Origin of the sequence: Streptomyces sp. NPDC047000 (genome assembly GCF_040644295.1) — a bacterium.
Taxonomy (GTDB): Bacteria; Actinomycetota; Actinomycetes; order Streptomycetales; family Streptomycetaceae; genus Streptomyces.
In genome coordinates, this window is record NZ_JBEYWE010000004.1 from 287,686 (window position 1) to 345,356 (window position 57,671).

A 57,671-nucleotide genomic window follows, 5' to 3' on the forward strand; every position below is an offset into this window, starting at 1 on the left:
GTGCCCAAGGAGACCGTGCTCACCGAGCCGGTCCGCCTCGTGCTGCACGGCGAGGGCGGCGTGAGCTACGGGCACACCGTGTTCGAGGTGGGGGCCTTCGCGGAGGCCACCGTCGTCATCGACCACACCGGCGACACCGTCCGCTCGGCGAACGTGGAGTACATCGTCGGCGACGGCGCCAGGCTCACGGTGGTCACCGTGATCGACTGGGACGACACCGCTGTGCACGCCGCCCAGCAGAGCGCCCTGCTGGGGCGGGACGCCGGGTTCCGGCACTTCGTCGTCACCTTCGGCGGCGACCTGGTCCGCATCCACCCGCGCATCACCTACGGCGGACCCGGGGGAGAGGCCGAACTGCTCGGCCTGTACTTCACCGACGCCGGCCAGCACCACGAGCACCGGCTCCTCGTCACCCACAACGCCCCGCACTGCAAGTCGAACGTCGTCTACAAGGGCGCGTTGCAGGGCGACGAGGCGCACGCCGTGTGGATCGGCGACGTCCTCATCGAGGCCGCGGCCGAGGGCACCGACACCTATGAGATGAACCGCAACCTCGTCCTCACCGACGGCGCCCGGGTCGACTCCGTGCCCAACCTGGAGATCGAGACCGGTGAGATCGTCGGCGCCGGGCACGCCTCCGCGACCGGCCGCTTCGACGACGAGCAGCTCTTCTACCTGATGGCCCGCGGCATCCCGGAGCAGGAGGCCCGCCGCCTGGTGGTCCGCGGCTTCTTCGCGGAACTCGTCCAGCAGATCGGCGTCGAGGACATCGAACAGCGCCTCATCGCCAAGATCGAGGGGGAGCTGGAGGCATCGGTCGCATGACCGCCGTCGACCACGCCCCGTTCGTCCGGGCCTGCGCCCTGAGCGAACTCGAGGAGGGCACCCCCCGCCGGGTCGAACTCGACGGCACGCCCGTCTCGCTCGTCAGGACCGAAGGAGAGGTGTTCGCCATCCACGACATCTGCTCCCACGCCAACGTCTCGCTCTCCGAGGGCGAGGTGGACGACTGCCAGATCGAGTGCTGGCTGCACGGCTCCAGCTTCGACCTCCGTACCGGCAAACCGTCCGGCCTGCCCGCGACACGCCCCGTCCCCGTATACCCCGTCAAGATCGAAGGGGACGACGTGCTCGTCTCCCTCTCCCAGGAGTCCTGAGGCATCCATGGCCACGCTTGAAATCCGAGACCTGCACGTCACCGTCGAGGCGGACAACGCCACGAAGGAGATCCTCAAGGGCGTCGACCTCACCGTGAAGCAGGGCGAGACGCACGCCATCATGGGTCCCAACGGCTCCGGCAAGTCGACCCTCGCCTACTCCCTCGCCGGTCACCCCAAGTACACGGTCACCAGCGGCAGCGTCCTGCTCGACGGCGAGGACGTCCTGGCGATGTCCGTCGACGAGCGCGCCCGCGCCGGCCTGTTCCTCGCGATGCAGTACCCCGTCGAGATCCCCGGCGTCTCCGTGTCCAACTTCCTGCGCGCCTCCGCCACCGCGATCCGCGGCGAGGCCCCCAAGCTGCGCACCTGGGTGAAGGAGGTCAAGGGAGCCATGGAGCGGCTCAGCATGGACCCCGCCTTCGCCGAGCGCAACGTCAACGAGGGCTTCTCCGGCGGTGAGAAGAAGCGCCACGAGATCCTCCAGCTGGAGCTGCTCAGGCCGAAGGTCGCGATCCTCGACGAGACGGACTCCGGCCTCGACGTCGACGCCCTGCGCATCGTCTCCGAGGGCGTCAACCGCGTCCGGGAGACCGGCGAGGTCGGCACCCTGCTGATCACGCACTACACGCGCATCCTGCGCTACATCAAGCCCGACTACGTCCATGTCTTCTCCGGCGGCCGCATCGTCGAGTCCGGCGGCGCCGAACTCGCCGACAAGCTGGAGGACGAGGGCTACGAGGCGTACACGAAGGGCGGCCCCGTGAGCGGAGCGAACGCGAAGGAGACCGTGGCGTGACACAGCTGCCGGGCCTCCTCGACACCGAGGCGATCCGCAAGGACTTCCCCGTCCTGGACCGGCTGGTCCACGACGGCAGGAAGCTCGTGTACCTGGACAACGCGGCGACGTCGCAGAAGCCGCGCCAGGTGCTGGACGCCCTCAACGAGTACTACGAGCGCCACAACGCCAACGTCCATCGCGGTGTGCATGTGCTCGCCGAGGAGGCCACGGCGCTGTACGAGGGCGCGCGGGACAAGGTCGCCGCGTTCGTCAACGCGCCCAGCCGCGACGAGGTGATCTTCACCAAGAACGCCTCCGAGTCCCTCAACCTGGTGGCGAACATGCTCGGCTGGGCCGACGAGCCCTACCGGGTGGACGCCGACACCGAGATCGTCATCACGGAGATGGAGCACCACTCCAACATCGTGCCGTGGCAGCTGCTCGCGCAGCGCACCGGTGCGAAGCTGAAGTGGTTCGGCCTGACCGACGACGGCCGTCTCGACCTGTCGAACATCGACGAGGTCATCACGGAGAAGACGAAGATCGTGTCCTTCGTGCTGGTCTCCAACATCCTCGGCACGGTCAACCCGGTCGAGGCGATAGTGCGCCGCGCCCAGCAGGTCGGCGCCCTCGTCTGTGTCGACGCCTCCCAGGCGGCGCCGCACATGCCGGTGGACGTGCAGGCCCTCCAGGCCGACTTCGTGGCCTTCACCGGCCACAAGATGTGCGGCCCGACCGGCATCGGCGTCCTGTGGGGCCGCCAGGAGCTGCTCGAGGACCTGCCGCCGTTCCTCGGCGGCGGCGAGATGATCGAGACCGTCTCGATGCACTCGTCGACGTACGCCCCCGCCCCGCACAAGTTCGAGGCGGGCACCCCGCCGATCGCCCAGGCCGTCGGCCTCGGCGCGGCGATCGACTACCTGAACGCCATCGGCATGGACCGGGTCCTCGCCCATGAGCACGCCCTCACCGAGTACGCCGTGCGCCGCCTGTCCGAGGTCCCCGACCTGAGGATCATCGGACCGTCCACCGCGGAGGACCGCGGCGCGGCGATCTCGTTCACCCTCGGTGACATCCACCCCCACGACGTGGGCCAGGTCCTCGACGAGCAGGGCATCGCGGTCCGGGTCGGCCACCACTGTGCCCGCCCCGTCTGCCTGCGGTACGGAATTCCCGCGACCACCCGGGCGTCGTTCTATCTGTACTCCACGCCCGCCGAGATCGACGCACTGGTCGACGGGCTGGAGCACGTACGGAACTTCTTCGGCTGAAGGGCGTGCTGAACAGGTGAAGCTGGACTCGATGTACCAGGAAGTCATCCTGGACCACTACAAGAACCCGCACGGGCGTGGTCTGAGGGACGGCGATGCCGAGGTGCACCATGTGAACCCGACGTGCGGCGACGAGATCACCCTTCGTGTGAAGTACGACGGCACGACGATCCGGGACGTCTCGTACGAGGGCCAGGGCTGTTCCATCAGCCAGGCCTCCGCCTCCGTCCTGAACGAGCTGCTGGTCGGCAGGGAGCTGGCCGACGCGCAGAAGATCCAGGAGACCTTCCTGGAGCTGATGCAGTCCAAGGGCCGGATCGAGCCCGACGACGCCATGGAGGAGGTCCTGGAGGACGCGGTCGCGTTCGCCGGGGTCTCCAAGTACCCGGCACGGGTGAAGTGCGCCCTCCTGAGCTGGATGGCGTGGAAGGACGCGACGGCCCAGGCGCTGGGCGGCGCCGACGCCGAAAGGAAGACCGCATGAGTGACACCGAGACCAAGCGCGCCTCGGAGGAGGAGCTCTACGAGGCGCTGATGGACGTCGTCGACCCCGAACTGGGCATCGACGTCGTCAACCTGGGCCTGATCTACGGCGTCCACATCGACGACGCCAACATCGCGACCGTCGACATGACCCTGACGTCGGCGGCCTGCCCGCTGACGGACGTCATCGAGGACCAGGCCAAGTCCGCCACGGACGGTCTCGTCAGCGAACTGCGGATCAACTGGGTCTGGATGCCGCCGTGGGGTCCCGACAAGATCACGGACGACGGGCGCGAGCAGCTGCGGGCGCTGGGCTTCAACGTCTGAGAGCCCCTCTCCCGCCGGGGCGGCCGGCGTGGTGTGCGTGACCTCGCCGCCCGCCCCGGTGCTCCCGCCGTTGTCTTCAAGGCGGTGCGTCCGCCAGCCGGAACGCCGAATCGGCCCGGTACTGGCCGCTGCCCTGGTAGGGGTCCAGCACGAGCTGGAAGTCCCGGTGGCGGAGATAACGGCCGGGGTAGTTGACGGACTCGAGCATCACCGCGCCGGAGTACGCGGAGGTGCGCGGGCAGAAGGTGGCGTCCTTCTCGAACAGGGCCGAGCCGTCGTCGTGCTCGGAGCGCAGCACGAAGTCGCGGTGGCGCAGATAGCCGCCGTCAGCCGTGGCGAAGGAGTAGCACGCCTTGTCCGCGAGGCCGTTGACCAGCTTGAAGACGGTGGTGCGCGGGTCGTCCGCCCGGCCGGCCGGGTCGAGCCGTACCAGCCCCCGGTCGATGTGCCAGGAGCGGTCCGGGTAGTTCACCGAGCGGACCGACTTCCAGACCGAGACCGGCCGACCCCCGGAGCCGCCGCCACCGTGCCCCGTCGGGGAGGCGGCCGGCGTCGGCGAGGTGCCGCCGCCTACCGTCCCGCCGCCCCCCGACCCTGCCTTCTTCCCCGTCCCCTTCCCCGTACCGGATGCGCCGGTCGCCGGCGTGCCGGAGTCGGGCCTGGTCCCGTCGCGGTGCGTCCCGGCGCTCACGGACGAGGACGGGAAGGAGAGCAGCCCGGGGCCGTCCTCCTGCGCCGCGGAGGGCGGGGCCGCGGACGCCGGTGCGGCGTCCGGCCGCCCGTCGTCGACGGCGATCGCCGTGACGCAGGCGGCGACGGCGGTCAGGGCCAGCGCACCGGCCAGCCACAGCCGGCGTGTCCCGGGCGCCCGGGAGGTGTCGGGCGGCCAGCCGTTCTCCCAGTGCGGGGGCGGCGCGGGGGTGCGTGAGGGCATTCGGGACTCCTGCAGCGGCGTGCGGGGGACGGCCGGGAGCGGTGAGGCAGATGGTTGAGAGGTGAAACACTGGAACAGTAGTGGACTCTGTGTGTCCACGGGACCCCTTTCGGTGAGCCCCTTCCACGGAACCGGCGGGCACGTGCCCCCGGTGTCCCCGGTGGGCGGTCCGCGGCCGTGAGACACGGTTCGCGAGCCCGGCACCTCGCACGTTAGGTTTCACCCCATGACCGACACGACTGCTCCCCGCACCACCGGCGCCGCCGCCGCCGGCCTCGCCACGATCGCCGCCGACGGCACCGTTCTCGACACCTGGTTCCCCGCGCCCCGACTCGTCGCCGAGCCCGGCCCGTCCGGCACCGAGTCGCTGTCCGCCGAGCGTGCCGTGGAACTGCTGGGCGAGGGCGCGGCGAAGGCGATCGGCCCGGACACCCGGCGGAACGTCGAGGTCGTCGCGGTCCGTACGGTCATCTCCTCCCTGGACGAGAAGCCGGTCGACGCGCACGACGTGTACCTGCGCCTGCACCTGCTCTCCTACCGCCTGGTGAAGCCGCACGGCCAGAGCCTGGACGGCATGTTCGGCTTCCTCGCCAACGTGGCCTGGACCTCGCTGGGCCCGGTCGCCGTGGACGACATCGAGAAGGTCCGCCTGAACGCCCGCGCGGAGGGCCTGCACCTCCAGGTGACGTCGGTCGACAAGTTCCCCCGCATGACGGACTACGTGGCCCCCAAGGGCGTCCGCATCGCCGACGCCGACCGGGTCCGTCTCGGCGCCCACCTCTCCGACGGCACCACCGTGATGCACGAGGGCTTCGTCAACTTCAACGCCGGCACCCTCGGCACGTCCATGGTCGAGGGCCGTATCTCGGCGGGCGTCGTGGTCGGCGACGGCTCCGACATCGGCGGCGGCGCCTCCACGATGGGCACGCTGTCCGGCGGCGGCAACGTCGTCATCTCCATCGGCGAGCGCTGCCTGGTCGGTGCCGAGGCGGGCGTCGGCATCGCCCTGGGCGACGAGTGCGTGGTCGAGGCCGGTCTCTACGTCACCGCGGGCACCCGCGTCACGATGCCCGACGGCGAGATCGTCAAGGCCCGTGAACTCTCCGGCGCCTCGAACATCCTCTTCCGCCGCAACTCGGTCACCGGCACCGTGGAGGCCCGCCCGAACAACGCGGCCTGGGGCGGCCTGAACGAGATCCTGCACAGCCACAACTGACCGACGGCGGCTTCTCGTCGTCGCCTGCCTTCACCGCTGAGCGCCCTTTCTCGGCCCGAGGACGGCCCGGGGAAGGGCGCTCGTGCGTGCGCACCGTCCCGGCGCTTCGGCCGGTGACCACCGCACGCCGCCGCGGGAGGGTGCGGTGGCGCGGCGGAGCGTCGAGGGAACCGTCAGTCCTGAAGGACGGTGTCGGTGCCGGGCCCGCCGTCCAGGGTGTCCCTGCCGGGCCCCCCGTACAGCTTGTCGTCCCGCCTCTTCCCGAACTTCTCACCCCGGGTCAAGGCCTTGCTCTCGCCCCACATCGTGTCGTCGCCGCTGTTGCCGTACATGACATCGTCGCCCTCACTGCCGTAGATCACGTCGTCGCCGGGCCCCCCGTAGATCACGTCGTCGCCCAGGCCGCCGGTCAGGATCTGGCTGCCCGCCCCGCCGTGGATCTTGTCGTCACCGGGGCCGCCCACGGCGAGGACCTCGTTGCCGGCGTAGAGCGTGTCGTCGCCCGGGCCGCCGTCGATCGTCCCGCCCTCGCTCGACGTGATGGTGTCGTCTCCGGCGTCGCCCCAGATCAGAAGGCCCTCTTGTGCGGTGCCGGTCCAGGTGTCCTTACCGGAGCCCAGATGGATCTCGTTGTGACCGTTGACGATGCCGGCACCGGTGTGCACGGTGGCCGTGTCGTCGCCGTCGCCGAGCCACATCACCAGCGTGGCCGGCACGTCCATGGAGGCATCTTCGGGCGGGACGGTGCAGGAGACCTTGGTGCGGTCGGCGGCGTCGGGGTGGGTGCAACCGGACCTGGCGATGATCGGGACCACGTCGTCGATCACATAGGAAGGAGGGTCCGTCCGGTTGGTGGTACCCGTCTGGGTGATGGTCACGCTGTTGTCCTGGCCGGGGGCCGCCCTGTAGACGAGTTCCTGGAAGACCTCGGCCGTCGCCGGCGCCACCGGTCCGCCGCGCGTGGAGGCCAGGACCATCGGCAGGGCGAGGCCCGCGCCGAGCACCAGTGCCAGCACCGACACGGCGTGGAACAACCGGCGTCTGCCGAGTCGAGAGGGCACTGCATACCTCCGTTGGTCCGGTCGCGGAATCCGGCACCACAGGTGACTCACGACCCCCGTGCCCGGTTGCCCGGCGCGCCGGCGTCAGCACCGAAGTGGCTTTCGACCGCGACCACGCCGAGGCAGGCCGGCGCCCCCTGACCCGCGTCTCGTTCGGCGCAGCCACAACTGGCGGCGCCGGTGAGCCCGGACCGGGCCGGCCGTCGGGCCGGCCCGGTCGCTCGCCCTCGGGCTTACGGACGGAAGCGCAGGACCTGGGGGTCGTGGTCGCTTATCTGGTCGTTGAACTCCGAGTTGATGTGCACCGAGTCGTACGTGAAGTCGTCGTCGCGACGGATCGCCGGGCTGATCAGGATCTGGTCCAGGACCTGCTGGTTGCCCTGGTAGTCGTAGGTGTACCGCTCGCTCCTGGGCAGCGACCTGATCGCCGACCACAGCGCGCCGTCACCCTCGAGGATCTCCGTGGTGCCGGAGAACTCGAAGTCGTTCATGTCGCCGAGCGCGATGACGTCCGCGTTCTTCTGGACGTCGAGGACGCTCTTCACGAAGGAGTTCACCAGCGTCGCCTGGGCGTGGCGCTGGGTCTCCGAGCTGCGGACCGGGGGCTGGTACTGCGCGGTCAGGCCCTGGTCGCCGCCCTTGGAGTTCAGGTGGTTGGCGATCACGAAGACCGTGCGGCCGCGGAAGACGAACTCGCCCACCAGCGGCTTGCGGCTGGACTTCCACGCGTCGTCGGCCGGGGCGATACGGCCGGGGGAGACGGTCAGCGCCGCCCTGCCGTGCTCGCGGGTCACGCCCACGGCGGTCGTCGAGTCGCCGCCCGCACGGTCGGTGAACGACACCCGGTCGGGGTTGAAGAGGAACACCTGACGGATGTTGCCGCCCGGCTCGCCGCCGTCCTGGTCGTTCACCGGGTCGATCGAGCGCCACGCGTAGTGCGGGCCGCCCGCCGCCACGATCGCGTCGATCAGCTTCGTGACCGTCTCGCTCGCGTCGACCGTGCCGTCGTCGGTGGCGCCGTTGTCGTCCTGGATCTCCTCCAGGGACACGATGTCGGGCGAGCGCAGGTTGTTCACGATCGCGGAGGCGTGCGCCGCGAACGTGGTGTCGGACGGGTCGAGGTTCTCGACGTTGTACGTCGCCACCGCCAGCTCGCCGTGCTTCTGCTTGCGGGTCGTCTCCCGCTGAAGGCCCGCGCTGTGCAGCGTGCCGAGCTGGTTCGCGACCAGGGTGTAGCCGCCGTACTGGTTGTAGTCCAGCGGGCCGGTGGTGGTGCCCTCCAGAGTGTCGCCGACGTTCGCCTTCGGGAAGTCGGCGGTCGAGCCCAGGGACTGGATCTGGAGGCGGCCGGTGTTCTGGGAGTCGTAGGAGCCGTAGACGGTGCCGCCGCGGCGGTTACGGTGCTCCCACGGTTTCACCGTGACCCACAGCTCGGTGTACGGGTCGGTCGCGGTGACCACGCGGGTGTCGGCGACCTGGACGTTCATGCCCTCCAGCGACTCGTAGCGGTCCAGGGCGTACACGGACGGCGCCAGCGGCAGGGCGTTGACGGAGCCGTTCGCCGCGGTGTCGCCCGCCGGGGTGTACGCGTCCGGCACCGAGTCCGCGTCGACGACGACCGGCGCGGGTACCGGGTTGCCGCCCGACAGCACGGTGATCGTCGGCTTGGTCAGCTCGGTCAGCGACTGGTTGCCGGTCGAGGTGCCGCCCGGCACGTACTCCGAGACCGTGCCGGTGACCGTGACGGAGTCACCGACCGCGACCTTCGGGGTGGAGCTGGTGAAGACGAACACGCCTTCGCTGGTGGCCGGGTCGTCGTCCGGGGCCGGGTCCTGGATCCAGAAGCCCCTGGACGAGCCGTACGTGCGCACCCCCGTGACGATGCCGGGCACGTCCGCGACCTTCTGGCCGGCGTACGGCGACGTCCGCGTGGTGCCCTGGACGTCATGGATGCGCACGGAGTCCGCGTGCGCGGGGGAGGTGAGGACGACGGTGGAGGCCGCACTGCAGACGGCGGCGACGGTGAGCGCGGCGAGACGCGCGGAAGACTTGCTCGGCAACGGTGATCCCTCCGGGGACATACAGGGCGCCGGGGCGGCGGTGGAGCCGGAACACGTGGCACGGCGGTGCGGGTGACACGCGCAGACGCCGGAGGGCGTGGCGTCAGTGTCCATGATCCCGGATCTCCGGCGCTTCGGCATCCCGGCCCCGGAACTCCCGCGAACAGCTGTCCCCCCGACTTCTACGCGCGTCAATCTCCTGTGTCGTCACGCCCGTTGTCAAGGTTTCGGCCATGGACGACGACCGGCGGGAAGATGAACCGGACGGCATGGGCGGAAATCCGTCTAGGCTGAGTCGGCAGAGCCGTACGACGCCGTTTCGGCCCGCGCTCCCTGCCCCTCCGGGCCGATGGGCGGCGCGGCCCGTCCGGGCCGTCGTACGCGATACAGGTGGCTGTACGGTCTGTGCGGCCGTACGGCCGTTCAGGTGCCCGAGGAGAAACAGCCGATGTCAGACAGCTCCCCCATGCCGCCGGTGCGGCTGCACACCGAAGCGGAGCTGGCGCGCGACGCGCTGTCCACGCCGTTGCTCTCCCGGGCCGTCCGCCTGGCCCGCTGGGCCGGACCCGGGACCCGCGTCGACCTGGCCGGCGACCTCGTGGAGGAGCAGTACCCGGCCGCCGTGCGGGAACTCGGCCTGACCGGTGACGACGCGGAGGCCCTCACCGCCGAGGCGTGGGGGCTCGCCGTGGACTGCGGGCTGGTCGACATCGTCGACGAGGAGGCCGGGACCGTCACCGCCGGGGCGGACCTGGCGCTGCTCACCGGGGGCTCCCCGCACGACGTGCTCACGGTGTGGCTGGGCGTCCTGGAGACGGTGCTCGCCGACGCCACCGTGCCCGACCTGGACGGTCTGCTCGAGGCCGCGCCGGACGGCGGCGACACCGGACTCCCGGCGGCCGGCCAGGACCCGGAACTCCTGCCGGTCGACTGGGACCCGGAGGCGGAGGCCGAGTTCCTCGACGACGTCCTCGGCAACCTGTATCTCCTCACGGTCGACGAGGACGGCCCCGGCGGTCCCGTCCCGCTGCCCGCGCTGGCCGCGAGCGTGATCGTGCCGGACGACATGGAGGAGCCCAGCAACGACGTGCTGGAGCAGGTCTCCGACGCGATGATGCGGCTCGACGACCAGTTCCGGCTGCTGGAGCCGGCGGGGCTCGTGGAGTACCAGCCGCTGGACGAGGCGCTGCTGGTGGACGTCGACGGCGACGACGAGGCGGCCGGCGGCGTGGGCCGGGAGTCCGCCGGGGCCTTTGCCGACGACGACACCGACGACGACACCGACGTGTCCCGCTACGGCATGGTGGGCCTCACCCCGCTCGGCCTCTACGGGCTGCGGGCGCGGCTGCTGGAGGCCGGCTACGAGGCACCGGCCGTCGGCGACCTCGCGGACAAGGGCGCCGACGTGCTGCTCGACGGGACGTCCTGGTTCGGTCCGCGGGCCGCCCGGGCCGAGACCGAGCTGTGGCTGGGCCGCCACGAACCTCTCGTCGCCGCGAGGGAGTTGCTGGCGGCGGCCCGGGGCTCCGACGGCGGTGCGCCGCTGCGGAGGCTGCGCTGCCAGCAGGCGCTCTCGCTGGTCGGCACGGCTGCCGAGCCCGCGCTGCGGGAGGTGCTCGACGACCCCGAACTCGGCGGTCTCGCCCGGGTGTGGCTCAGTGAGCACGGTCTGCCCGACGTGCCCGCGCCGTCCGAGGCGATGGTGTTCTGGCTGACCATCGACACCCTGGCCGCGCAACTGGCCGCGGAGGGCAACTCGGACGAGCTCCAGGCCCTGGTGGAGGGCCTCGCGGCGCAGCACGGCGGCTTCTTCGCGGTGGCCTGGCGCGTCGACCACCCGGCCACGGCGGACGTACTGGAGGCGATGGGCCGCCTCCACCCCGACAAGAAGGTCGCGAAGGAGGCCCGCAAGGCGGCGTTCAAGGCGCGGTCGCAGCGGGGGAGCTGAGAGCAGGGCCCGCTGCCGCGGTGTGCCGTCCGCCGCCGCCGCCGCGGCGGCGGCCGGGTGGGGCAGGGCGGCCGGGTGGGGCATCCGTGGTTCCGGGCGGGCGGCCGGCCGGTCCGCGGGCCCGGTCCGCTTTCCGCCCTGCGCGGCGTCCGGGGCGTTCCGGTGCCGACCGGCGTCACGCCGGGTGCGGAGTACGGCGAGCGGGATGTCCGGGACCGCGGACCGCAGCCGGGCAGGGCGACGACCGCGGCCGGGGCACCGTTCTGCGCCCGGTGCCCGGTGCCCGGTGCCCGGTGCCCGGTGCCCGGTGCCGCCCGGCTCGGGGCTCCCGTGGGTCCGGCCCGGCCCGGCCAGGTCATGGAAGAAGGCCGTCCGAAGTCGCCCCGAATTCAGCCTCTGTTCAGCGGGGTGCGGCAGCCTGGCGCGCGCACCGTGGTGCGCCACCGTCCGTCCGTCACGGCACGTCGACCGTCACAGGAGACACACCATGCCGCTCACCCGCAGGGACTTCACCAGGCAGTCCGCGATCACGGGGGCCGGGATCGCGCTGGTGGGCAGTGTCGGTGCCCTCGCCACCGCGCCCCAGGCACTGGCGTCCACGGAGACCCACACCGCGGGGGAGGAGACGGCCGCCGGGCACGGCGGGGTCGGCTACGGGCCGCTCGTCCCCGACCCGCACGGCGTTCTCGCGCTGCCCGCCGGGTTCTCGTACCGGATCGTCACCCACAGCGGGAGGACCAGGCTGGAGTCCGGGGAGTTCACCCCCTCCCACCACGACGGCACCGCCGCCTTCGACGGCCCGCGCGGTGCGACCCTCCTCGTCAACAACCACGAGCTGAAGGGCCCGCGCGCCGACTGGGCGTACCCCGTCCCGCTCACCGGGGATCTTGTCTACGACCCGGCCGCGTCCGGCGGCTGCACGGTCGTCGAGGTGCGCCGGGACCAGGTGGCCGAATGGGTCGGCATCGCCGGTACCTCGACCAACTGCGCGGGCGGCCACACGCCCTGGGGCACCTGGCTCACCTGCGAGGAGACCGAGGACAGAGCCGGCCAGAACGGCATGACCAGGGACCACGGCTACGTCTTCGAGGTCGACCCCGAGGACCGCCGCGCGAACCGCGACCCCAAACCCCTCAAGGCGCTGGGGCGTTACGCGCACGAGGCGGTCGTCGTCGACCCCGGGCGCGGCCATCTCTACCTCACCGAGGACGCCTCCGGCCCCAACGGCCTGCTCTACCGCTGGACCCCGCCGGAGGGCTTCCGCCACGGCCGGGGCAAGCTGCGCACCCTCGCCGACGACGCCGGTGTGCTCCAGGCGTTCCGGTGCTTCGACTCCGGGGGCCGGTTCGTCGACGACCTCTCCCGCGCCACGAGGACCGGCACGGTGTACGGCGTCGACTGGGTGCCCGTCCCCGACCGGGACGCCCGTACCGTCTCGGTGCGCAAGCAGTTCACCGACGGCCAGATCACCCGCGCCCGGAAGCTCGAAGGCATGTGGTGGGGCGACGGCGGCGCCTACATCGTCTCGTCCTACGCCCGTGCCGAGAGCCCGGTGCGGCACGACGGGGCCGTCTGGTTCTACGACCCGAGGCGCCGCACCCTCACCCTGAAGGTGCTGCTGGGAGTGAACCCCGACCCGTCCGCCGACGGTGCCTTCGACGGCCCGGACAACATCACCGTCTCCCCGTACGGCGGCCTCGTCATCGCCGAGGACGGCGAGGGGATCCAGCATCTGTTCGGCGCCACCGACCGCGGCCGTACCTACCCGATCGCCCGTAACGACCTGAACATCGGCACCGCCGAGGCGCCGGAGTACAGCGAGTTCACCGGTGTCACCTTCTCGCCCGACGGCCGGACGCTGTACGCCAACATCCAGGAGCCGGGGATCATGGTGGCGATCACCGGGCCCTGGAAGCGCCACCGGCGGTAAGCACCTCCTCCCCGCCCGGCGGTCCCGGGGTGCCCTCCGTGCGGAGGGCACCCCGGGACCCGGAGCGGCAAGGGCGGCCGCTACAGCGCCTCCGCCGCCGGCTTCACCATCCCGCGCACCGTGCGCGCCTTGACGAAGTGGCCCATCGCGGTCATGTCCCACTCGCCGGAGAACTGCCGGACGAGCTTGGCCATCATTACTCCGGTCTGCGGCTCGGCGTTGGTGAGGTCGAAGCGGACCAGCTCCTGGTCGGTCGCGGCGTCGACCAGACGGCAGTACGCCTTGGCGACGTCGGTGAACTTCTGGCCGGAGAAGGAGTTCACGGTGAAGACCAGACCGGTGACCTCCTGAGGGAGTCTGCCGAGGTCGACCGTGATCATCTCGTCGTCGCCGCTGCCCGCGCCCGTGAGGTTGTCGCCGGAGTGGCGGACCGCGCCGCCCAGGATGGTCAGCTTGCCGAACCAGCAGCTGCCGATGTGGTTGCGCTGAGGGCCGTAGGCGATGACCGACGCGTCCAGGTCGACGCTTCTGCCCCGGAACGCGGGCTCCCAGCCGAGGCCCATCCGGACCTGGGAGAGCAGCGGACGGCCGCCCTTGACCAGGGACACGGTCTGGTTCTTCTGGAGGCTGACCCGGCCCTTGTCGAGGTTGATCTTCCCCGCGCCCGGGGCGGGGGCGGGGGCGGCGGGCGGCGCCGGAGGGGCGGGCGGCATCGGGGGAGCCCCGAACGGCTGGGCGGGAGCGCCCGCGGCGCCCGCCGGCGGAGCGGCGGGCTGCGGCGGGGCCGGTGCGGGGGTCACGGCCGCCTGCGCCGGTTCCTCCACCGTCACGCCGAAGTCCGTCGCGATCCCCGCGAGCCCGTTCGCGTACCCCTGGCCCACCGCGCGGGCCTTCCACCGGCCGCCGCGCAGATAGATCTCCACGACCACCAGGGCCGTCTCCGTGCCCAGCCGCGGCGGGGTGAACGTGGCCAGCACGGCGCCGCCGTCCCCGTCGCGGATCGTGGCCGTCGGTTCGATGCCCTGGAAGGTCTGCCCGGCGGCGTCCGGGCTGGCCGTGACGACCACCTTCTCGATGCCCGGCGGCAGGGCGGCCGTGTCCACGGTGATCGCGTCGGGCGACGTACCGCCGCCGGACCGGTAGGTCACGCCCGGGCCGGACGGCTGGTTGTAGAAGATGAAGTCGTCGTCGGAGCGCACCTTGCCGTCGGCGGTGAGCAGGAGGCCCGACACGTCGAGCCGCACCGGGGCCGCCACGTCCACCGTCACACGGGCAGCGGGGAGCGGAATGTTCGAGCCAGGGGTCATAGCGGTCATGACCGGACAACGACCGGACCCGCTTTACCGTTCCCTTAAACTTCCGCCTTCCGGAAGGAAGGGTCTCAGTACGGCCAGATCGGCGGATCGCTGACGAAGTGGCCGCCCAGGCAGGCGTGCGCGGCGTTCTCCGGGTCCAGCTCGCCCTGTTCCGCGATCAGCTTCGCGGCGTACGGCTCGGAGTCGTCCCGCGGCTCGTAGCCGAGCGCCCGCGCGCCCGACAGGTCCCACCACAGCCGGGTGTTGGCGGAGGAGCCGTAGACCACGGTGTGACCGACCCGCTCGGCGGTGAGGGCCGCGTGGAAGAGGCGGGCGCCGTCGGCCGGGCTCATCCAGACCGACAGCATGCGCACGCTGCTGGGCTCGGGGAAGCAGGATCCGATGCGCACGGAGACGGTCTCCAGGCCGTGCCGGTCCCAGTAGAGCTGGGCGAGGTCCTCGCCGAAGGACTTGGACAGGCCGTAGAAGGTGTCCGGGCGGCGTGGCGTGTCGACCGGGATCAGCGGATCGTCGCCCCGGGGGCGGGGCGTGTAGCCGACGGCGTGGTTGGAGGAGGCGAAGACGATCCGCGCCACGCCCTCCTCCCGCGCGGCCTCGTACAGGTTGTAGGTCCCCTCGATGTTGGCCCTGAGGATCTTCTCGAAGGGCGCCTCCAGGGAGATGCCGGCCAGATGGAGGACCGCGCCGGCCCCGCGTACGGCCTCCCGCAGGGCGCCCCGGTCGGCGAGGTCCGCGATGATCGCGTCCGGCTCGCCCTCGACGGGACGCATGTCGAACAGGCGCAGGGTGTGTCCGTGGGCGGGGAGCAGGTCCCGCATCAGGGTGCCGAGACCGCCGGCGGCTCCGGTGAGCAGGACGGTGCGGGAGGAGGACATCCTCGGGTCTCCGTATCCGTGGCCGGGATTCACATGCGCGGACACGCTAAAAGGGGTGGTGCGACACGTCAAGAGTGTCGCCGTACCTGCGGACACGCCGGGGGAGTGAGCGATGAGGACCGCCTCTGTACCGCAGTTCGCCTCCTTGACCGGCCCTTATGGCGGCACTTAGCGTGAACCCGTTCAGAAACATGGACATCGATCATAAACGTGCACGACAGGGAGAGCCCGTGACGTCAGCCCCGCTCGCCGCCCGACTCCGCGTCCCCAGCGGTCCGCTGTTCTTCCCCGTCACCGCCTACGGCCCCGGCGGCACCGTGGACCCCGACGTCTGCCGTGCCCATGTCCGCCGCGGGGTGGAGGCCGGTGCCGCCGCCGTGTTCGCCTGCTGCGGCACCGGCGAGTTCCACGCGCTCACCCCGGAGGAGTTCCAGGTCTGCGTCCGCGCGGCCGTGGAGGCCGCCGAGGGGCGCGTCCCCGTCCTCGCGGGCACCGGCTACGGCACCGCCCTCGCCGTCCGCCACGCCGTGCTCGCCGAGGAGGCCGGCGCGGACGGCCTGCTGGTGATGCCGCCGTATCTGGTGGTCCCGGGCCAGGAGGGGCTGCTGCGGCACTACCGCGAGGTGGCCGCCGCGACCGCCCTGCCCGTCATCGTCTACCAGCGCGACAACGCCGTGCTCACCCCAAGGACCGTCGTCGGACTCGCCCGCACCGACGGGATCATCGGCTTCAAGGACGGCCTCGGCGACCTCGACCTCATGCAGCGCATCGTCAGCGCGGTCCGCACCGAGGCCCCCGACGGCTTCCTCTACTTCAACGGCCTGCCCACCGCGGAACAGACCCAGCTCGCCTACCGCGGCATCGGCGTCACCCTCTACTCGTCCGCCGTGTTCTGCTTCGCCCCCGAGATCGCCCTCGCCTTCCACCGGGCCCTGCGCGACGACGACCTCGCCACCGCGCACCGTCTGCTCGACGGTTTCTACCGGCCGTTCGTGGAACTGCGCTCCCGGGGCCGCGGCTACGCCGTGTCGCTCGTCAAGGCGGGCGTGCGGCTGCGCGGCCTGGACGTCGGCGAGGTGCGGTCCCCGCTGACCGAACCGGCCGGGGAACACGTCAAACAGCTCGCCCTGCTGATCGAACGCGGCTACGCCCTGCTGGAGGAGACCGCGGAGGAGACCGCGTGAAGGCGTCGGCGTTCCTCTACCCCTGGGACGTCGTCGGTGACCCCGAGGCCCCCGCCCGCACGGCCGCGCTCGGCGTGTCACAGGTGACGCTCGCCGCCGCCTACCACTCCACCCGCGCCCTGACCCCCCGTCACCCGCACCGGCGTGTCGTCACCGCCGGGCACGCCGCCGTCCTCTACCCGCCCGGCGGCCGCTGGGCGGACCGCGCGTTACGGCCGTACCCGGCGGGACCCTGGGCACCCGGTGACGCCTACGGCGAGGCCGCCGCGGCCCTCGCGGACACCGGCCTCGACGTGCACACCTGGGTCGTCCTCGCCCACAACTCCCGCCTGGGCGCCGAGCACCCGGACACCTCCGTCGTCAACGCCTACGGCGACCGCTACCCGTGGGCGCCGTGCATCGCGCAGCCCGCCACCCGCGCGTACCTCGTCGACCTGGCCGCCGAGGCCGCCGTACGTCCCGGCGCGCGCGGCACCGAACTGGAGTCCCTCGGCTGGTACGGCCTGGCCCATCTGCACGCCCACGACAAGACCGCCGGGGTCGGCCTCGGCGACGCGGGGCAGTACCTGATGTCGCTCTGCTTCTGCCCCGCCTGCGGCGCCGGCTACACCGCGCAGGGCCTGGACCCCGACGCGCTGGCGGCCGCCGTACGGGCCGCACTGGAGCCCGTGTGGCACGGCGCGCCCTCCGGCGGCGGCTGGGCGGGCGTCGGCGGACTGCTCGGCGACACGCGGGCGGACGCCACGCGCGCGTGGCGCGACGGCACCGCCCGCACCCTCCAGGAGGCCGCCGTACGGGCCGTCCGCGCGGCCGCCCCCGACGGCTTCCGGATCCTCCTGCACGCCGACCCGGAGTCCTGGCACTGCGGCGCCGACGCGGGTGTCGACCCCGCGCACGTGCTGTCCGTCGCCGACGGCGTGGTCGTGCCGTGCACCGGAGGGACGGGCCTCCTGCCGCCGTTCGCCGGGCACGCGCGCGAGGACACCGTCGTGGCCGCCAACCTCACCGTCGTCACCGGCATGGGAGGCCGGCCCGCCGCCCTGGCGGCCGACGCGGCACGCGCCCGCGCGCAGGGCGCCACCGAACTGCGCCTCTACCACGCCGGGCTGGCGTCGGACGCCGACCTGGAGGCGGTACGGGAGGGTCTGCGGGGCGGCTGAGGGACGGCCGGGGAACGGACGGACCGCAACTTCCTCTGCCGCGGGCATTGACGGACCGGAGAGCTGCTCCTAACTTCGTCGCTCGTACGTCGTACCTCGTACGTCATATATGAGACGCCCTGTACGAGGCCGTACCCGCGCCACCGCACCGTGCACCACGTGAGACAGCGCCACCGCACCATGCGACACCGCACCACGTGAGATCCCCGCCGCGAGATCCGAGAGGCGCGCATGACCTCTGTGCCCACGCCGATCCCGTCCCGTACGCAGTTCGTGCTGGACGCGATCAAACACCGCATCCTCACCGGACGGCTGACGCCCGGACAGCCGCTGGTCGAGACCGAGCTCGCCGCGCAGTTCGGCGTGTCGAAGACCCCGGTGCGCGAGGCGCTCAAGACCCTGGCCGGGACCGGTCTCGTCGTGATGAGCCAGTACAAGGGCGTCACGGTGCGCAGGGTGGACGCGGACATGGCGCGCGAGGTCTACGACGTACGGCTGCTCCTGGAGCCCGAGGCGCTGCGCCGGACCGTGTGGCGCGGTGCCGCCCTGGACGCCGCCCAGGGCGCGCTCGGCCGCGCCGACCGGGCCGCCGACACGGCCGAACGCTCCCTGGCGAACCGGGAGTTCCACCGTGCGCTCTACCTGCCCTGCGGCAACCCGCTGCTCGGCCGGATGCTCGACGAGGTCCGCGACCAGGCGGCCCTCGTCTCGGCCGTCGCCTGGGCCGCCGACCCCTCCTGGGAGCGGGAGGCCGAGGAGCACCGGGACATCCTGCGGCTCGCCCTGGGCGGCGACGCGGAGGGCGCGGCGGGCGCACTGCACGCGCACATCGCGTCGTTCGTGCGGCGGGCCTTCCCGCAGGACGGGACGGACGGCGTGCCGCCGGGGGGCCGCACGCCGTCACTCGGCCGGGCGGCCGACGGGACGTGGGAAGGACGGGAATGAGCGGCATGGTGTTCGAGACCCTGCGGGCGGCCCTGGCCGGTGTGGTGGCGATCCCGGTGACGCCGTTCGCCGCGGACGGCACGGTCGACGGCCGGGCGTACCGGACGCTGCTGCGCCGGCTGGTGGACGGCGGGATCACCACCCTCACGCCGAACGGCAACACCGGCGAGTTCTACGCCCTGACCCCCGGGGAGCGGCGCCTGGTGACCGGGACGGCCGTCGACGAGGTGGGCGACCGGGCCGTGATCCTGGCCGGGGTGGGCCACGACGTGCCCACCGCCGTGGCCTCCGCCCGCCACGCCCGCGACCTCGGGGCGGGCATGGTGATGGTCCACCAGCCCGTCCACCCCTACGTCTCACGGCAGGGCTGGACCGACTACCACCGTGCCGTCGCCGAGGCCGTCCCGGAACTGGGCGTCGTCCCGTACGTCCGCGACGGCCGGCTGACCGGCGACCGGCTCGCCGGACTCGCCGACGTCTGTCCGAACGTGATCGGCGTCAAGTACGCGGTCCCGGACGCCGCCCGCTTCGCCGCCTTCGCACGGGACGCGGGGCTGGAACGGTTCGTCTGGGTGGCCGGGCTCGCCGAGCCGTACGCGCCCTCGTACTTTTCGGCGGGCGCCACCGGTTTCACCTCGGGCCTGGTGAACGTAGCCCCGGCCGTCTCGCTGAACATGCTCGAAGCGCTCCGGTCCGGCGACTACCCGGCCGCCATGAAGGTCTGGGAGCAGATCCGCCGTTTCGAGGAACTGCGCGCGGCGGACGGCTCCGCCGACAACGTCACCGTCGTCAAGGAGGCGCTCGCCTCCCTCGGCCTGTGCCGCCGGGACGTGCGCCCGCCGAGCAGCGAGCTGCCGGAACACGCGCGCGCGGAGGTCGCCGCGATCGCCGCGGGGTGGTCGCTGTGAAGCGGCCCGGGGAACTGCGCAGCCACCAGTGGTACGGCACGGACGGGCTGCGCTCGTTCAGCCATCGCGCGCGGACCCGCCAGCTCGGCTATCTGCCCGAGGAGCACCTGGGCAAGCCGGTCATCGCGATCCTGAACACCTGGTCCGACATCAATCCCTGCCACGCGCACCTGAGGGAACGGGCCCAGGCCGTCAAGCGGGGCGTGTGGCAGGCGGGGGGCTTCCCGCTGGAGTTTCCCGTCGCCACCCTCAGCGAGACCTTCCAGAAGCCCACCCCGATGCTCTACCGCAACCTGCTCGCCATGGAGACCGAGGAACTGCTGCGGTCCTACCCGGTCGACGGCGCCGTCCTGATGGGCGGCTGCGACAAGTCCACCCCCGCGCTGCTGATGGGCGCGGCCTCCGTCGACCTGCCCGCCGTGTTCGTGCCCGCCGGACCGATGCTGCCGGGCCACTGGCGCGGCGAGGTGCTCGGCTCGGGCACCGACATGTGGAAGTACTGGGACGACAAGCGCGCCGGTCTCATCGGCGACTGCGAGATGGCCGAGCTGGAGAGCGGCCTGGCGCGCTCGCCGGGGCACTGCATGACGATGGGCACGGCCTCCACGCTGACGGCGGCGGCCGAGGTGCTGGGAGTGACGGTGCCCGGCGCGTCGAGCATCCCGGCGGTCGACTCGGGACACGACAGGATGGCCGCCTCGTCCGGCATGAGGATCGTTGAACAGGTCCACCGAGGGCGCCGTCTCTCCGAGATCCTGACGCGGGACGCCTTCGAGGACGCCGTCACCACCGTCCTCGGCCTCGGCGGCTCCACCAACGCCGTCATCCACCTGATCGCCATGGCGGGCCGCGCGGGCGTGCGCCTCACGCTCGACGACTTCGACCGCATCGCGCGCGAGGTCCCCGTCCTCGCCGACGTCCGGCCCGGCGGCAGCAGGTACCTCATGGAGGACTTCCACTTCGCCGGCGGTCTGCCCGGCTTCCTCTCCCGCATCCCGGACCTGCTCCACCTGGACCGGCCGACCGTCTCGCACGACACCCTGCGCGAGCAGCTCGCGGGCGCGCGCGTGCACGACGACGACGTCATCCGCCCCCGCGGCAACCCGGTCGCCGCCGAGGGCGGGGTCGCCGTCCTGCGCGGCAACCTCTGCCCGGACGGCGCCGTCATCAAGCACATCGCCGCCGAGCCCCGTCTGTTGCGGCACACCGGCCCCGCGGTCGTCTTCGACGACTACCGCACCCTGCAGCGCACCATCGACGACCCCACCCTCGGCATCACCGCCGACAGCGTCCTCGTGCTGCGCAACGCGGGCCCCAAGGGCGGCCCCGGGATGCCCGAGTACGGGATGCTGCCGATCCCCGGGCACCTGCTCAAGCAGGGCGTGCGCGACATGGTGCGGATCTCCGACGCCCGGATGAGCGGCACCAGCTACGGCACCTGCGTCCTGCACGTGGCGCCCGAGTCGTACGTCGGCGGGCCGCTCGCGCTGGTGCGCACCGGCGACCTGATCACCCTCGACGTCGCGGCGCGCACCCTCCGGCTCGAGGTGCCGGACGGGGAACTGGCGCGCCGCCGGGCGGAATGGACACCGCCGCCGGCTCCCTACGCGCGCGGCTACGGCGCGCTCTACCTCGACCAGATCTCCCAGGCGGACACGGGCTGCGACTTCGAGTTCCTGTCCCGCCCCGGCACCTCGCAGGACCCTTACGCGGGCTGAACCACCCGGAACCCCCCGGCCGGACGCCGACGCCAGTCAGCGGACGACCGGGTTCTCGACCGCCGTGCAGAAAGCGCTTCACCCGCACAACTGTGCGATACCGGAACGGCGAACCACCCCCGGAACGGCGAACCACCGGAACGGCGAACCACCGGAACCACGAGGCACGAGAACGACGAGGCACGAGAACGGAGACCCGTCATGGCCCCAGCCGCAGCCGTGGCCCACCCGCCACCCGCCCCGGCCCGCCCGCGCCGTGCCTCCGCGACGCCGCGCGGACTCCCGTATCTGCTGATCGCCCCCGCGGCCGTCCTGATGCTGGGATTCATCGCCTACCCGGTGCTCAGCGTCTTCTACTACAGCCTGCGGCACTACAACCCCACCAAGCCCTGGCGCAACGGCTTCGCGGGCCTGGGCAACTTCACCGAGGTGTTCGCCCACGACCCCCAGTTCTGGGACACGCTGACCTTCAGCGCCCGGTGGGTCGTCACCGAGGTCGCCCTCCAGCTGCTGTTCGGCCTGGTGCTCGCGCTGATCGTGAACCAGACCTTCGTGGGCCGGGGGCTGGGCCGCACGCTGGTGTTCTCGCCGTGGGCGGTCTCCGGGGTGCTGACCTCGGCGATCTGGGTGCTGCTCTACAACTCCCAGACGGGCCTGACCCGTTATCTCGCCGACCTGGGTGTCGGCTCCTACGGCACCAGCTGGCTGTCGGACACCTCGACCGTCTTCCCCGCCGCGGTGGCCGCCGAACTCTGGCGCGGTGTCCCCTTCTTCGCGATCCTCATCCTCGCCGACCTGCAGTCCGTCCCCAAGGAACTCTACGAGGCGGCCGAGGTCGACGGGGCGAGCCGCCTCCGGCAGTTCCGGCACATCACGCTGCCCCACCTCAAGGACGCCATCGTCCTGGCCACGCTGCTGCGCGCCGTCTGGGAGTTCAACAACGTCGACCTGCTCTACACCCTCACCGGCGGCGGACCGGCCGGCGAGACCACGACCCTCCCGCTCTACGTCGTCAACACCGGCGTGGACGGCCATGACTTCGGCTACGCCTCCACCCTCACCACCGTCGCGTTCGCCGTGCTGCTGTTCCTCTCCGTCGTCTATCTGCGGCTGAGCAGGTTCGGAGGCGACGACACATGATCACCGAGATCGCCCCCGCCCCCGGGCGCACCCCCGCCGGGGACCACCGGCACCGTTACCGCCGCGGCCCCGGCGGCAGGCGCCGCGCCTGGGACGAGGTGCCCCGCGCCCGGCTCTACGTGCCGCTGGCGCTCTATCTCCTCTTCACCCTGATCCCCTTCTACTGGATCCTCCTCTTCGCCCTGCGCCCCGCCGGTTCGACCTCCCTGGTGCCCTGGCCGGTCACCTTCGACCACTTCCGCAAGGTGTGGACGGAGCGCAGCTTCGGCACCTACTTCACCAACAGCGTCTACGTCGGTGTGGCCACCCTGTTCCTGACCACCGTCATCGCCCTGGCCGGCGGCTACGCGCTCGCCCGGTTCACCTTCCGGCTCAAGCGGGGGTTCATGCTGGCGCTGCTGTGCTCGCAGTTCGTACCGGGCGCCCTGCTGCTGGTGCCGCTCTTCGAGATCTTCGCCGGACTGCGGATGATCAACTCACTGGGCAGCGTGGTGCTCGCCGAGACGGTCTTCCAGCTGCCGCTGTCGATGATCCTGATCAGCGGGTTCATCAGGAACGTGCCGTACTCGCTGGAAGAGGCCGCCTGGGTCGACGGCTGCAACCGGCTCACCGCGTTCCGGGTCGTCGTGCTGCCGCTGCTGCGGCCGGGACTGATCGCGGTGGGCTCCTTCGCCTTCGTGCACGCCTGGAACCACTTCCTGTTCGCCCTGATGTTCCTCAACGACCCGGGCAAGCAGACGATCCCGGTCGGCCTCAACACCCTGATGAGCGCGGACAGCGTCGACCTCGGCGCCCTCGCGGCGGGCGGGATCGTCGCCGCCGTACCCGTGGTGATCGTGTTCGCGTTCATCCAGAAGTGGCTGATCACCGGCTTCAGCGCGGGGGCGGTGAAGGGATGACGACCCCACCCGCACCGGGACCCGCACCCGCACCGGGACCCGCACCCGTGCCGTCACCCGTACCCGTGCCCGTCACCCTCCCCGTCCCGCTGGTCCTCGCGGGCGCCCACGGCCACGGCCGCCGCCACCTCGAGAACATCCGCCGGCTCCAGGACCGGGGCCTGGTCCGCCTGGTGGGCCTCTGCGACCCGGTCCCCCTCACCGAGGCGGACCACGGCGGCCCCGGACTCCCGCCCCAGTCGTCCGACTTCGGGGAACTCCTCGACACCACCGGCGCCCGCGCCGCCGTCGTCTGCACCCCGATCCCCACCCACGCCGGTCTGGCCCTCACGGCCGCCGGCCGCGGCGTCCACCTCCTCCTGGAGAAGCCGCCCGCCCCGTCCTGGACGGAGTTCCGCCGGATCACCGATGCCGTCACCGAGGCCCGGGTCGCCTGCCAGATCGGCTTCCAGTCGCTCGGCTCGCACGCCGTGCCCGCGGTCCGGGACCTGATCGCCGAGGGCGCGATCGGGCGGGTCCTGGGCGTCGGCGCCGCGGGGGCGTGGGCACGCGACGAGGCGTACTGGCGGCGGGCGCCCTGGGCCGGGAAGCGGCGCCTCGACGGCGCCGACGTGGTCGACGGCGTCCTCACCAACCCCCTCGCGCACGCCGTCGCCACCGCCCTCGCCCTCCTCGGCACCACCCGCGCCGAGGACGTCACCGGCATCGAGACCGAACTGCTGCGCGCCAACGACGTCGAGGCCGACGACACCTCCTGCGTCCGCGTCACCACACCGCGCGGCCCGGTCGCCGTCGCCGCCACGCTGTGCGCCGAACACCCGGGCGAGCCCTATGTCCTGGTGCACGGCGAACGGGGCCGGATCACCTTCTGGTACAAGCAGGACCGCGTGCTCCTCCAGCGCGCCGGCCACGGCCCGCAGGAGACCGGCCACGGCCGGACCGACCTGCTGGAGAACCTGGTCGCGCATCTCACCGAGGGCGCCGGACTGCTCGTACCGCCGGAGTCGACCGGCGCCTTCATGCGCGTCGTCGAGGCCGTCCGCAGCGCCCCCGATCCGCACGGACTGCCGCCCGGAGCCTGGCACGTCCACCCCACCGAGCGGCGCCGGACGGTCCCCGGGATCGACGGCTTCGTCGCCGCCTGCGCCGAGACCCTCGCCCTGTACTCCGAACTGGGCGCCCCCTGGGCCCCGTCGCGCAAGGAGGTGAGCACCCGGTGACCGCCCCGGACTCCGCGGTGCTGAGCGTCGCCGGCCGCCCCGTGGCCCGCTACGTCACCCGCCCCGAACTGCCCGCGGAACTCTCCCCGCGCCCCTATCTGCACCCCGTCACCACCCTGGCGGGCCGGACGGTCACCGAGCTGAGCCCCGCCGACCACACCCACCACCTCGGCGTCGGTGTCGCCGTCCCCGACGTCGAGGGGCACAACTTCTGGGGCGGCCGTACCTTCGTCCGCGGCCTCGGCCCGACCCGGCTGGACAACCACGGCGCCCAGCGGCACAGCTCCTTCCCGCTGCGCGACCCCGACGGCTTCGTGGAGGAACTGCGCTGGGTCGCCGGCGGCACCGAACTGCTGCGGGAGCGCCGCACCGTCGCCGCCACCGGGCTCACCCGCACCGCCTGGGCACTGGACTTCACCTTCTCCCTCACCAACGTCACCCCCGGCCCGCTGACGATCGGCAGCCCCGCCACCAACGGCCGGCCCGGCGCGGCCTACGGCGGGTTCTTCTGGCGGGCCCGCAGGGAGGCCGCGCCGCCCAGGGTGTTCACCCCGGACGGGGAGGGCGAGGCGGAGGCGCACGGCGGACGCGCCGACTGGCTGGCCCTCGCGGGCGACGGCTGGACGCTCGTCCTCGCCGGCGCCACCGACGGCACCCGCCGCGACCCGTGGTTCGTGCGCGCCGCCGCATACCCGGGCGCCGGTCCGTCGCTGGCGTCCGCCGAGCGGCTGCCGGTGCCGCCGGGCGGGACCGTCGTACGGCGGATCGTCACCGTCGTCGCCGACGGGGCACCGGGCCGCGACGAGGCCGCCGCGCTGGTGCGGAAGGCGGTGAGCCCATGAGCCTGCCCGGCCCCGACCAGGGCGACGGCACCTACCGCAACCCGGTCCTGAACGCCGACTGGTCCGACCCCGACGTCATCCGGGTCGGCGACGACTACTACCTCACCGCCTCCAGCTTCGGCCGCGTCCCCGGCCTGCCCCTGCTGCACTCCCGCGACCTGGTCAACTGGACCCTGGTCGGCCACGCCCTGGCCCGCCTCGAACCGGCCGCCGAGTTCAGCCGCCCACGGCACGACTGCGGTGTCTGGGCACCCGCCCTGCGCCATCACGACGACCGGTTCTGGATCTTCTGGGGCGACCCGGACCAGGGCGTCTTCCAGATCAACGCCCCCGGGATCAGGGGACCCTGGACCCGGCCGCACCTGGTGAAGGCGGGCAAGGGGCTGATCGACCCCTGCCCGCTGTGGGACGAGGAGACCGGCGAGGCGTACCTGGTGCACGCCTGGGCCAGGTCCCGCTCCGGCACCGGCAACCGCCTCACCGGCCACCGGATGCACCGCGACGGCCGCGCCGTCCTCGACGAGGGCAAGGTGATCGTCGACGGGGACCGCATCCCCGGCTGGTTCACCCTGGAAGGGCCCAAACTCCACCGCCACGACGGCTGGTTCTGGATCCTGGCCCCCGCCGGCGGCGTGGCGACCGGCTGGCAGGGCGCCTTCCGCTCACGCGGGTTCTTCGGGCCGTACGAGGAGAGGGTCGTCCTCGAACAGGGCGCGACCGACGTCAACGGGCCGCACCAGGGCGCCTGGGTGCGCACCCAGGCCGGGGAGGACTGGTTCCTGCACTTCCAGCAGCGCGGCGCCCACGGCAGGGTCGTGCACCTCCAGCCGATGCGCTGGGACGACGGGGGAGGCTGGCCGGTGCTCGGCGCCGACGGCACCCCCGTCGCCGCGCACCGCAAGCCGGACCTGCCGCCGCAGCCGCCCGCCGTGCCCGCCACCGACGACGACTTCCCCGGCGGACGGTACGGCCGCCAGTGGCAGTGGACGGCCAACCCCCGCGACGGCTGGGCCACCCAGCACTCCGCCGACGGACTGCGGCTGACCTGCGTCCGCTCGGCCGCGGCGGACGATCTGCGCCGGCTGCCGAATCTCCTCACCCAGCGGCTGCCGGGCACGGTGGCCGTCGCCGAGGTCGACCTCACCCTGCACAGCGAGGAGCCGGGCGCACGGGCCGGGCTCGCCGTCCTGGGGGACGCCTACAGCTGGATCGGGCTCCAGCGCGGCACGGACGGCGGCGTACGGCTGGTGCACCGGTTCGCCGAACGGACCGCGGGCCGGGAACGGGACGCGGCCCCGTCCCACCCGGCGCCCGGCGGCCGGGTCCGGCTGCGCGTCGGCCTCGGCGCCGGGGCCCGCTGCCGCTTCTCCGCCGACCTCGGCGACGGTTTCCGCCCCTTCGGGCTGGTGTTCACCGCCACCCCGTGGCAGTGGGTGGGCGCCCTGCTCGGTCTCTTCGCGCTCGCCCCCGCCGGACGCGGGCACGCGGGCGCGGCCACGTTCACACAGTTCCGACTCGTCCCCCTGCACCGACTCGACCCTCAGCACCGATTCGACCCTCAGCACCGCTGACACCGAAAGAGAGCCGACCGATGACGAACACGATCCGCAGAGGCGGGCGGCGTACCGTGCCGGCCGCCGTCCTCGGCTGCGTCCTCGCGCTGACCGCCACCGCCTGCGGTGACGGCGGCGGCGGCGCGGGCGGCAAGGGCGGCGAGGGCTCCGGCAAGGGCACGATCACCTTCTGGGACAACAACGGCGGTGTCCGCACCGACGTCTGGAAGGAGATCATCGCCGACTTCGAGAAGAAGTACCCGGACATCGAGGTCAAGTACGTCGGGGTGCCCGCCGCGAGCGTCCAGTCCAAGTACGACACCGCGATCCAGGGCGGCGGCCTGCCGGACGTCGGCGGCGTCGGCACCGCGATGCTCGCCGAGATCGCCGCGCAGGGCGCCCTCGAACCGCTGGACGGCCGGATCGCGGGGAGCGAGCTGAAGGGCAGGCTCAACGCGAACTTCCTGACGAGCGTGCGGTCGGCGGGCGGCACCGGCAAGACGTACACCGTGCCCACCTCCGCCAACAACGGCACGCTGTGGTACCGCACCGACCTGTTCGCCGCGGCGCGACTCGCGCCCCCGACGACCTGGACGGCCTTCTACGCCGCCGCCGACAAGCTCACCGACCGGGCGAGGAACCGGTTCGGGTTCACCATCCGCGGCGGCGAGGGATCCATCGCACCGGCCCTGGACGCCATGTACGGGCAGAGCGGGATCACGTCCTTCTGGAACGGCGACCGGACGACGGTCGACGACCCCAGGAACGTGGCCGCGCTGGAGAAGTACGTCGCGCTGTACAAGAAGGACACCCCGTCCGCCGACGTCAACAACGACTTCACCAAGATGGTCGCCCAGTGGGACTCCGGCACCATCGGCATGCTCAGCCACAACCTCGGCTCCTACACCGACCACCAGAAGGCGCTCCCCGGCAAGTTCAGGGGTGTTCCCAACCCGACGCTGGACGACGGCACCCGGGTGCAGGTGTCCAACCCGGTCGACGGGCTCGGGCTGTTCAAGTCCGGCAAGAACAAGTCGGCGGCGTGGAAGTTCATCGAGTTCGCCGCCTCGCACGCGTCCGACAGCAAGTGGAACCGGGTCGCCGGACAGGTCCCGGCCAACACCGAGGCGGCACAGGACGCCTGGGTGCGGGCGTCCGAGCCGACGAAGCTGGCGGCCGAGGCACTGGGCGGCACCGGCACGCGGATCGTGCAGCTGCCGTACTACCTGCCGGACTGGAACACGCTGTCCAAGGCCGGCAACGAGCCGAACTTCCAGAAGGTGCTGCTGGGGAAGCTCGGCGCGAAGGCGTTCCTCGACGGGTTCGCCAAAGAGCTGAACGCGGCCCAGGCCGACTGGAAGGCCCATCACTGAGAACGCGTCCGGAACGCCGCCCGAAAGGTGAACGCCCATGGCCCCCCTGCACAGAAATGAATGTCATGCACGTGTCATAACCGTCCGCGCCGTCACCGTCCGCGCCGTCACGGCCCGCGCCGTCACCGCGGCCGCCGGGTGCGCCGCCCTGGTCCTCACCGTGACCACCCCCGCATCCGCCCGTCCCTTCGACCCCGCCCGGCAGACCCTCGCCGCGCACGACGGCTGGGCCTCCTACGGCACCGGGACCACCGGCGGGGCCGCCGCCGATGCCGCGCACGTCTACACCGTCACCACCTGGGACGGCTTCAAGGCCGCCCTCGCCGACGGCGGCAGCGCCCCGAAGATCGTCAAAGTGAAGGGCACCATCGACGCCGACGGGCCGGACTGCGCCTCCTTCGAGGTGCCCGGCTACGACTTCGGCGCCTACCTCACCAGGTACGACCCCGCAACCTGGGGCCGCACCACCACCCTGGACGCCGAACCCGACGACAGCCCCGAGGGACTGCGCCGCGCCTCCGCCGCCCGGCAGGACGCCTACGTCAAGGCGGACGTCCCCGCGAACACCACGGTCATCGGTGTCGGACGCGACGCCGGGTTCAAGGGCGCCAGCCTCCAGATCAAGGGCGTCGACAACGTCATCGTGCGCAATCTGTCCTTCGAGAGCCCCCTCGACTGCTTCCCCCAGTGGGACCCGACCGACACCGCCGCCGGGAACTGGAACTCCGAGTACGACAGCGCCGTGATCTACGGCTCGACCCATGTGTGGATGGACCACGACACCTTCACCGACGGCGACCACCCCGACAGCACGCTGCCGTCGTACTTCGGCCGCCTCTACGAACAGCACGACGGCGAGCTCGACATCGTCAAGGGCGCCGACTACGTGACAGCCTCCTGGAACGTCTTCGCCGACCACGACAAGACCATCCTCGTCGGCAACAGCGACAGCGCCGCCACCGCCGCCGTCGACCGCGGCCACCTCAAGGTCACCTTCCACCACGACCTGTTCAGCAACCTGGTGGAGCGCGCGCCGCGCGTCCGCTTCGGCCAGGTCGACTCCTACGACAACCACTTCGTGGCGGGCGACGGCTACTCCTACAGCTACGGCATCGGCATGGAGTCGCAACTCGTCGCCGAGCACAACGCGTTCACGCTCGCCGACGGGGTGAACGCCGGGTCGGTCCTCAAGAAGTGGAAGGAAGCCCCGCTCACCGCCGACGACAACTACGTCAACGGCGCCCTCACCGACCTGATCGCCGTCCACAACGCCGAAGTCCCTGGCGAGGTCCTTCGGTCCGGCGCCGGGTGGACGCCCACCCTGCGCACCCGTGTCGATCCCGCCCCGGCCGTCCCCGGCATCGTCGACCACTGCGCCGGAGCCGGCCGGCTGGGCTGACGCGCACCGAGAAGGAAGGAGTCCCGTATGCCCTCGCGTCCGCTCCGGCCGCCCCTGTCCAGAAGGGGTTTCCTCGCCGCCGCCGGTGCCTCGGCCGGTCTCGCGGCACTTCCGGCCCTGACCGCGTCCCCCGCCCACGCCGACACCGGGCCCCGCCCCTTCGGGCGGTGGGGTTCCCCCGGCCACCGGCTCACCCCCGGCACGCTCTACGTCGATCCCCGCGGCCGCGGCGACCACACCTCCGTCCAGGCCGCCGTGACCGCGGCGAGCGGCAGCGGCCGTACGCTGGTGATCGCACCGGGTGTCTACCGGGAGACGGTCGTCCTCGACGCCACCCGCACCGAGGCCGCCTGGATCGGCGCCTCCGAGGACCCCCGTGACGTGGTGATCGTCTACGACAACGCCAACGGCACGCCGAGACCGGACGGTTCGGGCACCTACGGCACCAGCGGCTCGGCCACCACCACGGTGCAGGCCGACGGGTTCACCGCCCGCTGGATCACCTTCGCCAACGACTGGCTGCGCGCCGACCACCCCGGCGTCACCGGCACCCAGGCCGTGGCGATCAAGGTGCAGGGCGACCGGAGCGCGTTCACGCACTGCCGCTTCCTCGGCCACCAGGACACCCTGTACGCCGACACGACCGACCTCGGAGTCTTCGCCCGCTAGTACTACGCGCACTGCCTCGTCGAGGGCGACGTCGACTTCGTCTTCGGCCGGGCCTCCGCCGTCTACGACCGCTGCCACTTCCGCACCCTCACCCGCACCGACCTGGCCGGCGCGCCGTACGGGTTCGTGTTCGCGCCCTCCACGGCCGCCACCGACCCGCACGGCTACCTGGTCACCCGCAGCCTGATCACCAGCCGGGCCCCCGACGGCTTCTACGAACTGGCCCGCCCCTGGGTGCCCGGCTCCGACCCCACCGCCGTCCCGATGCTCACCGTCCGCGACACCTGGCTCGGTCCCGGCATCGATGCGGCGGCCCCCTACGCGAACATGCGGGACGCCTACCCCTGGCAGTCCATGCGGTTCCGCGAGTACCACAACCGCGGCCCGGGCGCGGAGATCACCGTCCCCGCCGACCGGCCGCAGCTCACCGACGCCGAGGCCCGGGAGCACACCCCCGCCGCCTGGCTCGGCGACTGGCGGCCCCGGGCCGCCGTCCGTCCGCTCTGACACCCCGCTCCGATTCGACGAAAGGACCCGCACGTCATGCGTCGTATCCGCCACACCGGCCGCACCACCGGCCGTACCCGCACCGTCCTCACCGCGCTGTCCCTCACCGCCGCGTCCGCCGGAGTGCTCCTGCTGTCCTCCCCGGCGCACGCCGCGACCGTGGTCGTCAGCAACTCCACCGACCTGTCCAACGCCATCAAGAACGCCACCGCGGGAACGGTCATCCAGGTGCGCGGCGGCACCTACTACCCGACGGCCACGCTCCAGTCGACCGCCAACGGCACCTCGTCGTCGCCGATCACGCTCACCGCGTACGGCACGGAGACGGTGAAGATCGACGGCTCCTCGCTGCCGTCCGGCGACTGGATCTTCAAGCTGACCGCGGACTACTGGAACGTCTCCGACATCACGTTCCAGAACTCACCGGACAGCGCCGTCGTCTGCCAGTCCTGCACGGGCACCAACTGGAACAACATCAAGACCATCAACGGCGGTGACTCCGGCTTCACCCTCACCGGGGACGGCACCGTCAACAACACGGTGAAGAACCTCGACAGTTACGGCAACTACGACCCCGCCAACCACGGCGAGAACGCCGACGGCGTCGCCATCAAGTTCGGGTCCGGCACCGGCAACCTGGTCACCGGGGCACGCCTGTACAACAACTCGGACGACGGTCTCGACCTGTGGTCCTTCTCCTCGCCCGTCACCATCGAGCACAGCTGGTCCTTCGGCAACGGCGTCAACCGCTGGTCCGACTCCGCGTTCGCGGGTGACGGCAACGGCTACAAGCTCGGCGGCGACGGCGAGGTGGTCGCGCACGTCGTCAACAACTCGGCCGCCTGGGGCGACGCCGGCAACGGCTTCACCGAGAACTCCAACACCGGGGCCATCGTCATCAACCGCACCACCGCCTACGCCAACGGCAACCGCGGCTACTACTTCGCCACCAGCGCGGCCCGCCTCGGCAAGAACCTCGCGGTGAGCAACGGCGCCGGCTCCGTCACCAAGGGCTCCTCGGTGGTGTCCCAGGGGAACAACTGGGACTCCGGGATCTCCACCCCGGCGTTCGTCTCCACCGACGCCTCGACGGCGTACAACGCCCGCAAGTCGGACGGCTCGCTGCCCGCGACCACCTTCCTGACCACGGGCTCCACCACGATCGGCGCCACCATGAACTGACGTCGGCGGCGCGAACGCCCGAGGGGTTTCCGGCGGACCGCGGGCGGCGGGCGGTCAGGGGCTGCCTGCCCCCGGACCGCCCGCCGCCCGGCGCGGGCCGGCCCTACTCGTACGAGATGTCCGACGACGAGAACAGGCAGGTGGTGCCGTCGGCACCGGTGCCCAGCTCCGTCGGCTCCTTGCCGGTGTTGTTGCCCTTGAAGCGCACGCAGGTCTTGATCTTCTTCTTGCTGTCGCCGTGGACGCGGATCTTGCGCAGCGACGCGGTGTCCCCGTAGTTGGAGTTCACGCCCACGATCGCCTTGCCCGGCGCGGTGACGTCCACGTCGTTGATGATCACCGTGCGCTTGTACTGCGTCTTGCAGTTCCCGCAGGAGCGGACCAGCTTGCCGAAGTTCTCCACCTGGAACTTCGTCACGACCAGCTTGCCCGCGCCGTTGAACTGCAGGACCTTGTCGTCGGCGTTCTTCGCGCCGCCGCCGTAAACCGTGTAGACGGCCGAGGAGGACTTGCCCTTGAAGCTGGCGGCGTCCTCGCCGACGTCCAGCCACCACACGTTCTGAAGGGTGCAGCTGCCCAGGCAGTGCACACCGTCGGCGGCGGGGGTGCCGATGATGACGTTCTTCAGCGTGGCGCCGTCGGCCAGTTCGAAGATCGGGCCCTGGTCCTCGGACTGGTCCGAGGTGCCGAGGGCGCCGGAGCCGTAGAACTTGGTCAGCTTGCCGTCGTAGGTGCCGGACACCGGGATCGTCTTGGCGACGGCCTTGCTGCCGTTCGCGGTCGGCCAGGCCGTCGCCGCGCCGGCGGAGGACAGCATCGTCGTGGTGAGGATCGCGGCGCCGGTGATGCCGAGAGCGGCGGACCCGGCGATCAGCGCCCGCCGCCCGGTGACCCGGCGACGGTGACGGACGCGCTGTTCAGCTGGTGCAGTCATGCCCAATTCCTTGCGTGGAGAGCGGAACCTTGCGCTTCCTGGTCGCCGCCCGCCGGGAAAGGGTTGCCGCGTTCCGGAGTTTTTCTCTCCGGTTCTGCCGGGCCGAGCCCCCGGAACCACTGCCCGTGGGCCTAGCCGTGGGCCGCGAAGTCGCCGGTCACCGTGTACCGTTCGCCGCCCGCCGTGCCGGTGACGGTGTACCGGTCGTCCCCGGCGTCCCGTCCGCCGCGCTCATGGTCGTACTGCCCGGCGAACACCCACTGGCCCTTGCCGACCGTACGGCCCTCCTTGAGCACCCAGGTGCAGACGAGGAAGCCGTCCTTCTCGGCCACCGTCTGGGTGAAGTCCGCCTCGGGCAGCGACCGCCAGGCGCCCGTGGAGGACACCCCGCCCGTCTGGGCGATCTTCAACCGCACGGTCAGCGCGGTGAGTTCCCGCGACGTCTTGAGCGTCACATTGCTCTGCGCCCAGAAGTCGTTGCTGTGCGGGTCCACCGAGCCGTCCGACCACAGCGGGCCGTCCTGCCGGCCCTCCGCGGTCGCCGGAGCGCCGTCCGGTGCGGCGGAGGACGACGGTCCGGGCGTGGCGGAGGGCGACGCGCTCGGCCTGCCGCCGTGCTGCGGACCGCTCGGCCGCGGGGCGGCCGAGCGGTCCGGCGGGCGCATCGTCGCGTCCGGGGACGGGCCGGTCGGCGTGGGGGAGACGGCGACCGAGCGCTGCGGGGGAGTGCCGTCCTTCACGGCGGAGGCCACCGCGTAGCCGCCGACCGCGAGGACACCGGCCACCGCCGCCGTCGCGCTCGCCACCCGCACCCAGCCGAGCAGCCAGGGACGGCCGGCCCGGTGAGCGGTGCGGGCCTCCCGCGGCGCGGCCGTGCCGCGTTCGATCCGGGCCAGGATGCGCGCGCGGTCCGGTTCGTACGACCCGGCCGCCTCGTGCAGCCGGGCGCGCAGCTCGTCGTGCACGTCCTGCCGCGTCATCGGTTCGTTCCTTCGCTGTCGCCACCACGCGCCGCCATCGCCGCGTGCACCTTGTGCGGCACGCCCCGGTCGCCGAGCAGCCGCTGGAGTTCGGCCATGCCCTTGGACGTCTGGCTCTTCACCGTACCCACCGAGACACCCAGTGCGAGAGCGGTGTCCTTCTCCGACAGGTCGAACGCGTGCCGCAGCACCACGCACGCCCGTTTGCGGAACGGCAGCCGGCGCAGCGCCTCCCGCACGTCCACCACGCCCGCCACGTCCGGGTTCTCGGTCCTCTCCTCGCGCTGCGACCAGAACAGCGCGATCCTGCGCCGTTCGCGCACCGCGCTGCGGACACGGGTGCGGGCCAGGTTGGCGACCACACCGCGCGCGTACGCCACCGGGTGGTCGGCCGCGCGCACCCGGTCCCAGCGGTTCCACAGGGCGAGGAACGCGTCCGCGGCCAGATCGTCCGCCGCGTCCGCCTCACCGGTCAGCAGGTGGGCGAGACGGGCGAGTTCGGCGTAGTGCTGTTCGAAGAAGGCATGGAACTCCACGGAGGCAGCGTCGTCGACGACTGTGCCCACGGGTGACCTCTTCTGTCGGCATGACGGTGCGTCATGGCGTGACCGTGTGTGTCATGTAGATGACATGCGGAGAACCGGAGGAGTCCGCCGCCGGGTTCCGGAGCGTAGCAGCGCCGGAGCCGATGATCGTACAGAGGTTCGGTCGACGTGTGACAGGTCGAACGGATTCCGTGCTGCCGCTCCGGCGCCCGTTCCGTAACACGGGGAAAACCTGAAACGGCCGTGACAGGGGAACAATCCAGCCAGCATCCGCACGCCGGTGATCAGTTGAGAAGGGTAGAGCCATGTCCGACCAGCAGAAGGTGGCCCAGCGGCCGGAGTCCGCGCCACCCGCGGTGAACGGCGTCGACCGGTACTTCAGAATCTCCGAACGGGGCTCCAGCTTCGGCCGTGAGATACGCGGCGGTTTCGCCACGTTCTTCACCATGGCCTACATCCTCGTCCTCAACCCGATCATCCTCGGCAGCGCCAAGGACAAGTTCGGCCACACCCTCGACACCGGCCAACTCGTCACCGCCACCGCCCTGGTGGCCTGTGTGATGACCGTCGTCATGGGCGTCGGCGGCAACCTCCCGCTCGCCATCGCCGCGGGACTCGGCCTGAACGCCGTCGTCGCCTTCCAGCTCGCCCCGCTGATGAGCTGGGACGACGCGATGGGCCTCGTCGTCCTCGAAGGTGCCCTGATCTGTCTCCTGGTGGTCACCGGGCTGCGTGAAGCGATCATGAACGCGATCCCGCAGCAGCTCAAGCAGGCCATCGGCGTCGGCATCGGCCTGTTCATCGCGTTCATCGGCTTCGTCGACGCCGGATTCGTCAGCCGCATCCCCGACCTCGCGCACACCACCGTGCCGGTGCAGCTCGGCGCCGTCGGCCGGCTCACCGGCTGGCCCGTGCTGGTGTTCTGCGTCGGCGTGCTGCTCACCATCGCGCTCATCGCCCGCAAGGTGAAGGGCGCCATCCTCATCAGCATCGTCACCATGACGGTCGTCGCGATCGTCATCGACTCCGTCGCCGACGTGAAGAGCTGGGGCCTGACCACGCCCAAGGTCCCCGACAAGGTCGTCGCCGCCCCCGACTTCGGACTCCTCGGCCACTTCAGCCTGTTCGGCGGCTTCGCCGAGGCCGGGGTGCTCACCGCGGCGCTCCTGGTGTTCACCCTGATCCTGTCGGACTTCTTCGACGCCATGGGCACCATCGTCGGCATCAGCGCCGAGGCCGGACTGCTGGACGAACAGGGCCAGGTGCCCGGCATCGGGCGGGTGCTGTTCATCGACGGCGCCGCCGCCGTCGCCGGAGGCATCGGCTCGGCCTCCTCCAACACCGCCTACATCGAGTCCGCGGCCGGGGTCGGCGAGGGCGCCCGCACCGGGTTCGCCAACCTGGTCACCGGAGGGCTGTTCGGCCTCGCGCTGTTCCTGACCCCGCTGCTGACCATCGTCCCGCTGCAGGCCGCGGCGCCCGCCCTGATCGCGGTGGGCTTCCTGATGATGACCCACGTCAAGCACATCGACTGGGACCGGTACGAGATCGCCATCCCGGCGTTCCTCACCATCGCCGCGATGCCGTTCACCTACTCGATCACCGACGGCATCGGCGCGGGCTTCCTGTCGTACGTCGTCATCAAGGCGGTGCTCGGCAAGGCGAGGGAGGTCAACTGGCTGCTGTGGACCGTGTCGGCGCTGTTCCTGGTGTACTTCGCGATCGACCCGGTGGAGCAGGCCCTCGGCGTGAAGTGACCCCGCGCGGCCGCACGGGGCGCCGTCCTGAACGGCGCCCCGTGCGCCCGCCGCCGTCCCCCGCCGCCGGTCACAGCCTCCGGGTGGCGAGCGTCATCCGGTCGCGGGCGTCGAACAGGGCGTCCTTGATGAGCTGTTCATGGGCGGGCGTGAGGCGGGCCACCGGCACCGAGCAGCTGATCGCGTCGCGCGCTGGCGTCCGGTAGGGGATCGCCACGCCGAAGCAGCGCAGCCCCAGGGTGTTCTCCTCACGGTCGACGGCGAAGCCCTGCTCCCGCACCTGGTGCAGCTCCTCGATGAGCTTCTCCCGGTCGGTGACCGTGTGCTCGGTGAGCGCCGGCAGCGTCTCCGGCAGCAGCTTGCGCACCTGCTCGTCGGTGTGGGTGGCCAGCAGCGCCTTGCCGAGCGAGGTCGAGTGCGCGGGCAGCCTGCGGCCGACCCGGGTGAAGGGGCGCAGATAGTGCTGCGACTGGCGGGTGGCGAGGTAGACCACGTTCGTGCCGTCCAGCCGCGCCAGGTGGATGGTCTCCGTGGTGTCGTCGGACAGCCGGTCCAGCGTCGGCCGGGCCGCCGCGACCACCTCGTCACCGTCGATGTAGGAGGTGCCCACCAGCAGCGCCCGCACCCCGATGCCGTACCGCGTGCCCGTCGCGTCCGTCTCCACCCAGCCGAGGTCCACCAGGGTCCGCAGCAGCATGTAGAGGCTCGACTTGGGATATCCCACCGCCTCCTGGACCGCGGCGAGCGAGTGCATCCCGGGCCGCCCGGCGAAGTACTCGAGCAGCTCGACCGTCCGCACCGCCGACTTGACCTGCGCCCCGCCGCCGGTGTCCGCCGCGGACCTGACCTGCGCCCCGCCGCCTGCCCCGCCCGCCGGTCCGACCCGCGCCCCGCCGTCCGCCCCGTCTGCCGACATCGCCCTTGACCCCTTCGTCCGACGAGAAGCTGCCGATATAGTCTCCGACAGCATATTCATCAGCGGAGACGACGTTCAGCCTATCGAACGCCGCTGGTGGGGCACCCGGAACACCGGCCGGGAATCCGGCCGTCTCGCAGGCAGCGCACAGTGGAGGGACCCGCGGTGGCAGCAGCACCAGTCTGGAGCGTCGACCCGCGTACCGGTAAGCCGCGGGAGCAGGTCGCCGACGAGGCCACCGCGCACGAGGTGGACACCGTGGTGCGCGCCGCCCACGACGCGCGCGGCTTTCTCGCCGACCGGACCGTCCGCGCCGCCTTCCTGCGCACCGCGGCCGACCGGCTGGAGGACGCCAAGGACCGGCTCGTCGAGGCCGCCGACGCGGAGAGCGCGCTCGGACCGGTCCGGCTGAACAGCGAACTCGCCCGCACCTGCTACCAGTTGCGTGCCTTCGCGGGCATCGTCGAGGAGGGCGCCTTCCTCGACGTCGTCATCGACCACCCCGACGCCGACGCCACCCCGCCCGTCCCGGACCTGCGCCGCTACAAGGTCCCGCTCGGCGTCGTCGCGGTCTACTCGGCGTCCAACTTCCCCTTCGCGTTCTCCGTCGCGGGCGGCGACACCGCGAGCGCCCTCGCCGCGGGCAACCCGGTCGTCGTCAAGGCCCATCCCGACCACCCGGCCCTGTCGGAGCTGGTCGCCAAGGTGCTGCGCCGGGCCGCCGCCGAGCACGGCGTCCCCGCGGACGTCCTGGGCCTGGTGCACGGCTTCGAGGCGGGCCTGGAGCTGATCCGGCACCCGCTGATCGCCGCGGCGGGCTTCACCGGCTCGGTGCGCGGCGGACGCGCCCTGTTCGACGCGGCGGCCGCCCGCCCCGTCCCGATCCCCTTCCACGGCGAACTGGGCTCCCTCAACCCGGTGCTGGTCACCGAGGCCGCCGCCGCCGAGCGCGCCGAGGCGATCGGCACCGGGCTCGCGGGCTCCATGACCCTCGGGACCGGCCAGTTCTGTGTGAAGCCCGGCCTGGTGCTCGCCCCCTCCGGCGCCTCCGGCGACCGGCTGGTGAAGTCCCTCACCGACGCCGTCAGCGACACCGAGGCCGGTGTCCTGCTCGACCACCGGATGCGGGACAACTTCCTGGCGGGCGTCACCGAGCGCGCCGGACTGCCCGGGGTGGAGTCCCCGGTCACGCCCGGGGCGGGCGGCGAACACACGGTCAGCGCGGGCTTCCTCACGGTGCCGGCGGCGCACCTCACCGCCGAGGGGGCGTACGACCTGCTGCTCGAGGAGTGCTTCGGCCCGGTCACCGTCGTCGCCCGTTACGAGGACGACGCCGAGGCGCGTGCCGTGCTCGCGCGGCTGCCCGGCAACCTCACGGCGACCGTCCACCTGTCGGCCGGGGAGGCGGCGGGCGAGGGACGCGGCGCGGAGATCCTCGCCGAACTCACCCCGCTGGCGGGCCGGGTGCTGGTCAACGGCTGGCCGACCGGTGTCGCAGTGGCCCCCGCCCAGCACCACGGCGGCCCGTACCCGGCCACCACCTCCACGTCCACCTCCGTCGGCGGCACGGCCGTCGAACGCTGGCTGCGGCCGGTCGCCTACCAGGGGGTGCCCGAGGCGCTGCTGCCCCCGGAACTGCGCGACGCCAACCCGCTGGGGCTGCCGCGGCGGTTCGACGGGGTGCTGGAACGCTGACACCGGGAACCTGGGCGCGCCCGCCGCGCCCGGGTACCGCGGCTCCGGCGCGCGGGGCGCGGTCGCCGGTTTCCCGGCACCCCTGAGAGACTGCGCCCATGGACCTGGAACTCCCCGAACTCCCCTTCCCGCTGCGTACGTACGGCCCCGAGGGCAACTGGTCCTACGAGGACGGCGTCCTCACCGGCTGGGCCGGCCCCCGGCAGGACCGCTTCGTGCCGCCCACCGGCGAGGCCGAGGACGCCGCCAGCGACGCGCCGCGCCTGCTGGGCGCCCCCGAGGGCGACTTCCAGCTGATCGCCCGGGTCACCGTCGGCTTCAACGCGTCCTTCGACGCCGGGGTCCTCTACGTCCACGTCGGCGACCGCGCCTGGGCCAAGCTGTGCCTGGAGTACTCCCCGGACGTGCCGGCCGTCTGCACGGTGGTCACCCGGGGTCACTCGGACGACGCCAACGCCTTCACCGTGGACGGCAGTTCGGTGTGGCTGCGGGTGAGCAGGACCGGGCGAGCCTTCGCCTTCCACGCCTCCCGGGACGGGGTGCGCTGGACCTTCGTCCGGCTGTTCACCCTGGGCGGCGAGAAGGAGACGGACGCGGCACTGGTGGGCTTCATGACCCAGGCACCGCTCGGGGAGGGCTGTGTGGTGACGTACGACCACGTGGAGTACCGGCCCAGCTGGCCCAGCGACCTCCGGGACGGCAGCTGACCCCGGGAATCGATCCGCCTGCTTGAACGTTCACCCACTCGGCGGAGGATGTCCCCGCTTCCGTACGAGAACCGGAGTGAGCCGAGAGATGCGCGTCGAGATCTGGTCCGACATAGCCTGCCCCTGGTGTTACGTGGGCAAGGCCCGCTTCGAGAAGGCGCTCGCCGCCTTCCCGCACCGTGACCGGGTCGAGGTCGTGCACCGCTCCTTCGAACTCGACCCCGGCCGCGCCAAGGGCGACACCCAGCCGGTGATCACCATGCTCACCCGCAAGTACGGCATGAGCGAGGCGCAGGCCCGGGCCGGTGAGGAGAACCTCGGCACGCAGGCCGCCGCCGAGGGCCTGGAGTACCGCACCCACGGCCGCGACACCGGCAGCACCTTCGACATGCACCGCCTGCTGCACTTCGCCAAGGCGCACGGCCGCCAGGACGAGCTGATCCAGGCCCTGTACCGGGCCAACTTCGCCGAGGAGCGGTCCGTCTTCGACGGCGACGAGCACCTGGTCGAGCTCGCCGTGTCCGCCGGACTCGACGCGGACGCCGCCCGCGCGGTGCTCGCCGACCCGTCCGCCCACGCCGACGACGTGCGCGCCGACGAGCGCGAGGCCGCCGCGCTGGGCGCGAACGGGGTGCCCTTCTTCGTCCTCGACCGGGCCTTCGGCGTCTCCGGCGCCCAGCCCGCCGAGGTCTTCACCCAGGCCCTCACCCAGGCCTGGGACGCCCGCTCCCCGCTCCGGCCGGTCACCGGCGCCGTGACGGGCGGCGCGGACGCGGAGGACGCCGGGGCGTGCGGCCCGGACGGCTGCGCGGTACCGCGGCACTGAGGCCCCTGGTACGCCGGCCGAGCCGAAACCGCAGGTCAGCCGCGATCCATAAGCATTCCTTAGAGGAACCACGTACACATCGGTAATGGACGGGGAGGTGTCCCGGCCGCAGAGTGGAGGGCATGGACACCTTCGAGAGCCTCGTGCGAGCCGAGTTCACCCCGAAGAACACCTATCTGAACACCGCGAGCACCGGACTGCTGCCCGCCCGCACCGTCGCGGCGCTGCACACCGCCGTCACCGCGTCGGCGGCCGGGCGGCCGACCGACATGTTCGCGGACGTCGAGGCGGCCCGCGCAGCCTTCGCCCGCCTGGTCCGGGTCCCGGTGAGCCGGGTGGCGGCCGGCGCCTCGGTCGCCGTCTACAGCGGGCTGATCGCCGCGTCGCTGCCCGCGGGCGCCGAGGTCCTCACCGCCGAGGGCGACTTCAGCTCCGTCGTGAACCCCTTCCACGTCCGCGGCGACCTCAAGGTGCGCGCCGTACCGCTGGAACGGCTCGCCGAGTCGGTACGGCCCGGCACCGCGCTCGTCGCGGTCAGCGCCGCCCAGTCCGCCGACGGCCGGATCGCCGACCTCGCCGCGATCCGCACGGCCGCGCTGGAGCACGGGGCGCGCACCTACCTCGACGTGTCGCAGGCGGCGGGCTGGCTCGACTTCGGGGCGGACGGCCACGACTACGTCGCCACGGTCGGCTTCAAGTGGCTGTTCTGCCCGCGCGGCGTGGCCTTCCTGGTCGTCCCCGAGGACCTCGGCGGCCTCACCCCGCTGTTCGCCGGGTGGGTCGCGGGTGAACGCCCCTGGGACTCCACCTACGGCCGCGTCGAGGAACTCGCCCACTCCGCACGGCGGTTCGACGAGAGCCCGGCCCTGTTCAGCTACGCCGGGGGCCGCCGCTCCCTCGAACTCCTCGAGGAGATCGGCACCGACGCCGTACGCGCCCACGACCTCGCCCTCGCGGACCGTTTCCGCACCGGCCTGGCCTCCCTCGGCCACGAGGCGCTGCCCGCGCCCGGCTCGGCCATCGTCTCCGTACCCGGGCTGGGCCACCGGCAGGCCGGGCTGAGCCGGGCCGGCGTGGAGGTGTCCGACCGGGCGGGCAACCTCCGCGCGGCCTTCCACCTCTACAACACCCCCGCGGACGTGGACCGGCTGCTGGACGTCCTCGCCGGCTGACCCACCCGCCGACCGCACCCACCGGGCGCCACGGCCCGGTGGAGCACGTCACAGACCTGATCCGCCGGACAGGCCCTATCGTGCGGTGCATGAGCCAGAGCGACGGAGCGGTGCTGCACGTGAAGGGGCCGGTGCTGACCGGGCCCGATGATCCGGACGTCCGGGACGGGCTGTGGGTGGTCGGCGGCCGGATCACCTACGACCGTCCCGCCGCCGCCCGGGACGTCCGCACCGTCGAGGGCTGGGCCCTGCCCGGTCTCGTCGACGCGCACTGCCACGTGGGCCTCGGCCCCGACGGCCCCGTCCCCGAGGACGTCGCGGAGAAGCAGGCGCTGACGGACCGGGACGCCGGCACCCTGCTCGTCCGCGACGCGGGCTCACCCTCCGACACCCGCTGGGTGGACGGCCGTGACGACCTCCCGAAGATCGTCAGAGCGGGCCGCCACATCGCCCGCACCCGCCGCTACCTGCGCGGCTACGCCTGGGAGATCGAACCGGGCGACCTCACCGCCTACGTCGCCCGGGAGGCCCGCCGCGGCGACGGCTGGGTCAAGCTGGTCGGCGACTGGATCGACCGCGAGGCGGGCGACCTCACCGCGTGCTGGCCGCGCGACGCGGTCCGGGACGCCATCGCCGAGGCCCACCGGCTCGGCGCCCGCGTCACCGCCCACTGCTTCGCCGAGGAGTCGCTGCGGGACCTGGTGGAGGCCGGCATCGACTGCGTCGAGCACGCCACGGGCCTCACCCCGGACCTGATCCCCCTCTTCGCCGAGCACGGCGTCGCCATCGTCCCGACCCTCGTCAACATCGCGACCTTCCCGCAGCTGGCCGCGGGCGGCGAGGCCAAGTTCCCCCGCTGGTCGGCCCGGATGCGCCGGCTGTACGCACGCCGCTACGACACCGTCCGCGACGCCTACGACGCCGGGCTCCCGGTCTACGTCGGCACCGACGCCGGAGGCCACCTCGCCCACGGCCTGGTGGCGGCCGAGGTGGCGGAACTGGTCGGGGCGGGGCTGCCCCCGGTGGCGGCCCTGTCGGCGACGACCTGGGCGGCGCGGCGCTGGCTCGGCAGGGAGAACCTCACGGAGGGCGCCCCGGCGGACCTGGTGGTCTACGGGGAGGACCCGAGGAAGGACGTACGGACACTGGCGGCCCCGAAGAGGGTGATCCTCCGCGGAGCGGTCGTGTTGTGACGGCCCCGCCCACACGCCTGTGACGGTGCGCCTGCCGGGGCCCGGGGCAGAGAGCCCCGGATCACCCCCCGCCCACCCCCAGCGCCCGCTCCAGCGCGGTCAGGAACCCGTCCACCGTCCCCCGGTCCCGCACCGCGACCCGCACCCACCCCTCCCCGAGCCCGGGGAACGTGTCCCCCCGCCGCACGGCGTACCCCAGCCTCCGCAGGCGCCCCCGCACGGCCTCGGCCGAGGGCATCCGCACCAGCACGAACGGCGCGGCCGCGGGCCCCACCACCCGCACCCCGGCACCGGCGAACCCGTCCAGCCCGGCGACCAGGTGCTCCCGGTCCGCGGCCAGCCGCCCCGCCGCACCGGCGGCCTCCGCGAGCGCCGCCGCCGAGACACACGCCTCCGCGGCGACCAGCGCCGGCGTGGACACCGGCCACAGGGGCTGGGCGAGCGCCAGTTCACGGACGGTCTCCGGCGGGGCGAGCACGTACCCGACCCGCAGCCCCGCCAGCCCCCATGTCTTGGTCAGGCTCCGCAGGACCACGAGGCCCGGTACGTCCGTCCGCCCGGCCAGCGCCTCCCGTTCACCCGGCACCGCGTCCATGAACGCCTCGTCGACGACGAGCGTCCGCCCCGGCCGGGCGAGCCGGACGATCGAGGCGGCGGGATGCAGCACGGACGTGGGATTGGTGGGATTGCCGATCACCACCAGATCGGCGTCGTCCGGCACCGCGTCCGGATCGAGCCGGAACCCGTCCGCCTCCCGCAGCAGCACCCGCTCGACCGCGTGCCCCGCGTCCCGCAGCGCCGCCTCCGGCTCCGTGAACTGAGGGTGCACGACGACCGCGCGCCGCACCTTCAGGGCCCGCGCCAGCAGCACGAACGCCTCGGCGGCACCGGAGGTGAGCAGCACCCGTTCCACGGGCACCGCGTGCCGAGCGGCCACCGCGGCCCGCGCGGACCGTCCGTCGGGATAGGCGGCGAGCCCGTCCAGCGACGCGGCGATCACCTCACGCAGCCACGCGGGCGGCGTCCCGGAGCGCACGTTGACGGCGAGGTCGGCGAGCGCGGCCCCGTCGTCCCGGACCTCGGCGTCCCCGTGATGCCGCAGATCGTGCGGGCCCGCGCCCCAGGTGTCCTCAGTGCGCATGGGAAGGAGCGTGCCCCCCGTGGTGATGATGCCCGTCCCCGTGCCCGTGTCCGTCCCCGTGCCCGTCCACGTCGGGATGGAAGTGCGGCTGCTGCGGCGCCCCCACCTTGTCCTCGAACCCCGGCAGCGCGATCCGGTAGACGCACGAGTCGCAGTTCATCCGCAGATCACCGCGCACGGCCTCCTCGTACCGCTCCAGGACGAGGCCGACCAGCTCCGGCTCGGGCCCGATCACCTCGGCCGACCGCACCTCGGTCTCCGGGTGCGCGGCGGCCCACTCCTCGGTCTGCCGCCGTACCCGCTCCGGCAGGACGCCGGTGAACAGGAAGTACGGCAGGACCACGATCCGCCGCGCGCCGAGCCGTGCGCACCTCTCGAGCCCGGCCGGTACGTCCGGCACGGCGAGGGACACGAACGCGGTCTCCACGCCCGCGTACCCGCGCCCCTCCCACAGCAGCCGCGCCGCCTTGTGCACCTCGGCGTTGGCGTCGGGGTCGGTGGACCCCCGCCCGACCAGCAGCACGGTCACCTCCCCGCGCTCCGCGGCCGTACCGCCCGCACGCCCCAGCGCCTCGTCGACCCGCCGCTCCAGCACCGCGAGCAGCGACGGGTGCGGCCCGAGCGGACGGCCGTAGGTGTACGAGATCCCGGGGTGCCGGTCCTTCTCGCGGGCCAGGGCCGCCGGGATGTCCCCCTTGGAGTGCCCGGCGGACACCAGCATCAGCGGCACGGCGGCGAACCGGCGCACCCCGCGCTCGACCAGTTCGGTCACGGCGTCGCCGAGCGGGGGCGGGGACAGCTCGATGAAGCCGCCCGCGACGGGCAGTCCGGGCCGGTGGCGGCCCAGCTCGCGCACGAAGTGGCGGAACGCCTCGGCTCCGGCGTCGTCCCGGGTGCCGTGGCCGGCGACGAGAAGGGCGGGCGGCGGCGGGGTGGTCACAGATGCTCCTCGGCGGGATCGGAAGGTACGGCTGAAAGGGAAACGGGGTGGTACAGCAGGGCGTTGAGCGCGGCCGCGGCGACCGCGGAGCCGCCCTTCTCGGACACGTTGCTCACGGCGGGCAGTCCGCTGTCCCGCAGCGCCGCCTTGGACTCGGCCGCGCCGACGAACCCGACGGGCAGCCCGATGACCAGCGCGGGGGAGGCGTCCAGGGTCAGCAGCTCCTCCAGGGCGGTCGGCGCGCAGCCGATCACCCACAGCGCGCCGGGTCCCACCTCGTCGTACGCCAGCCGCATCGCATGGGCCGAACGGGTAAGCCCCGGACCGGACCTGGCGTCCTTCAGACGGCACACGGTGGCGCGGCGCGTGATGCCCGCCGCGACCATCTCGACGTCCACGACCACCGGCGCCCCCGCGTGCAGCGCGCGGTGGGCGGCGGCCAGCTCGGCCTCGGCCATGACGAGATCGGCCGCGTAGCCGAGGTCGGCGGCGGAGTGGACGACCCGCTCCGTGACCGCCCGGGTCAGCGGCGGGAGGTGCGAGGTGTCCAGCCGGGCCCGCAGCCGCCGGAAGGACTCCTGCTCGATCGGGTGGACGACGCGCTCCACCGGGCCCGCGGAACCGCTCACTTCGCCTCCTCCTGCCAGCGGTAGCCGCGCGGCGTCACCATCCGGCCCGCGATCTCCCGGGTCGCCGTGTTGCCCACGGTCACGACCGTCATCATGTCCACGGTCGCCGGATCGAGCCCGGCCAGCGTGGTCACCCGGCTGGACTCGTCCGGCCGGGAGGCGTTGCGCACGACACCGACGGGCGTCGCCGGCTCCCGGTGTTCCGCGAGGATCGCGAGGGACTTCGGCAGCTGCCAGTCCCGGCCCCGGCTGCGCGGGTTGTAGAACGTCACGACGAGATCGGCCTCGGCCGCCGCCCGCACCCGCCGCTCGATGACCTCCCACGGCGTGTGCAGATCGGACAGGCTGATGGACACATGGTCGTGTCCCAGCGGCGCGCCCAGGACCGCCCCGGCGGCCAGCGCGGCCGTCACGCCGGGCACCCCGACCACGTCGATGTCGTCCGACGCCTCCGCGAGCGCCGGGGAGGCCATGGCGTACACCCCCGCGTCGCCGCTGCCGATCAGTGCGACGGCGTGCCCCCTGCGGGCCTCCGCCACGGCCGTCCGGGCCCGTTCCTCCTCCGCGCCCAGCCCGGACTCCAGCACCCGGGTGCCGGGCCGCAGCAGGTCGCGGATCTGGTCCACGTACTGGTCGAGCCCCACCAGCACCGAGGCGCGCCGCAGTTCGGCCGCCGCGCGCGGGGTGAGCAGGTCCCGGGCGCCGGGCCCGAGCCCGACCACCGCGAGCCGTCCGCGCCCCGGACGCCGTACGACGGCACACGTCGCCGTCGCGGGGGAGCCGGCCGACTTCCGCTTGGGCACGAGGAGTTCGCCGCCGCCCGCGAGCGCGGCGGCCTCGGCGACCGACGGCGTGCCCACGGCGGCGAGCGGCGCGCCGGACGGGTTCGGGACGTCGATCTCCGCGAGCCGCCCGGCGGAGTACGTCACCAGCGGCACCCCGAGCCGCTCCGCCGCCCCGGTGATGCCGGGCTCGTCCGACTTGGCGTCCACGGTGGCCAGTGCGGCGACCGACCGCACCGAGAGACCGGCGTCCCGCAGCGCCGCCGAGACCAGCTCCAGCACCTCCTCCACGGGCGCCCCCCTGGACGCGCCGACCCCGACGACCAGCGTCGGCGGACGCAGCACGACCTCCCCGGGCCGGGGTTCGACGGCGCGGTCGGTGACCCGGACGACATACGCCTCCGCGCCCCCGTCCGCGCGCCCGCCGGCGGTCGGCAGCGGGGGCAGCGGCCACGCCGACTCCGCCTCCAGGACGACCCGTTCACCGTCCAGCAGCGCCCGCGACACCGCCGCCACGTCCCCCTCCACCGGCAGTCCGAGGGTGTCGAGCCCGGCGAGCCCGACGGCGTCGGTCGCGGTCGTCACCACCGGCTCGGCGCCGAGCGACGCGGCCACCTCGCGGGCGAGTTCGTTGGCGCCGCCCGCGTGCCCGCCGACCAGCGACACCGCGAACCGGCCGCCCTCGTCGACGCACACCACGCCCGGATCGGCCGCTTTGCCGGCGAGCAGCGGCGCGAGCAGCCGTACCACCGCGCCCGTGGCCAGGAAGCACACGAGCTGCTCGCACTCCGCGAACGCCCGCCGTACCGCGTCCCCGACGGGACCCTCGTACACCCGGGTGCGGTCCGGCCAGGCGGCCGCCAGCCGGTCCCGCGCCACGGCTCCCGCCGCGGTGGCGGAGATCAGGCCGATCACTGGGCAACTCCTTCGGTCGGTTCGATGAGGGATGCCGGGAGCCTGTCGCCCCACAGCAGGAAGACCGGATTGGCGGCGGCGAGCCGGGTCACGTCACCCGGCAGCGGCGCGAGCCGCGACGACTGGAGCAGCACGCCGTCGCAGGAGAACCCGGCCGCGGTGAGCGCCGCCCGGGCGGCCGGCACCCGGTCGAGCGCGGCCATCGCGACGACGACGGTCCGCCGGGCCCGCCGTGCGCACGCGGTCACCACGGCGGGCAGCTCCCGTCCGCCGCCGCCGACGAACACGGCGTCCGGGTCGTGGCCGTCGTCCAGCCCGGCGAGCACGTCCGGCGCCGTCCCGCGCACGACCCGCACACCGGCGCCGACGCCGTGGGCCGCCGCGTTGGCCCGGATCCGCTCCGCGCCGTCCGCCGTCTTCTCGACGGCGGTGACGGCGGCACCGAGCCGCGCGCACTCCACGGCCACCGAACCCGACCCCGCGCCGATGTCCCAGACCAGCTCGCCGAGCCGCGGCCCCAGCCGGGCCAGGGTGAGGGCCCGCACCTCGAACTTGGTGATCATCGAGTCGCGGTGCACGAACGCCGACTCGTCCAGCGCCCAGCCGCCGGCCGGCCCCGGCGGCGGCCCGGCGACCGTACGGGCGCCGCCGTCCGCCGCCCCGGACCCGTCGAGGCACAGGACGACGCTCACCGCCGTGCCCCAGTCCCGGGCGGCGGCCTGCGCGGGCGTCACCCGCTCCACGCGCTCGCGCCCGGGATCCCCGAGCGCACTCGCCACGACGAGCACCCGCCCCGGACCGCCCGCCCCGGGAGCCTCCCCGGCGCCGGCGGCCGTGAGAGCCGCGCCCAGCTCGGCGGGCCCGGCACCCGGCCCGGTCAGCACGGCCACCTTGGGATGCGCCCGGCACACGTTGACGGCGGTCCGCAGAGCCCGCCCGTGCGCACTGACGACCACCGCGTCGTCCCAGGTCAGACCGAGCCGCGCGAAGGCCGCCGCCACCGACGGGACCCCCGGCCGCACATCGAGCGCGGCCGGGCCGAACCGCTCGCCCAGCACCCGCACGATGCCGAAGAACCCGGGATCCCCGGAGGCCAGCACCACCACCCGCGCCCCCTTCGCGGCATACCGCGCGACGATGTCGAGGGCGGGCGCCAGCGGCCCGAGGACCACCCGCTCGGCGCCCTCGGGCAGCCGTACGGCGTCCAGATGCCGCCGCCCGCCGACCACGAGGGCGGCTCCCGCGAGGACGTCGTCGGCGACCGGCGCCGCCCCGGTCCCCGCGCCCACCACGGTGATCATGTGCTCGCACCCCGGCTGCGCAGGACCTTGCGGGCCTGCGGGTCGGCCCTGCGGTGACCGTGGAAATGACCGGGGTGGTAGAGGTGCGAGCGGGTGCCGTGCGCGTCGAGGGCCGGGCCGACCAGGAACAGCGTGTGCTTCCACAGCCTGTGCTCCTTGACCGTCTCCTCCAGCGTGCCGACCGTGCACCGCACGACCAGCTCCTCGGGCCAGGTCGCCTGGTACGCCACCACGACCGGCGTGTCCGCCGGATAGCCGCCCTCCAGCAGCTCGTGCACCAGCTGCCCGCTGCGGGCCGCCGACAGGAAGACGGCCATGGTCGTGCCGTGCCGCGCGAACTCGCGGACCTCCTCCCCGGGCGGCATCGGCGTCTTGCCGCCGCCGAGCCGGGTGAGGATCACGGACTGCGCGACCTCGGGGATCGTCAGCTCGCGCCCGGCCAGCGCGGCGACGGCGGAGAAGGCCGACACGCCCGGCACGATCTCGGTGTCCAGACCCAGCTCCGCACACCGGTCGAGCTGCTCCTGCGTACCGCCCCACAGGGCCGGGTCACCGGAGTGGATCCTGGCCACCCGCAGGCCCTGTGCGCGGGCCCGCCGGTAGACGGCGACGACGTCCTCCAGCGACATGACCGCCGAGTCCAGCACCTCCGCGTCCGCACGCGCGTGCCGCAGAACCTCCGCCTGCACCAGGCTCGCCGCCCAGATCACCACGTCGGCCTCCGCGATGGCGCGCGCGGCCCGGAACGTCAGCAGATCGGCGGCACCGGGCCCGGCACCGACGAAGGTCACCTTGCCGGGGGTGGCTTCGGTCATCGGAATCGTCCCTCTTTCCTCCGCGCTTCCGCGCGTCTCACTGCTGGTCACTCAGGGTCACCGCCTGTCACCTCTCGTCACCGCGCCCGCCGCGGAACCGCCGGTGATCACTGCGGGTCGCCGCCGGAACGCGCACCGCGACGGCGTCCCGGGCGGGAGGCCGCCGGATGTGCGCGAAGGCGGGTCGATCGGATAAGCAAGGGCACATGGCCGTCTTCGTCGCGCTGGGCGCGTTTCTCATGACCCTGGCGGGCGGATGGACCGCGCAACGCGTGACCGACCGCCGCCACCTCGTGCTGGGCCTGGCCGGCGGGCTGATGCTGGGCGTGGTCGGCCTCGATCTGCTGCCGGAGGCGCTGCGCGCGGCCGGCAAGGACATCTACGGCGTTCCCGCGGCCCTGCTGCTGTTCGTGGTCGGCTTCCTGCTGGCCCACCTGGTGGAGCGGCTGCTCGCCGTGCGCCGCGCCTCGCACGGTGCCGACGAGCACGACCACCGGGCACCCGAGGTCGGCCTGACGGCCGCCACGGCGATGGTCGGGCACAGCGCCATGGACGGCGTAGCGATCGGCGCGGCGTTCCAGGTCGGCGGCAGCATGGCCCTCGCGGTCGCGCTGGCCGTCGTCGCCCACGACTTCGCGGACGGCTTCAACACGTACACGATCACCAGTCTGTACGGGAACGCCCGCCGCAGGGCCCAGGCCATGCTGCTGGCGGACGCGGTGGCCCCGATGGTGGGGGCGGCGTCCACGGCGTTCCTGAGCATCCCGGAGCCGCTGCTCGGCGGCTATCTCGGCATGTTCGGCGGCGTCCTGCTCTACCTCGCCGCGGCCGAGATCCTCCCCGAGGCGCACCACGAGCACCCCGCCCACTCGACCCTGCTGTGCACGGTCGCGGGAGCGGCGTTCATCTGGCTGGTGGTGGGCCTGGCGGCCTGAACCGCCGTCCGGGCGCGGCGTCACAGCTTGCCGCCCCGGGCGCCCCCGCGCGGGGCGGGCGCGATGAGGGTGGACAGGTACGGCAGCGCCGCGCCGTCGAGTTCGGCGGCCGGCCGGATGGCCTCCTCGGGCAGCCCCAGTGCCGAGCCCCACACGGCGTCGGCCGTCCGTCCGCTGTCCCGCAGCGCCCGCGCGACCTCCCGCGCGTGCCGCCCGAACTTGTACGCGACGACGGTGCCGGGCCCCTTGAGGGCCTCCTCGAGCACTCCGGCGCCGGCGGTCACGGGCACCAGCACCAGCGGCTCGGTCCCTTCCGTCAGGACGGCCCCGGAGCGCGCCGCGAGATCCTGCATGGCGGTGATCCCGGGCACCGTCTCCACGACGGTGCCGGGCACCAGCCCGGCGACGGTGTGGGCGAGATACGTGAAGGTCGAGTAGACGTTCGGATCCCCGATGGTGGCGAAGGCGACGGTCCCGTGCCGCTCCAGCAACGCGGCGACCCGCCCTCCGGCCGCGTCCCAGGCGGCCTCCCGCCGGGCCCGGTCGGTCCGCTCGTTCAGCGCGAAGACGACCCGTACGATCCTGTCCGCGGGCACGTAGTGCAGCACGGTGGCCTCGGCCCGCCCGCGCTCCCCGGTGTCCATGACGGGTACGACGATCACATCGGCGGCGCGCAGCGCGTTGACGCCCTTCACGGTCACCAGCTCCGGATCCCCGGGCCCGACCCCGACCCCGATCAGCCTGCTGCTCATGACGTCCGGCACCTCTCCACGAACCGACGGGCCACCCCGGGCTCGGAAGCCCAGTGGGTGTGCAGATAACTCGCGTGCACCGCACGCTGTACGAAGCCCTCGACCCGGCGCCGGGGGGCACGCATCCCCCAGGCCGCCGCCGCGCCGGCCCCGGGCTCGACGACGGTCCGGTGGAACTCGTGCCCCCGCATCCGGGTCCCGGCGGGAGCGAGGGAACTGTCGCTGACGGCGACGGCGTCCCGGTACCCGAGGGTGAGCCGCTCGCCCATCCGCGCACCGGCGTCGAGCACCCCGCACATCGGCAGCCCGTCGAGCTCCCGGCACAGGTACAGCAGCCCCGCACACTCGGCGGCCACGGGACCTCCGCCCAGCGCGAACCCGGCCACGGCCTTCCGCAGCCGCTCGTTGCCGGACAGCTCGGCGGCGTACACCTCGGGAAACCCGCCCCCGACGACCACCCCCCGGGTCCCCTCCGGCAGCCGCTCGTCCCGAAGCGGATCGAACACGACGACCTCGGCCCCGGCGGCAGCGAGCAGTTCGGCATGCTCGGCATAGGAAAACGTGAACGCGGCCCCCCCGGCAACAGCCACCACCGGCGCTTTCAGCCCGTCTGGGGGCACCCCCTCTGGGGGAGTTTGAGGACGCGGGGGTTCGGGGGCAAGGCCCCCGAGGTCGGGAACGGGAAGGGGCGGCGGGGGCGAGGAAACCAGAGCCGCACCCGCGTCCCAAGCCGCACCCCCCACCGCCCCCGCACTCCGCGCAAGGGCCAGCAGCCCCTCCACATCGCACCCCTCCGCCACCAACGCACCCATCGCCGCCACCGCCGAGACCGCCGAAGCCCGCCGCTCGGCGACCGGCACCAGCCCCAGATGCCGCGACGGCGTGTCCACCACGGAGTGCCGCCGCAGCACCCCGAACACCGGCACCCCGGCGGAGTCCACCGCCTCCCGCAGCACCTCCTCGTGCCGCGCGGACCCCACCTTGTTGAGGATCACCCCCGCGACCCGCACCTGCGGATCCCAGGACACGAACCCGTGCACCAGCGCGGCGACGGACCGGGCCTGCGCCGAGGCGTCCACGACGAGCACGACCGGCGCCCGCAGCAGCTTGGCGACATGAGCCGTGGAGGCGAGCTCCCCCTCACCCACCGCACCGTCGTACAGCCCCATCACACCCTCGACGACGGCGACGTCGCACCCGGCCGCCCCGTGCAGGAACAGCGGAGCGACCAGCTCGGGCCCGCACAGGTAGGCGTCCAGGTTCCGCCCCGCCCGCCCGGTGGCGAGCGAGTGGTACCCCGGGTCGATGTAGTCGGGCCCGACCTTGTGCGCGGACACGGCGAGCCCGCGCGCGGCGAACGCGGCCATCAGACCGGTCGCCACGGTCGTCTTGCCGCTCCCGGAGGACGGCGCGGCGATCACCAGCCGGGGCACGGCGGCGGGGGAGGAACTCACCACTCGATGCCCCTCTGCCCCTTCTGCCCCGTGTCCATGGGGTGCTTGACCTTCGACATGTCGGTGACGAGATCGGCGAACTCCACCAGGCGCCCGGGCGCGTTCCGCCCGGTGATCACCACATGCTGGGTGCCCGGCCGCCGCCGCAGCACCTCCACGACCTCCTCCGTGTCCACCCACCCCCAGTGCATCGGATAGGCGAACTCGTCCAGCACGTACAGCCGGTAGGTCTCCGCGGCCAGATCCCGCTTGACCTGCTCCCAGCCCTCCCGGGCCTTCTCCTCGTTGGTGGAGTTGTCGCCCTGGAGCCCCCGCTGGACCCACGACCAGCCCTCGCCCATCTTGTGCCAGGCGACGCTGCCGCCCTCGCCGGACGCCCCGAGCACCCGCAGCGCGTTCTCCTCGCCGACCTTCCACTTGGCCGACTTGACGAACTGGAACACCCCGATCGGCCACCCCTGGTTCCAGGCGCGCAGCGCCAGCCCGAAGGCGGCGGTCGACTTGCCCTTCCCGACCCCGGTGTGCACGACCACGAGCGGCCGGTTACGGCGCTGCCGGGTCGTCAGGCCGTCCTCCGGCACGACACTCGGCTGTCCCTGCGGCATTACGCGGCCCTCCTCGAAGTCCCCTGCACGTCTTTCACCAGACCGGCGATGCTGTCGGCCCGCAGCTCGTCCAGAGTCACGGCGGCACCGCCCATCTCATCCGCGAGCCGCCCGGCCAGCCCCAGCCGCACGGGCCCGGACTCGCAGTCCACGACCACGGACGCGACCCCTCCGGCCGCGAACAGCCGCGCCGCACGCCCCGCCAGCGCCACCGGGTCCGGTCCGCCGGTGGCCCGCCCGTCGGTCACGACCACGACCAGCGCGCGCCGCGCCGGATCCCGCAGCCGCTCGACCCGCAGCACGTCGTGCGCCTTCACCAGCCCGGCCGCCAGCGGCGTCCGCCCGCCCGTGGGCAGCGCCTGGAGCCGGGCCGCCGCCGCGTCCACGGACGACGTGGGCGGCAGCGCCACCTGCGCGTCCCGCCCCCGGAAGGTCACCAGGCCCACCTTGTCGCGCCGCTGGTAGGCGTCCAGCAGCAGCGACAGCACGGCGCCCTTCACGGCGCTCATCCGCTGCCGCGCGGCCATCGAGCCGGAGGCGTCCACGACGAAGAGCACGAGATTGCCCTCGCGCCCCTCACGGGTCGCCTGCCGGAGATCGTCCCGCCGCACCACCAGCCCCGGCCCGGTACGGCCCCGGGCCCGCTGGTGCGGTGCGGCCGCCTGCACGGTCGCCGCCAGGTGCAGCCTGGTCAGGGCACCTCGCGGCCGCCGTGCCCCGGTGGTCCGCCCGTGCTCGGTCCGGGCCCGGGACCGCCGCCCGGCGGCCCCCGCGCCGATCCCCGGCACGCTCAGCACCTTGGTCCGGAAGGGCTCGGCGGCCCGTGCCGGGGCCTGCTCACCGGCACCCGCCCCCGGCACCCGGGCCGCACCGTCCTCGGCGGGCTCCGGCCCGGCACCCGCCTCACCGTCCTGCGGCGGCCCGGCATCGGGCGACGGCTGCCCTCCACCGCCTCCGCCGGGCCCGTCAGGACCCGGATCGTCGTCCTCCGGCTCCCCGAACTGCTCCAGCGTCTCGTCGAGCTTGTCCTCGTCGAGCCCGGGCGCGTCGAAGGGCGAACGCCGTCTGCGATGCGGCAGCGCCAGCAGCGCGGCCTGCCGTACGTCCTCGGCGAGCACGTCGGTACGCCCGGCCCAGGCGGCCAGCGCGGTCGCGGCGCGCGCCATCACGATGTCGGCCCGCATGCCGTCCACCTCGAAAGCCGCGCAGGTCGCGGCGATCTGCCGCAGCACACCGTCCCCGAGCCGTACCGACGGCAGCAACTCCCTCGCCGCGACGATCCGGTGCCGTACGGCGGTCTCCTCGTCGGCCCAGCGCGCGGCGAACCCGGCCGGGTCGTCGTCGTAGGCGAGCCGGCGCCGGACGACCTCCACCCGCTGCTCCGGCTCCCGGGACGCGGCGACCTCCACGGTGAGCCCGAAGCGGTCGAGCAACTGCGGCCGCAGCTCGCCCTCTTCCGGGTTCATGGTCCCGACGAGCAGGAACCGGGCGGCGTGCCGTACGGAGACACCCTCCCGTTCGACGTAGGAGGCGCCCATCGCGGCGGCGTCCAGCAGAACGTCGATCAGATGGTCATGGAGCAAGTTGACTTCGTCGACGTACAGGATGCCCCTGTTCGCGGCTGCCAGGAGACCCGGTTCGTATGCCTTGACGCCCTGGCTGAGAGCACGCTCGAAGTCCAGCGCCCCGACCAGCCGGTCCTCGGAGGCCCCGACAGGCAGTTCGACCATCCGTGCTGCCCGCGACTCGGACGCGCTCGGCGGCTCGTGCGGCCCGTCCGGACACGCCGGGTCGGGGGAGCCGGGATCACAAGAGAACCGGCAGCCAGCGACCACGTCGACAGAGGGAAGCAGCGCCGACAGCGCGCGCACGGCGGTGCTCTTCGCGGTTCCTTTCTCCCCCCGTACCAGTACTCCGCCTACAGCAGGACTCACCGCGTTGAGCAGGAGTGCCAATCGGAGGTCGTCCTGCCCGACAAGGGCAGTGAAGGGATACGGCGAACTCACGCGGTGATCACTCCTTCGGGGGACTTGCGACAGAACATCTCGTGGCCAAGCCGAAGAACTGGCATGGTCGAAGTCTGGTCCCCACCGGCGCGGGGATGGTCCGCCCTTCGACGCTCCTGGGCTCGAAGAGGACAAGTGCTCCCCGCGTATGCGGGGTTATCCGAGGGGATCACTCGTCTCCCTCCAGATCTCCCTCAAGTTCGAGGTAGGTCGCCCGGAGCCGGTTCAGGGTCTCCTGGTCCGGCTCCGCCCACAGCCCCCGGTCGGCGGCCTCCAGCAGGCGTTCCGTGACCCCGCGCAGGGCCCACGGGTTGGACTGCCGCATGAACTCCCGGTTCTCCGGCGAGAACACGTACTCGGCCGCCAGCTTCTCGTACATCCAGTCGTCGACCACGCCCGCCGTGGCGTCGTACCCGAACAGGTAGTCCACGGTCGCCGCCATCTCGAAGGCACCCTTGTAGCCGTGCCGCCGCATCGCCGCCATCCAGCGCGGGTTGACCACCCGCGCCCGGAACACGCGGTGCGTCTCCTCGCCCAGCGTCCGCGTCCTCACCTGCTCCGGGGTCGCCGAATCACCCACGTACGCCTCGGGGTTGGCCCCCGTCAGATGCCGCACCATGGCGACCATGCCGCCGTGGTACTGGAAGTAGTCGTCCGCGTCGGCGATGTCGTGCTCCCGCGTGTCGACGTTCTTCGCCGCCACCGCGATCCGCCGGAACGCCGTCTCCATGTCCCCGCGCGCCGCCCGCCCGTCGAGCCCCCGCCCGTAGGCGTAACCGCCCCACACCGCGTACACCTCGGCGAGGTCGGCGTCGCTCCTCCAGTTCCGCGCGTCGATCAGCGGCAGCAGCCCGGCGCCGTACGCCCCCGGCTTGGAGCCGAAGACGCGGGCCGTGGCCCGGCGCCGGTCACCGTGCCCGGCGGTGTCCTCCTCCACGTGCGCCCGCACATAGTTGGCGTCGGCGGGCTCGTCCAGCTCCGCCACCGCCCGCACCGCGTCGTCGATCAGGCCGACGACGTGCGGGAACGCGTCCCGGAAGAACCCGGAGATCCGCACCGTGACGTCGATGCGCGGCCGCCCCAGCTCGCTCGGCGGCACGATCTCGAAGCCCGTCACCCGGCGTGAGGCGTCGTCCCACACCGGGCGGCAGCCCAGCAGCGCGAGGATCTCGGCGATGTCGTCGCCCTGGGTGCGCATCGCGGAGGTGCCCCACACCGTGAGGCCGACCGACGTCGGGTAGGCGCCGGTGTCGGCCAGGTACCGCTGCACCAGCGAGTCCGCCAGCGACTGGCCGACCTCCCAGCTCAGCCGGGACGGAATGGCCTTGGGGTCCACGGAGTAGAAGTTGCGGCCGGTCGGCAGGACGTTGACGAGCCCCCGTGTCGGCGAGCCGGACGGACCCGCCGGGACGTAACCCCCGTCCAGCGCGTGCAGGATGTGCCCGATCTCGTCCGTCGTCCGGGCCAGCCGCGGTACGACCTCGGTGCACGCGAACTCCACCACGGCCACCGCGTCCGGGAGTTCCGTGCCGAGGACCTCACGGACCAGGCCGGGGGCCGCGGTCACCCGCCACTCCCGCGCCTCCATGCCCTCCGCGATCCGCCGGCACAGCCGCTCCAGCAGGTCGATCGCGTCGGACGCCGTCCGCGCGGGCCCCTCCACCAGCTCCGTCAGCTCCACCGGCACCTTCACCGGCGCGCCCGGCTCCGCCAGCAACTCCGCCTCGACCAGCCCGAAACGGGCCGCGATCGACGCCCGCAGGCCCGGCAGCGCGTTCGCCCGCCCGCCCCACACCTGGGAGGCGCGCAGCACCGCGAGCACGAGGTTGACGCGCGGCTCGCCGACCGGACCGCCCCCGAGGATGTGCAGCCCGTCCCTGATCTGCACGTCCTTGATCTCGCACAGATAGCCGTCGATGTGCATCACGAACTCGTCGAACGCCGTGTCGTCCGGCTGCTCGTCGACATGCAGGTCGTGGTGCAGCTCGGCCGCCTTGACCAGGGTCCAGATCTGCGCGCGGACGGCGGGTGTCTTCGCCGGGTCCAGGTCGGAGACCAGCGCGTACTCGTCGAGCAGCTGCTCCAGCTTCGCCAGGTCGCCGTAGGTGTCGGCGCGGGCCATCGGCGGCACCAGATGGTCGACGACGGTGGCGTGGCCGCGCCGCTTGGCCTGGGTGCCCTCACCGGGGTCGTTGACGATGAACGGGTAGACCAGCGGGAGTTCGCCGAGCACGGCGTCCGGGGCACAGCCCCGCGACAGGCCGAGGCCCTTGCCGGGCAGCCACTCCATGGTGCCGTGCTTGCCCATGTGGACGATCGCGTCGGCCCGGAAGGAGTTCTCCAGCCAGCGGTACGCCGCCATGTAGTGGTGCGAGGGCGGCATGTCCGGGTCGTGGTAGATCGCGATCGGGTTCTCGCCGAAACCGCGCGGCGGCTGGATCATGACCACGACGTTCCCGAACCGGAGCGAGGCGAGCACGATGTCGTCGCCGTCGAGGTACAGCGAGCCCGGCGGCTCGCCCCACGCCTCCAGCATGGCGTTGCGCAGCGCGGGGTCCAGCTCGTCGAACCACGCCCGGTAGTCGGCCAGCGGCACCCGCGCGGGCGCGGCGG

The 57,671-nt window shown here is 73.0% G+C and carries 49 protein-coding genes and 1 pseudogene (2 of these 50 only partly in view); 30 read left to right on the forward strand and 20 right to left on the reverse strand.

Annotation, left to right across the window (positions count from 1 at the left end):
- The 6 genes in view from sufD to ABZ862_RS10050 are tightly spaced (at most 16 nt apart) and all read left to right on the forward strand, a layout consistent with a single transcriptional unit that may run on beyond the window.
- Positions 1-825 carry the 3' portion of a Fe-S cluster assembly protein SufD gene (gene sufD / locus ABZ862_RS10025; protein WP_360955251.1) on the forward strand. The gene continues 363 nt to the left of window position 1, outside the view, so only the last 825 of its 1,188 coding nucleotides appear in the window; its start codon lies beyond the left edge, outside the window; the stop codon is at positions 823-825.
- On the forward strand, positions 822-1,157 hold the full coding sequence (locus ABZ862_RS10030) for a non-heme iron oxygenase ferredoxin subunit (protein WP_360955254.1): 336 nt from the start codon (positions 822-824) through the stop codon (positions 1,155-1,157). Before sufD ends, ABZ862_RS10030 begins: the two co-directional genes overlap by 4 nt.
- Positions 1,158-1,164: 7 nt before the next feature.
- Positions 1,165-1,956 (forward strand): Fe-S cluster assembly ATPase SufC, encoded by a 792-nt coding sequence (gene sufC, locus ABZ862_RS10035; protein ID WP_360955257.1) that lies wholly within the window; start codon positions 1,165-1,167, stop codon positions 1,954-1,956.
- Positions 1,953-3,209: a cysteine desulfurase gene (locus ABZ862_RS10040; protein ID WP_360955260.1), complete on the forward strand. Its 1,257-nt coding sequence runs from the start codon at positions 1,953-1,955 to the stop codon at positions 3,207-3,209. The genes sufC and ABZ862_RS10040 overlap by 4 nt, the downstream gene beginning before the upstream one ends.
- A gap of 16 nt (positions 3,210-3,225) precedes the next feature.
- Positions 3,226-3,693: a Fe-S cluster assembly sulfur transfer protein SufU gene (gene sufU / locus ABZ862_RS10045; protein WP_360955263.1), complete on the forward strand. Its 468-nt coding sequence runs from the start codon at positions 3,226-3,228 to the stop codon at positions 3,691-3,693.
- Positions 3,690-4,019, forward strand: coding sequence for a metal-sulfur cluster assembly factor (locus tag ABZ862_RS10050; RefSeq protein ID WP_360955266.1), 330 nt, complete (start codon positions 3,690-3,692; stop codon positions 4,017-4,019). The genes sufU and ABZ862_RS10050 overlap by 4 nt, the downstream gene beginning before the upstream one ends.
- Positions 4,020-4,095: 76 nt before the next feature.
- On the opposite strand, the gene ABZ862_RS10055 is transcribed toward ABZ862_RS10050, so the two are convergent.
- Positions 4,096-4,953, reverse strand: coding sequence for an AbfB domain-containing protein (locus ABZ862_RS10055; protein WP_360955269.1), 858 nt, complete (start codon positions 4,951-4,953; stop codon positions 4,096-4,098).
- 226 nt (positions 4,954-5,179) lie between these two features.
- Between ABZ862_RS10055 and dapD the strand changes: the two genes are divergently transcribed.
- Complete coding sequence (gene dapD, locus ABZ862_RS10060; RefSeq protein ID WP_360955272.1) at positions 5,180-6,169, forward strand: 2,3,4,5-tetrahydropyridine-2,6-dicarboxylate N-succinyltransferase; 990 nt, start codon at positions 5,180-5,182, stop codon at positions 6,167-6,169.
- 173 nt (positions 6,170-6,342) lie between these two features.
- On the opposite strand, the gene ABZ862_RS10065 is transcribed toward dapD, so the two are convergent.
- Complete coding sequence (locus tag ABZ862_RS10065) at positions 6,343-7,230, reverse strand: calcium-binding protein (protein ID WP_360955275.1); 888 nt, start codon at positions 7,228-7,230, stop codon at positions 6,343-6,345.
- A gap of 233 nt (positions 7,231-7,463) precedes the next feature.
- A complete protein-coding gene (locus ABZ862_RS10070; RefSeq protein ID WP_360955278.1) occupies positions 7,464-9,290 on the reverse strand; it encodes an endonuclease/exonuclease/phosphatase family protein in 1,827 nt (608 codons plus the stop codon).
- 448 nt (positions 9,291-9,738) lie between these two features.
- On the opposite strand from ABZ862_RS10070, the gene ABZ862_RS10075 reads away from it, so the two are divergent.
- Both ABZ862_RS10075 and ABZ862_RS10080 read left to right on the forward strand, forming a co-directional pair.
- A complete protein-coding gene (locus ABZ862_RS10075; RefSeq protein WP_360955281.1) occupies positions 9,739-11,238 on the forward strand; it encodes a hypothetical protein in 1,500 nt (499 codons plus the stop codon).
- Between the two features lie 487 nt (positions 11,239-11,725).
- Positions 11,726-13,168: an alkaline phosphatase PhoX gene (locus tag ABZ862_RS10080; RefSeq protein ID WP_360955284.1), complete on the forward strand. Its 1,443-nt coding sequence runs from the start codon at positions 11,726-11,728 to the stop codon at positions 13,166-13,168.
- An 80-nt stretch (positions 13,169-13,248) separates the two neighbouring features.
- Here the strand turns inward: ABZ862_RS10080 and ABZ862_RS10085 are convergent, their stop codons facing one another.
- Both ABZ862_RS10085 and ABZ862_RS10090 read right to left on the reverse strand, forming a co-directional pair.
- A complete protein-coding gene (locus ABZ862_RS10085) occupies positions 13,249-14,475 on the reverse strand; it encodes a TerD family protein (protein ID WP_360955287.1) in 1,227 nt (408 codons plus the stop codon).
- 74 nt (positions 14,476-14,549) lie between these two features.
- On the reverse strand, positions 14,550-15,359 hold the full coding sequence (locus tag ABZ862_RS10090; protein ID WP_360955290.1) for an NAD(P)-dependent oxidoreductase: 810 nt from the start codon (positions 15,357-15,359) through the stop codon (positions 14,550-14,552).
- Positions 15,360-15,589: 230 nt separating this feature from the next.
- Here ABZ862_RS10090 and ABZ862_RS10095 point away from each other — a divergent pair, with 230 nt between their 5' ends.
- The 14 genes and pseudogenes from ABZ862_RS10095 (at position 15,590) to ABZ862_RS10160 (ending at position 32,058) form a co-directional block, all read left to right on the forward strand.
- Positions 15,590-16,543 (forward strand): 5-dehydro-4-deoxyglucarate dehydratase, encoded by a 954-nt coding sequence (locus ABZ862_RS10095; RefSeq protein WP_360955293.1) that lies wholly within the window; start codon positions 15,590-15,592, stop codon positions 16,541-16,543.
- Positions 16,540-17,703 (forward strand): hypothetical protein, encoded by a 1,164-nt coding sequence (locus ABZ862_RS10100; RefSeq protein ID WP_360955296.1) that lies wholly within the window; start codon positions 16,540-16,542, stop codon positions 17,701-17,703. Before ABZ862_RS10095 ends, ABZ862_RS10100 begins: the two co-directional genes overlap by 4 nt.
- Positions 17,704-17,934: 231 nt before the next feature.
- A complete protein-coding gene (locus ABZ862_RS10105; RefSeq protein WP_360955299.1) occupies positions 17,935-18,648 on the forward strand; it encodes a GntR family transcriptional regulator in 714 nt (237 codons plus the stop codon).
- Positions 18,645-19,556: a dihydrodipicolinate synthase family protein gene (locus ABZ862_RS10110; protein ID WP_360955302.1), complete on the forward strand. Its 912-nt coding sequence runs from the start codon at positions 18,645-18,647 to the stop codon at positions 19,554-19,556. The genes ABZ862_RS10105 and ABZ862_RS10110 overlap by 4 nt, the downstream gene beginning before the upstream one ends.
- Positions 19,553-21,274 carry an L-arabinonate dehydratase gene (gene araD / locus ABZ862_RS10115; RefSeq protein ID WP_360955305.1) on the forward strand — a complete coding sequence of 574 codons (1,722 nt, stop codon included), beginning with the start codon at positions 19,553-19,555 and terminating at the stop codon, positions 21,272-21,274. Before ABZ862_RS10110 ends, araD begins: the two co-directional genes overlap by 4 nt.
- Positions 21,275-21,475: 201 nt before the next feature.
- Positions 21,476-22,414 (forward strand): sugar ABC transporter permease, encoded by a 939-nt coding sequence (locus ABZ862_RS10120; RefSeq protein WP_360955308.1) that lies wholly within the window; start codon positions 21,476-21,478, stop codon positions 22,412-22,414.
- Positions 22,411-23,313, forward strand: coding sequence for a carbohydrate ABC transporter permease (locus ABZ862_RS10125; protein ID WP_360955311.1), 903 nt, complete (start codon positions 22,411-22,413; stop codon positions 23,311-23,313). The genes ABZ862_RS10120 and ABZ862_RS10125 overlap by 4 nt, the downstream gene beginning before the upstream one ends.
- On the forward strand, positions 23,310-24,533 hold the full coding sequence (locus ABZ862_RS10130; RefSeq protein WP_360955314.1) for a Gfo/Idh/MocA family oxidoreductase: 1,224 nt from the start codon (positions 23,310-23,312) through the stop codon (positions 24,531-24,533). Before ABZ862_RS10125 ends, ABZ862_RS10130 begins: the two co-directional genes overlap by 4 nt.
- Positions 24,530-25,375, forward strand: coding sequence for a PmoA family protein (locus tag ABZ862_RS10135; protein WP_360955317.1), 846 nt, complete (start codon positions 24,530-24,532; stop codon positions 25,373-25,375). The genes ABZ862_RS10130 and ABZ862_RS10135 overlap by 4 nt, the downstream gene beginning before the upstream one ends.
- On the forward strand, positions 25,372-26,946 hold the full coding sequence (locus ABZ862_RS10140; RefSeq protein ID WP_360955320.1) for a glycoside hydrolase 43 family protein: 1,575 nt from the start codon (positions 25,372-25,374) through the stop codon (positions 26,944-26,946). Before ABZ862_RS10135 ends, ABZ862_RS10140 begins: the two co-directional genes overlap by 4 nt.
- 20 nt (positions 26,947-26,966) lie before the next feature.
- Positions 26,967-28,301: a sugar ABC transporter substrate-binding protein gene (locus ABZ862_RS10145; RefSeq protein ID WP_360955323.1), complete on the forward strand. Its 1,335-nt coding sequence runs from the start codon at positions 26,967-26,969 to the stop codon at positions 28,299-28,301.
- A gap of 37 nt (positions 28,302-28,338) precedes the next feature.
- Positions 28,339-29,700 (forward strand): pectate lyase, encoded by a 1,362-nt coding sequence (locus ABZ862_RS10150; protein ID WP_360955326.1) that lies wholly within the window; start codon positions 28,339-28,341, stop codon positions 29,698-29,700.
- Positions 29,701-29,727: 27 nt separating this feature from the next.
- A pseudogene (locus tag ABZ862_RS10155) lies at positions 29,728-30,876 on the forward strand (pectinesterase family protein).
- A 36-nt stretch (positions 30,877-30,912) separates the two neighbouring features.
- Positions 30,913-32,058, forward strand: a complete 1,146-nt coding sequence (locus ABZ862_RS10160; protein ID WP_360955329.1) for a chondroitinase-B domain-containing protein — start codon at positions 30,913-30,915, stop codon at positions 32,056-32,058.
- Between the two features lie 103 nt (positions 32,059-32,161).
- Here the strand turns inward: ABZ862_RS10160 and ABZ862_RS10165 are convergent, their stop codons facing one another.
- From ABZ862_RS10165 to ABZ862_RS10175, 3 genes are all read right to left on the reverse strand, one after another.
- Positions 32,162-32,992, reverse strand: a complete 831-nt coding sequence (locus ABZ862_RS10165; RefSeq protein WP_360955332.1) for a pectate lyase — start codon at positions 32,990-32,992, stop codon at positions 32,162-32,164.
- 131 nt (positions 32,993-33,123) lie between these two features.
- Positions 33,124-33,972: a hypothetical protein gene (locus ABZ862_RS10170; RefSeq protein ID WP_360955334.1), complete on the reverse strand. Its 849-nt coding sequence runs from the start codon at positions 33,970-33,972 to the stop codon at positions 33,124-33,126.
- Positions 33,969-34,538, reverse strand: a complete 570-nt coding sequence (locus ABZ862_RS10175; protein WP_360955336.1) for a SigE family RNA polymerase sigma factor — start codon at positions 34,536-34,538, stop codon at positions 33,969-33,971. Before ABZ862_RS10175 ends, ABZ862_RS10170 begins: the two co-directional genes overlap by 4 nt.
- A gap of 284 nt (positions 34,539-34,822) precedes the next feature.
- On the opposite strand from ABZ862_RS10175, the gene ABZ862_RS10180 reads away from it, so the two are divergent.
- The gene (locus ABZ862_RS10180; RefSeq protein WP_360955338.1) at positions 34,823-36,274 is read left to right on the forward strand and encodes an NCS2 family permease; all 1,452 of its coding nucleotides are present in this window, start codon (positions 34,823-34,825) and stop codon (positions 36,272-36,274) included.
- 70 nt (positions 36,275-36,344) lie between these two features.
- Here ABZ862_RS10180 and ABZ862_RS10185 read toward each other — a convergent pair whose 3' ends face one another.
- Complete coding sequence (locus ABZ862_RS10185) at positions 36,345-37,190, reverse strand: IclR family transcriptional regulator (protein WP_360955340.1); 846 nt, start codon at positions 37,188-37,190, stop codon at positions 36,345-36,347.
- A gap of 165 nt (positions 37,191-37,355) precedes the next feature.
- On the opposite strand from ABZ862_RS10185, the gene ABZ862_RS10190 reads away from it, so the two are divergent.
- From ABZ862_RS10190 to ABZ862_RS10210, 5 genes are all read left to right on the forward strand, one after another.
- The gene (locus ABZ862_RS10190; RefSeq protein WP_360955342.1) at positions 37,356-38,885 is read left to right on the forward strand and encodes an aldehyde dehydrogenase (NADP(+)); all 1,530 of its coding nucleotides are present in this window, start codon (positions 37,356-37,358) and stop codon (positions 38,883-38,885) included.
- A gap of 98 nt (positions 38,886-38,983) precedes the next feature.
- The gene (locus ABZ862_RS10195; protein WP_360955344.1) at positions 38,984-39,592 is read left to right on the forward strand and encodes a DUF1349 domain-containing protein; all 609 of its coding nucleotides are present in this window, start codon (positions 38,984-38,986) and stop codon (positions 39,590-39,592) included.
- 88 nt (positions 39,593-39,680) lie between these two features.
- Positions 39,681-40,418, forward strand: a complete 738-nt coding sequence (locus ABZ862_RS10200) for a DsbA family oxidoreductase (RefSeq protein WP_360955347.1) — start codon at positions 39,681-39,683, stop codon at positions 40,416-40,418.
- Positions 40,419-40,540: 122 nt separating this feature from the next.
- A complete protein-coding gene (locus ABZ862_RS10205) occupies positions 40,541-41,590 on the forward strand; it encodes an aminotransferase class V-fold PLP-dependent enzyme (RefSeq protein ID WP_360955349.1) in 1,050 nt (349 codons plus the stop codon).
- Between the two features lie 89 nt (positions 41,591-41,679).
- Positions 41,680-42,783: an amidohydrolase family protein gene (locus ABZ862_RS10210; protein ID WP_360955351.1), complete on the forward strand. Its 1,104-nt coding sequence runs from the start codon at positions 41,680-41,682 to the stop codon at positions 42,781-42,783.
- Positions 42,784-42,844: 61 nt separating this feature from the next.
- On the opposite strand, the gene cobC is transcribed toward ABZ862_RS10210, so the two are convergent.
- Genes cobC through cobM form a run of 6 tightly spaced genes read right to left on the reverse strand, consistent with a single transcriptional unit; the run spans position 42,845 to position 49,306 of the window.
- On the reverse strand, positions 42,845-43,924 hold the full coding sequence (gene cobC / locus ABZ862_RS10215) for an Rv2231c family pyridoxal phosphate-dependent protein CobC (RefSeq protein WP_360955353.1): 1,080 nt from the start codon (positions 43,922-43,924) through the stop codon (positions 42,845-42,847).
- Positions 43,914-44,864: a sirohydrochlorin chelatase gene (locus ABZ862_RS10220; protein WP_360955355.1), complete on the reverse strand. Its 951-nt coding sequence runs from the start codon at positions 44,862-44,864 to the stop codon at positions 43,914-43,916. The genes cobC and ABZ862_RS10220 overlap by 11 nt, the downstream gene beginning before the upstream one ends.
- Positions 44,861-45,472: a precorrin-8X methylmutase gene (locus ABZ862_RS10225; protein ID WP_360955513.1), complete on the reverse strand. Its 612-nt coding sequence runs from the start codon at positions 45,470-45,472 to the stop codon at positions 44,861-44,863. The genes ABZ862_RS10220 and ABZ862_RS10225 overlap by 4 nt, the downstream gene beginning before the upstream one ends.
- Positions 45,473-45,489: 17 nt before the next feature.
- The gene (gene cobJ / locus ABZ862_RS10230) at positions 45,490-47,190 is read right to left on the reverse strand and encodes a precorrin-3B C(17)-methyltransferase (protein ID WP_360955357.1); all 1,701 of its coding nucleotides are present in this window, start codon (positions 47,188-47,190) and stop codon (positions 45,490-45,492) included.
- Positions 47,187-48,491: a precorrin-6y C5,15-methyltransferase (decarboxylating) subunit CbiE gene (gene cbiE, locus ABZ862_RS10235; RefSeq protein ID WP_360955359.1), complete on the reverse strand. Its 1,305-nt coding sequence runs from the start codon at positions 48,489-48,491 to the stop codon at positions 47,187-47,189. The genes cobJ and cbiE overlap by 4 nt, the downstream gene beginning before the upstream one ends.
- Positions 48,488-49,306 (reverse strand): precorrin-4 C(11)-methyltransferase, encoded by an 819-nt coding sequence (cobM, locus tag ABZ862_RS10240; protein ID WP_360955361.1) that lies wholly within the window; start codon positions 49,304-49,306, stop codon positions 48,488-48,490. Before cobM ends, cbiE begins: the two co-directional genes overlap by 4 nt.
- 206 nt (positions 49,307-49,512) lie before the next feature.
- Between cobM and ABZ862_RS10245 the strand changes: the two genes are divergently transcribed.
- A complete protein-coding gene (locus ABZ862_RS10245) occupies positions 49,513-50,241 on the forward strand; it encodes a ZIP family metal transporter (RefSeq protein WP_360955363.1) in 729 nt (242 codons plus the stop codon).
- 20 nt (positions 50,242-50,261) lie between these two features.
- Here ABZ862_RS10245 and cobI read toward each other — a convergent pair whose 3' ends face one another.
- The 5 genes from cobI to cobN all read right to left on the reverse strand — a co-directional run.
- Complete coding sequence (gene cobI, locus ABZ862_RS10250; RefSeq protein ID WP_360955365.1) at positions 50,262-50,993, reverse strand: precorrin-2 C(20)-methyltransferase; 732 nt, start codon at positions 50,991-50,993, stop codon at positions 50,262-50,264.
- Positions 50,990-52,450 carry a cobyrinate a,c-diamide synthase gene (locus ABZ862_RS10255; RefSeq protein WP_360955367.1) on the reverse strand — a complete coding sequence of 487 codons (1,461 nt, stop codon included), beginning with the start codon at positions 52,448-52,450 and terminating at the stop codon, positions 50,990-50,992. Before ABZ862_RS10255 ends, cobI begins: the two co-directional genes overlap by 4 nt.
- Entirely contained in the window at positions 52,444-53,052 is a 609-nt protein-coding gene (gene cobO / locus ABZ862_RS10260) for a cob(I)yrinic acid a,c-diamide adenosyltransferase (RefSeq protein WP_360955369.1), read from the reverse strand. The genes ABZ862_RS10255 and cobO overlap by 7 nt, the downstream gene beginning before the upstream one ends.
- Complete coding sequence (locus tag ABZ862_RS10265; protein ID WP_360955371.1) at positions 53,052-55,058, reverse strand: putative cobaltochelatase; 2,007 nt, start codon at positions 55,056-55,058, stop codon at positions 53,052-53,054. Before ABZ862_RS10265 ends, cobO begins: the two co-directional genes overlap by 1 nt.
- 169 nt (positions 55,059-55,227) lie before the next feature.
- On the reverse strand, positions 55,228-57,671 hold the 3' portion of the coding sequence (gene cobN / locus ABZ862_RS10270) for a cobaltochelatase subunit CobN (protein ID WP_360955373.1). It continues 1,207 nt past the right edge of the window; the window shows 2,444 of its 3,651 coding nt (coding positions 1,208-3,651); its start codon lies beyond the right edge, outside the window — the gene reads right to left on this strand; it ends in the stop codon at positions 55,228-55,230.

Bases quoted from the DNA above. Each gene is read 5' to 3' on its own strand.
- ABZ862_RS10030 (WP_360955254.1), top strand. From the start codon at position 822: ATGACCGCCGTCGACCACGCCCCGTTCGTCCGGGCCTGCGCCCTGAGC.
- sufC (WP_360955257.1), top strand. From the start codon at position 1,165: ATGGCCACGCTTGAAATCCGAGACCTGCACGTCACCGTCGAGGCGGAC.
- ABZ862_RS10050 (WP_360955266.1), top strand. From the start codon at position 3,690: ATGAGTGACACCGAGACCAAGCGCGCCTCGGAGGAGGAGCTCTACGAG.
- ABZ862_RS10055 (WP_360955269.1), bottom strand. From the start codon at position 4,953: ATGCCCTCACGCACCCCCGCGCCGCCCCCGCACTGGGAGAACGGCTGG.
- dapD (WP_360955272.1), top strand. From the start codon at position 5,180: ATGACCGACACGACTGCTCCCCGCACCACCGGCGCCGCCGCCGCCGGC.
- ABZ862_RS10075 (WP_360955281.1), top strand. From the start codon at position 9,739: ATGTCAGACAGCTCCCCCATGCCGCCGGTGCGGCTGCACACCGAAGCG.
- ABZ862_RS10080 (WP_360955284.1), top strand. From the start codon at position 11,726: ATGCCGCTCACCCGCAGGGACTTCACCAGGCAGTCCGCGATCACGGGG.
- ABZ862_RS10085 (WP_360955287.1), bottom strand. From the start codon at position 14,475: ATGACCCCTGGCTCGAACATTCCGCTCCCCGCTGCCCGTGTGACGGTG.
- ABZ862_RS10090 (WP_360955290.1), bottom strand. From the start codon at position 15,359: ATGTCCTCCTCCCGCACCGTCCTGCTCACCGGAGCCGCCGGCGGTCTC.
- ABZ862_RS10105 (WP_360955299.1), top strand. From the start codon at position 17,935: ATGACCTCTGTGCCCACGCCGATCCCGTCCCGTACGCAGTTCGTGCTG.
- ABZ862_RS10110 (WP_360955302.1), top strand. From the start codon at position 18,645: ATGAGCGGCATGGTGTTCGAGACCCTGCGGGCGGCCCTGGCCGGTGTG.
- ABZ862_RS10120 (WP_360955308.1), top strand. From the start codon at position 21,476: ATGGCCCCAGCCGCAGCCGTGGCCCACCCGCCACCCGCCCCGGCCCGC.
- ABZ862_RS10125 (WP_360955311.1), top strand. From the start codon at position 22,411: ATGATCACCGAGATCGCCCCCGCCCCCGGGCGCACCCCCGCCGGGGAC.
- ABZ862_RS10130 (WP_360955314.1), top strand. From the start codon at position 23,310: ATGACGACCCCACCCGCACCGGGACCCGCACCCGCACCGGGACCCGCA.
- ABZ862_RS10140 (WP_360955320.1), top strand. From the start codon at position 25,372: ATGAGCCTGCCCGGCCCCGACCAGGGCGACGGCACCTACCGCAACCCG.
- ABZ862_RS10145 (WP_360955323.1), top strand. From the start codon at position 26,967: ATGACGAACACGATCCGCAGAGGCGGGCGGCGTACCGTGCCGGCCGCC.
- ABZ862_RS10150 (WP_360955326.1), top strand. From the start codon at position 28,339: ATGGCCCCCCTGCACAGAAATGAATGTCATGCACGTGTCATAACCGTC.
- ABZ862_RS10160 (WP_360955329.1), top strand. From the start codon at position 30,913: ATGCGTCGTATCCGCCACACCGGCCGCACCACCGGCCGTACCCGCACC.
- ABZ862_RS10165 (WP_360955332.1), bottom strand. From the start codon at position 32,992: ATGACTGCACCAGCTGAACAGCGCGTCCGTCACCGTCGCCGGGTCACC.
- ABZ862_RS10170 (WP_360955334.1), bottom strand. From the start codon at position 33,972: ATGACGCGGCAGGACGTGCACGACGAGCTGCGCGCCCGGCTGCACGAG.
- ABZ862_RS10180 (WP_360955338.1), top strand. From the start codon at position 34,823: ATGTCCGACCAGCAGAAGGTGGCCCAGCGGCCGGAGTCCGCGCCACCC.
- ABZ862_RS10185 (WP_360955340.1), bottom strand. From the start codon at position 37,190: ATGTCGGCAGACGGGGCGGACGGCGGGGCGCGGGTCGGACCGGCGGGC.
- ABZ862_RS10195 (WP_360955344.1), top strand. From the start codon at position 38,984: ATGGACCTGGAACTCCCCGAACTCCCCTTCCCGCTGCGTACGTACGGC.
- ABZ862_RS10200 (WP_360955347.1), top strand. From the start codon at position 39,681: ATGCGCGTCGAGATCTGGTCCGACATAGCCTGCCCCTGGTGTTACGTG.
- ABZ862_RS10205 (WP_360955349.1), top strand. From the start codon at position 40,541: ATGGACACCTTCGAGAGCCTCGTGCGAGCCGAGTTCACCCCGAAGAAC.
- ABZ862_RS10210 (WP_360955351.1), top strand. From the start codon at position 41,680: ATGAGCCAGAGCGACGGAGCGGTGCTGCACGTGAAGGGGCCGGTGCTG.
- cobC (WP_360955353.1), bottom strand. From the start codon at position 43,924: ATGCGCACTGAGGACACCTGGGGCGCGGGCCCGCACGATCTGCGGCAT.
- cbiE (WP_360955359.1), bottom strand. From the start codon at position 48,491: ATGATCACCGTGGTGGGCGCGGGGACCGGGGCGGCGCCGGTCGCCGAC.
- cobM (WP_360955361.1), bottom strand. From the start codon at position 49,306: ATGACCGAAGCCACCCCCGGCAAGGTGACCTTCGTCGGTGCCGGGCCC.
- ABZ862_RS10245 (WP_360955363.1), top strand. From the start codon at position 49,513: ATGGCCGTCTTCGTCGCGCTGGGCGCGTTTCTCATGACCCTGGCGGGC.
- cobI (WP_360955365.1), bottom strand. From the start codon at position 50,993: ATGAGCAGCAGGCTGATCGGGGTCGGGGTCGGGCCCGGGGATCCGGAG.
- cobO (WP_360955369.1), bottom strand. From the start codon at position 53,052: ATGCCGCAGGGACAGCCGAGTGTCGTGCCGGAGGACGGCCTGACGACC.